Below are 57,671 nucleotides of genomic sequence, written 5' to 3'. Positions count from 1 at the left end.
AATTGGGATCGTGGATGCTCGCTTTAACCGCTTGCACGAGCGGGACATTGCCCAGCATATCCGACATGATGTTAAACACAGCCGGACCTTCTCGTAAAATAATCGCCAGGGGCATGCCAAAGTAATAACATACATTGCCAAGAAGGACCCCCATCAACAATTCACCAAGCACGCCAGGTTGATTCAGACGCTCAGCAAAATATCGCCCGGTCACACCAAAGAGAAAAATTAAGGTAACCCATAAAATAACGGATGCAACTGGTTCAAAATGATCTGGTCCTCCGCCTGCATAGCCTATCGCAGGACAAACTGCTGCAAGCAAAATCCAGTATTTTAAACGATGCATAAAGGCATCCCCGTTAGGCTTTTTGAGATAAAAATAAACAGGTTTCCAACACCGAATCCGGGTTTAATGATAGACTATCAATACCTTCCTGCATAAGCCATTCAGCAAAATCCTGATGATCAGAAGGTCCCTGGCCACAAATTCCTACGTACTTATTCTGTTGTTTACAAGCCGTGATTGCTAGATGCAACAAAGCCTTGACTGCAGCATCCCGTTCGTCAAATTGTGAAGCAACCAGACCTGAATCACGATCCAACCCAAGAGTCAATTGAGTTAAGTCATTGGAACCAATGGAAAAACCATCAAAATGTTGTAGAAAATCATTCGCCAATAAAGCATTTGCAGGCAACTCACACATCATAATGATCCGCAGCCCTTGCTTGCCGCGCTCCAAGCCATGCTGCTTAAGAATGGCAATCACTTGTTCTGCTTCTGATACTGTTCTCACGAAAGGAATCATGATTTCCACATTCGTTAGACCCATCTTTTCGCGTACCCGCTTAACCGCTTGACACTCCAGAGCAAAACAATCGGCAAAATCAGGCGACACGTAGCGCGACGCCCCCCGAAATCCCAACATGGGATTTTCTTCATGGGGCTCATACAAGGTTCCGCCAGCAAGATTAGCGTATTCATTGGATTTAAAATCCGACAAACGGACAATAACGGGTTTGGGGTGAAAGGCCGCAGCAATTGTGGCAACGCCCTCTTTCAACCGCTCAATGTAATATTCAACGGGAGAAAAATAAGCCGCCGTTTTCTCTTCAATGAATTGTTTTAATTTTTTGTCGTTTAATGTTTCATATTGCAGCAATGCCTTTGGGTGAATTCCAATGGTATTGGAAATGAGGAATTCCAGTCTGGCCAAACCAACACCGGCATTAGGAATTGCTTGAAATGCGAATGCACGTTCCGGATTGCCGACGTTCAACATGACTTTTACTGGCAGTTCCGGCATGGTATCAACATCGAGCTGCACCCGCTCAAAAGGCAATAAATCTGCATAGACAAAACCAGTATCACCTTCGGCACAAGATACTGTGACTTCATCTCCATCACGAATCACTTTGGTAGCATCGCCACAACCCACAACCGCTGGAATACCAAGCTCTCGAGCAATGATGGCCGCATGACAAGTTCGACCGCCGCGATTGGTCACAATGGCAGCAGCTCGTTTCATCACCGGCTCCCAATCCGGGTCTGTCATATCCGAGATCAAAATATCACCGGGTTGAACCCGATGCATTTCACTGGCATCCTTAATCACCTTTGCCCGTCCCTGCCCAATGCGCTGGCCAATACTGCGGCCTTCACTTAATATTTTACCTTGCTGTTTCAGCTTATAGCGTTCAAGCACTTGTTTGTTGGCACGGCTTTTTACTGTTTCAGGCCGAGCTTGCAAAATATAAAGTTTTCCATCCAAACCATCTTTGGCCCACTCAATGTCCATGGGACGACCATAATGTTCTTCGATGACCAATGCCTGTTTTGCCAATTGCTCTACTTCATCAACCGTTAATGAAAACTGACGTTGCGCTGCCGCTTCTACTTCGACGGTTTGCACCGTACCCCCCTGCTCAGTTTTCTCGCAATAAATCATTTTTATTGCTTTTGTTCCTAAATTCCGTCGGATAACAGCGGATTTCCCAGCACGAAGCGCCGGCTTATAAACATAGAATTCATCGGGGTTGACTGCCCCTTGCACCACCATTTCTCCCAAACCATAAGAAGAAGTAATAAAGACAACCTGATCAAAGCCAGATTCGGTATCCATCGTAAATAAAACACCGCTGACGGCCAGATCGCTTCGGATCATTTGTTGTATCCCAACGGATAAAGCAACGTCCTGATGCTCAAATCCATGATGGACCCGATACGCAATGGCACGATCATTATATAAAGAAGCAAATACTTGCTTGATTGCTGACAGGATGGCATCAATGCCTTTGACGTTTAATAATGTTTCCTGCTGACCTGCAAAAGAGGCATCCGGCAAGTCTTCGGCGGTTGCGGAGGAACGAACGGCAACACTAAACTCCTCGTGTCCTATTGATTTAACCAAATTGAGATAAGCCGTACGCACATCGTCTTCAAAGGCCCCTGAAAAAGAAGCGTTTTGAATCATGTCGCGAATTTTTTTGCCCGTTTCAGCCAATTGCCTAACGTCTTCAACATCCAGTGATGCTAGCATCTCATGAATTTTTTTCTCCAGACCATTGGCTGCCAAAAAATCACGAAATGCATCCGCTGTTGTGGCAAATCCGGCAGGAACCGCAATTCCTGCACCGGTTAAATGATGAATCATTTCCCCTAACGATGCATTCTTTCCGCCAACTTGCTCTAAGTCCTTGAGGCTCACGTGTTGGAAATCAATTGTATGCACGCTGCTTGCCATAACTACCCCTAATCATCATAAATGCTCAACATTCTACTTAAATTGCTGCGTCATGGGAATGAAAAAGCCTACGAATAGCATTGCAAATAAAAGCAGATCACTATTTATTCACATCTGCGGCCGCATCTAATATTATATGCACTTTATCACGGTGGCGAATCCTCATGACATTATCTGCTTTAAATGCTGTATCTCCTATTGACGGCCGATATTTAAAAAAAACCCGTCCTCTTAGTCCTTATTTTAGCGAATTTGCACTCATGTATTATCGATTAATGGTTGAAATTCGCTGGCTAGAATCTCTTGCAGAAAATCAGAAGATCACCGAAGTTCCCAAACTTGATTCCCAAGCTAAAACCATTCTCAAGCATTTACTTGAGAATTTCGATGAACAAGAAGCAGAGAAGGTCAAAGCGTTCGAAAAACAAACGAATCATGACGTCAAAGCCGTTGAATATTATCTTAAAGACAAACTGGAACAATCTGAGTCATTAAGAAAAATCACAGGTTTTATTCATTTTGCCTGCACGTCAGAAGACATCAATAATCTTGCTTATGCCTTAATGATCAAAGAAGCCATTGCCCACGTTATGTTGCCAACGCTGGCAGAGATAATCGGTAGTATTACCTTGCTTGGAAAGCAGCATGGCGATATCGCCATGCTTGGCCGAACCCATGGTCAACCGGCCACGCCCACCACGATGGGTAAAGAGTTGATTAATTTCGTTGCTCGCCTTAAACGTCCGCAACAGCAATTAGCAGAAGTATTGATTCCTGCAAAATGCAATGGAGCCGTTGGTAATTACAATGCTCATCTGGCTGCTTATCCTGAAATCGACTGGCGGCGTCATTGCTCAAAGTTTGTTACCTCTTTGGGATTATCTTTTAATCCATACACCACCCAAATAGAACCCCATGACGGCATCGCAGAAGTCTCTCACTTGATGATTCGAATTAATAATATTTTGCTTGATTACACGCGTGATGTCTGGTGTTACATTGCCATGGGCTATTTCAAGCAAAAGTCCGTTGCAAGCGAAGTGGGTTCTTCAACCATGCCGCATAAAATCAATCCTATTGATTTTGAAAATGCAGAAGGTAATCTTGGCTTGGCCAATGCTTTATTTGAACATTTCGCCAATAAATTAACGCAGTCCAGATTACAACGCGACCTTTCCGACTCTACCGTTTTACGCAATTTGGGAGTTGCTTTTGCCTATACGCTCATTGCCTATCAATCCATTAGCAAAGGCAATGAGAAACTGCAAATTAACCAACCGGCTCTGAAACAAGACTTAAATGCCAACTGGGAAGTATTGGCAGAAGCCATTCAAACCGTAATGCGTCGCTATCAAATTCCTAATGCTTACGAACAATTGCGCGATTTGACCCGTGGCCAAACGATTGAAGGTCATCGTTTGCAGCAATTTATTCAATCACTGGATATTCCATCGGAAGCCAAAGATTCGTTATTGGCTATGACTCCTGAAACATACACCGGCCTGGCCGCACAACTGGTAAAAGCTTTTTCATGACTACATCATCACAACAAGGCCAATCTTATGAATACGATGTTTTGGTCATTGGAACAGGGCTTGCAGGACTTCACTATTGCATGCAATTGGTGGAGCTACAACCCAAGCTAAAAATCGCACTCATCAGCAAGGCAGAAGCCAGCGAATGCAACAGCCGTTATGCCCAAGGCGGAATAGCGGCGGTGTTTTCACCTGAAGACTCTATAGAATCGCACATTAAAGACACTCTACGGGCAGGTGATGGCCTTTGTTACGAACCTGCCGCCGAGCGCATTATTCGCCAAGGGCCGGAAGCCATTAAACAACTGCAACATTATTCCATTCAGTTTGATAAACTGCCGAATGGCCAATTTGCTTTGGCAAAGGAAGGTGGCCATTCTCATCGAAGAATTTTCAATTGCGGCGATCAAACCGGATTAAATTCCACAAATGCCCTTCTCAAAGTGACTCGACTTTACGAGCAAATTCATTTTTTTGAACATCACATCGCAGTGAATCTAATCACTCATTATTACCCACATCGCACTGAAAATCAGGGAGAAGTACTTGGCGCGTATATTTTGGACTGCCAACAAAATCGCATCCATACTTTTTTAGCTCGCTGCATCGTATTAGCAACCGGGGGGGCTGGCAAAACGTTTCGTTACACCTCCAATCCAATGGTAGCTACTGGGGATGGCGTAGCCATGGCGTATCGTGCCGGCGCGCGAGTTGGAAATATGGAGTTTTATCAATTTCACCCAACCCTGTTGCATCATCCCAGCGTCAATAATTTCCTGATTTCAGAAGCAGTCCGGGGAGAAGGTGCTTTATTAAAAAATGCCGATACGGGAGAACGTTTTATGCGACGTTATGCTCCTGAGCAATTGGAATTAGCGACTCGGGATGTGGTATCTCGCGCCATCTTTAATGAAATCGAGCAGAGTCAAAGCAGCTTTGTTTACCTGGATATTACTCATCAATCAAAATCATTTTTAAAAAACGTTTCCCACAGATATACCATACATTGCTGTCGATTGGCTTGGAAATGAGTCAGGACATGATCCCTGTTGTTCCGGCTGCTCATTATCAATGCGGAGGCATTCTTACTGATGTAAATGGCCGCACCGATTTAAAACGCCTGTATGCCATTGGCGAGGTTGCTTTTACCGGACTACATGGCGCCAATCGTCTTGCCAGCAACTCCTTACTCGAAGCCGTAGTCATGGCGGCCAATGCGGCACGTTGCAGTCTGCAAGACATTGCAACATCATCGAAATTTACCGACCCAATCCCTGCCTGGAGTTCACCCAGCGAAGTCAATGCCCGGCGCGCCAGTCAAATCAATGCTCATTGGCGCAGTCTGCGTGGTGAAATGATGTCTTATGCAGGCATTGTACGAACCGAAGCAGGTTTGGAGGATATACTACAATTAATTATGAAACGTAAAAAATTATTGAAGATTATTATTGGAAGCATTGTATTACCCGTGATTTTATTGAATTACGCAATATTATCCTCAATGCAGAATTGATTGTACGAGCTGCGCTGTCTAGAAGAGAATCAAGAGGCGGCCACTTTCGTGAGGATTTTCCACAAAAGAATGTAAAAGCCCAGGAAAGTATTGCACGTCTCAATTCACCCCAGAATCCATTTATATGATAGGTATTGATTGATGTTTAAAACCGATGCTATTTATCAACCTGAAAAGACCCTGATGCACATTCGCAATGACATGAGTATTTGTCAAAGTGATTATCCTCTGGATTGGTATCAAGAAGAATTTATTCCTTATGCCGAGGAGTACCAGGCTTTGCCAGACCGTAAATTAACAACGGTTCTTGCCTGGATGACTCCTTATATGCAAAAAGCTCGTGAACATTTTGGTGACAAGCTGTTATTGCTTGCCCATTATTACATGGGGGGGGATATCGTTCGACTGGTTGAGCAATTTGGCGGACAAATTGGCGACTCTTATCAATTAGCATTAATGGCTGCCAATCATCCTGAAAAATCGGTCATTATTGAGTCAGCCGTTCATTTTATGGCTGAATCCATCAGCATACTGGCCAACTCCAATCAGCACGTTTACATCACCAATCCCAAATCGGGCTGCACGATGGAAATGCTAGCAAAAGACTTTATGGTCGAGCCCGCCTTTCTCGATCTTAATGAACGTTATGGGCCTGAAAACATCCTGCCAGTTTGTTATATGAATACCTCGGGGCGAGTGAAAGCCATGACCGGTGCCCAAGGTGGTGCCGTATGCACCAGTTCTAATGTGAAAAAAATCTTTCAATGGGCAAGAACGCAAAATAAAAAAATCCTATTTATCCCAGATAAACATATGGGGGAAAATATTGCTTGGTGGCTTGGCATTAAAAACATAGCCTACTGGCCAGGGGGCTCTGCTGGTGCCCGCTATTCATTGGGAGAACAAAGCGATACGGTTCTTGATGAGTTTGATAAGGCCGAACTCATTCTTTTTTCCAGCGAATGCGCTGTACACACTCATTACCAGCCATACATGTGCGACTACTGGCAAAAACATGGGTATACCACGATTGTTCATCCTGAATGTCGTAATGACGTGATTCGTATTGCCCAACATGCTGGTTCTACGGCGTTCATTTGGGATTATGTGGTTCATGATCGTGCCAAGACAAAACGTTATGCGATTGGAACAGAAAATCACATGGTGGAAAACTTAAGACAACATTGTAAATCGTTAGGCATTGATGTCGTAAATTTGGCAGAGGCTCCCAAACAAGATCATGAACAAGGAATGGGTTGCGGTTGCGCTACCATGTCAAGAAATGACCCACCCCACTTGGTTGCCTTAGTTGATTTACTGCGACAAGGAAAAACCATGGCATACAACGAAGTCAAAGCCGGCGATGTCGTTAATGAATTTTCAGGAACACGTAATCGTTTAGATACCAACGAACAGGAATGGGTCATTAGCAATGCAAAAAAAGCCTTACAAATGATGATTGACATCACCGAAGATAGAATTTAAGACTGCTTTTTAATAACCTGGATGCCGCGATATCCGGGGATTACCCTTTACAAAACCTGGTTACCGCTCGCGCGTTAACCAGACTTACCCTGCCGCGGTATAAAATTCGCAAATCTCAATGGAGTCTGTGCATTCAAAACCATTATTTAGACTTCTACGCCAGCGGTAATCAATCTCAGCGGGAATTTTTACTCCAACTTGCCACCATATCGAATATTCACCACGTGAATTCTGATAGGTACAAATCACCCCTCGTCCTATGCCAGCAACCAGAATATTGGCACGCACAAATTGGGTTCCCTCCTCACCTTGAGGTGTATTGGGTGAAAATGGATTAACTTGCCAAGGAGCAGGAACTTCCCCCCAACGCAATGAACTGGTTTCAGGATTTGGACAAACGGCCGCATGAGATAATGCGGAGGTTAAAACAAACATCAAGATTATCAGCTTTCCATTTTTCATCATGATCTCGGCAATAAATCCATACCGTTACTATAACACATCCGGTTTTTCTTATAATCATTTTTAATGATAGAACTTATCATCCAGATGAGTCAGCGCTCAGAAGCCTTTTTCTGCATTGACAATTCTTTTTGTCCTGCATAGAGTTGCTTTTCTCTGTAAAAACCATCTAAATTTTGTCCTGCACAGAGTTGCTTTTTTTATATTCACAGTGATTTAATATTTCTTTAAGAAAGATATTTTATATTCATCAAAAATTCTCTTGTTAATTTGAGTTCATCATGGCGTTTACACTTACTTTATTAGGCACTGATACTACGTTTTCTCCCGTCTGCGTTGATAATACTTATGATAAAGCAGAAACATTAAGTTACATTTCTACTCTTATTAATGGTGTAAACGACACGTCCAGAACAGATGAAGTAACTCGTTTTAGAAATAAGGATGTCGTGGTGATTGATGGGCCTACCACGTTGGGCCAAGAAGTTGGAGATAGAATTACACGTGGGGTTTTGGCTGTTTTAGAAGCAGTCAGTCGTGGGGAAACCGACATTAGCATCATTGCTCATAGCCGTGGAGCCGTTGAAGCAATATTAGTCGCCCATGAATTAGAACGTATTCAAACACTCTTAAAGGAACAATCTGGTTTTAATCCCGACATTTGCAATAGCGTATGTAAATACACTAAAGCGGCCATGAATGGCACTCATAAAAGCGCCTTGGAAACATTAAACTGGGATGAAATAAAAAAACACATGGATGCTGTAAAAATATCGATGCTAAATATCGATCCGGTTCCTGGAGGAAATTACGTAGGTATCACCTATCTATCATCCCTGGCTTGGAGAGATCCTCGTTTTTATGAAGTACCCAAAATTGTTAAAGAATATGAACAATTTGTTTACGAAAATGAACGCTCACGTTGTTTCAAACCAATTGTGCCCAAATGCGTTTCCAAGGAAACTAAATTTAAATTGCAGAGTTTACCAGGACATCATGGAACCGGGTCTGGAAATCTTTTGGATCAACAAAGAGGAGTTAATCCTACCACTAAATCGACAGAACATGTACAAGAATTGATGGTGGTCAAGCTAATCGATTTTCTAACACGTAATGGAGTAAACATTACTCCGAGAGCAGACGCCGATCCTTTTGCTCATTTAATATCTTATTTATTTAGCGAAGAACCTTCTCTTCTTAGCAGAGAAGAACGATGTGAATCGATGTACTTCATCTTGTACAATCAGATTATTGCAAATAGAGAAGCTTATCTACATTATAATAAAACCGCTTATCCCGTACTTGGCCAAGAGCAAGCCATTCTTAGATTGATATGGACTATCATTGATCAACGGATCGTTCATTATCAAGCGCATAATGATACTTTTCTAGAAACCATTGTCCCTCCAGTTCCTGGTGGTCATTTTCTTAATTATGAACATGCGCGTATTTATTTAAATCGGGAATTGGGTTTAGCAGCCAATATACCACTTAGTGAAACGATTAATACTGCTGTAACGAAATTACTGCAGATTTGTAGACATACAAGATTCTTAAAAGAATTAAAAAAGACAGGAGAGCTTCCTCCTGTTACCATGGCCGAGTCCTTGAGAGAGGACAGAATCTCTCCTACTTTAGAAACGGAAGAAGGATTTGACCTTCTTTTGCAAGGCGTAAGTACTCTGGTTGAAGAAGTGAGGCAATCCTATTTACAAAATAAGCTTATTGATTCCGGGGAACGGGAAGCTGTATACCATGCAATTCATACCTCATTTGTTGAATTTGCCAGATTCAATCACGATGATCCAAGTAATGAATTAGCACAAACGATTTTTGCCACATTCAAATCAAACCTAGAAACCACCCTCATGCTTAAACTCAAGGCATTAAAAGATCAATATCAAGATCTTGCCAATAAATTGAAAGAAAAACAGTTTCTTACCGATTTACAGGATAAAATTCAGAAAATTGTTGAACATTTAGAAGCAAATAAAACAGAAGATAACCTTACAGAAACTCAATTACTAGGGCGCTTAAAAGACTTTATTGCAAGAGCGAAAGAGCACCAGACACAGAATTTGCGCCCTGTTCAAATTAAAGAATTTTTAGAAGATGAATTTAAAACTCTAAGAGAACATGAGGTTGCTGGTGAATTAGCAGTCAATAGTCGGGAATGGGCTTGCTTATTAATGGTTGAAGCTTTGGATAATAACTTTACCTATTCGATACGCAATATTATTAAAGAAGTCATTTCATCTTGCAATGAGTTGGATACATTTAGAAAAGCACTTCCTGATTTTAAAGCACTTGATCCTTCGCTTGATTACGAGCAATGGGAAAGTGAGTTGGAAGAACGTAGGTCTCGAATCATATATTTAGCAGCCCAATACATTGTCCAATATGAGATACCATTGAAAGAAGGGATTCGACCTTTATTTGGAGAACATGAGGCCCTTTATAAACAAATTGAAGGACTTGCTATAGGTTTGGGTGCGGTTAATCCTTTAACGCTAACACTTGAGAAACAACTTGAATTGATTGGCGAGTTAACATCTACTAGAGAAGAACAGGCAGCGTTAATTGCTATGTTGACCTCCGACGCTCGGCGTCAGGTTGAACTGATTCAACGGATGTCTGCTGACCAAGAAGAACAAGTACGGCTAATCCAACAATTAACCGCCGAAACGAAGGAGCAAGCTGAACTCATCAAACAATTAGCTTCTGAAACAGAAAAGCAAACTCGGCTCGTTGAAGAACTGTCTTCTACTAAACAAGAACAAATGGAGTCAATCAGAGAGTTGTCTCACGCAAAAGAACGAATTGTGGATGAAAATAATGCACTTCGCCAACAAGTGGCCATGCTCGGGAAGCAATTAGAAAACTTGGCAGCTCAACACCGCGCACTATCTGCTGATTTTAATGATGATATTGAATTTAAATTTCAGGGCATTATTAAAAATAGACTTGTGCCTTTAACCAAAAATTATTTGTTGCATTTGGCTAGGGAGATAAAAAACAGATAATTCCAGAGTTGGATTTAAATAATTTTTCTAATTTTGTTCGTCATATACAAAAAATTAAGGAGTGGCCTGCCGATCAATCCTCGCAATGCTTGAAGCAAAAATTTGAAGCAGTCAGTAGACTATATGCCATACTAGATTCAGAAAACAAACCAAGTGAAAAAGTTCAACAATTTTATCAACAGTTAAGTGAATCCGATCAAATCATCCAGGCTCACCGTGACCCGACATGGAAAAGATATACTGCGAATGCATTAATTGTCTTAGGCATTATTTTAACAGCCATTATTCCTGGCTTGGTAATTCTTGCCGCATCCAATCAGTCACTTAAGTTTTGGCAATCTTCTGGACAGACTTTTTTTCAACATTGCGCTAAAGAAATTGAAAAGCATGTATCAACGCCAGAAGTCCATCCAAACTCAGGAATCATGGTAGGCAACTCGTAATTTGCTGTAAACCGTCATCATGGTAAGCAAGAAGATCCTTCACACGGCTGGAGAAGGAAACTCGCCATCCACCCAAAAGTCTTTTTGCATGTACATGATGCGCTCATCGTTTTCTTTGGAAAAAAACCCCACTGCTTCTACAGTGGTTTGACATAACCAAGTAGTTAATTTCGATGGTTTGTTACTATGAAAAGCCTTTGGCGTAAATAAGGCAACATTTCTGCCTTTATGCTTATCTCTTGCAGAAATATACCTAAACATTTCCACGCCATTTTGGCGCATATCAGAACCTAGACGTTGTGTTTCAGTATAAGAAGTAGGAGAAGTTAAAATGGATTCATAGGGTGTGAAGGGTGGTTCATCTAAAAAAATTCCTGATTCACTTTTAACTGAAACCGAGAAAGATGAATATTCACTGGATATGACTGCTTGAAAGGGAACTTCTGGTCCAAGCATATAAACAAAACGGTAATAGGCCGTTTCTGCTAACGCGGTAGAAATAGTTAACGAACCATAAAATATACCTTGTTCAAAAATAGTTCCAAATCTAGATCCATGTTTAAGTGGAGGATAGCGAAACGGTGTTTTTAGTAAGTAATGCAACGAATCCATCTCATCAGGTAGATGGCTTTTAGTCGATTCAAGCAACTCTTCTAAAACACCTTGTTCGTATACATTGTTTACCAGGCTTAAGGTTGCTACTTGCTCTTGGGATTCAACGAATCGAAAAATACTTGCCATCATCGGCTTGATTGCTTGTTTACCCCCTACGTCTAGCCAAATATCAATCATTTATATCTTTCCTCGGATAGCATCTAAATAATTAACAACTCGGGATAAACCCAATACAGTTTTCATGGTTTCCAGGGGAATATCTTGGATATGGCGATTATTGGTGGTTAACCAATGTTTGATTGCTTCTTTGTTTCCTCCATTTAAAGCGAACAAAGCCCGATAAACTCGGATCAGCAATAGTGATAACTCCCCCTCTTTACTTTTTGGATCGATTGCTCCTTTCTTTAATAATCGAGTGACTGTATTCCGATGAACTCCAATAATTTTTCCCAGATCGTCGTTAGACAGATCTAATTGTTCTTTTAAATTATCCAGGGCAACCGCCAACACATGGCTTTCATTGGGTTTTGATTGAATATTCATAAGCACCTCCAATTGCACCATATGTTTAATTTTAACATAAAATTAACTAAATAGTGCAAAAAACCCAAATTACAATCATGGCAAGCACACCGCACCCATGATCAAATAACCAAGTTACTCAATTACCACATGTACTGCAGTTCGGGGTTATTTGTAATAAAAATCCATCACCCTCTTGCATGAAGGAAATCATCACGATTGCACGAGAGAGACGAATGGTTTCGAGTAACAAAAACTTTAAGGAAGTTGCCTCGTAAAACAATTCAAATAATTTTTCTAAAGCCATTGTTTCACAGGCGTTCTTTGCTATAATGACCGCCTATGCCGGGGTGGCGGAATTGGTAGACGCGCCGGATTCAAAATCCGGTGGTGGTGACACCGTGTGGGTTCGAGTCCCACCCTCGGTACCAAGATGGCATTTTTGGTCTTTCCTAAATGCGAGGGTACCTAATCAACAGCAGAGTGCTCTAACTATCTAGTTCTATAATTTTCAGAATTTCTAAAACCATAAGTGCAACGTTGAATGAGTTTCATTTTGCGATGAAACCTTTCGATAAATCCAAGCTCCTTTCGTTGATGTTCATTTTAGGCTCTTTCCCATTTAAGGGGGCAGCTTTAATCACCCGCAGAGGACCTTAACACGTACTCTATAATTTTCAAAATTTCTAAAACCATAAGCTCTTCGCTGAATGAGTTTCATTTTGCGATGAAAGCCTTCTGTTATTCCATTTGACTTACTAAATCGCCACATTCTGGCCACTTCATCTTTCCAAGCCCAAAGTGTTTTACCTAATGATGCTAATGCTTTAAAACCACTTTGCTTTAACTCAGCCAACATTTCTAAGAAAGTAGGTATTACTTTACGGCACTCATGCTGTGTTAGCGCCCTTTTCATTAATAGTGAGTGCAGTTGTTGCTGAAATTGATATATAGCCTCTATTGCAGGATTTTCAGTGAAAAACGCATCTCTTTTGACTTTCTTCTCATCACTTAAGTTATCAGGTCTTGTTCTTAATAAGGCTAAGATACCTCTATTGTTTTTAATTTCAGTGGAGAGTTCTCGACAGGTCATCATACACTGATGTTGAATTAAACGGATTACATGAAACCTATCAGCCACTATCATAGCATTAGGAAAGTACTTCTTTACTAAGGAACGGTATGTACTGCTCAAGTCCATACAAATCACTTTGACACGTTCTTTTCCAGGTAATTGCTGGAGATATTCTTTTAATTCTTGCTCACGACGGCCACGAACCACATCAAATATCTTATGTTTTCTTAGGTCACAAAAAGTAGTTGCAAACCCTTCTTTCTTACTGAAAAAATGTTCATCAATACCCAGTACCACAGGACATGGTTTATTGATTAATTCTCGATGTTGCTCTTCATAATGCCGCTGATACCAGCGCTCTATGGTCGCTTTTCCTTTCTTATAACGCTCTGATAAATCTTTTTGCGATACCCCGCGGCTATGCTCATGAAACACTGCAGCTTGAGCTCGCCAAGTAGCACGTTGATGTTTATTGATACCGGGAAACTGTTGATTACCATAGCGACAACAAGTATGACAATAAAGCTTATACGCTTTAAACCTCAATACACTTCGACGATGCCCTATTAACTCATGGTGTACTGTTCTTACATACGATGATTTCTTGCGAACCTGCTTACTTTGGCAATGACTACACCGAGCTAATCGGTTATAAGTTACATCTAATAATAAGGGTTGATACCCACTCACTTTTAATATGGAAAATCCAGGTAAATTTAGGATAAGATTGTTCTTAGGCACTTTAATCTCCTTTTGATCGCTAAATCAAGGACTTAGTCTAGACTAATTTGATTAAAGTGCCCCCTTAATTGGTGTAGAGCCTCATTTTAGCGAACGTTCAGCTAAATGAAGAGGATTTTCAAATTCGCTTTCTTGATTGGATAGGTCTTCCTGACTTGCTTTATCTGAATTTAAGATAAGACCACGTACCCTAAAAAGAAACGGCAAGAAACCTAAAGCCAGGATGACGGATATTTGATATAAACCAACCCACCCTATCCAGGATTGCAAGGAAGCCGCAAATGGGCCTGAAAAAATTCTTGGGATGGTTGATAATGCCGCCAGAATTGAAAACTGAGTTGCAGTAAAGCGGCGATTGACAATACGCATAAATAAAGCAACCAAGGCGGTTGATCCCATGCCGGCAGCAAAATTGTCAAACACAACCGCCATGACGAACAAAGGCATGTTTTTCCCGACCATAGCTAACCACACAAATAATACGTTGGTCATGGCTTGTAACAAGCCAAACACCAACAACGCTTGATAAAGCGACCAACGCAGCAAAAAAAGACCGGCAACCAGGCCACCCAATAAAACAGCACCCACCCCAGCAATTTTATTAACGTAGCCAATCGTATCCAAAGAAAATCCTACTCCCTGGATTAAGAAAGGCATCACGATGCCGCTGGTGGTCGTGGTAAACGCTTCACCCAATTTATAAAAAATAATAAATAAAAAAACGCAATCATTCCAGGACGGGCCATTAACTCTTTTACTGGGGCAATAAAAGAATCAACAACATGCGATTGGCGATGATCAGGTATGGATGGCTCGGGGCTATATAAGGTCGCCAACATGCCCAAAACCATAAGGAAGCCCATCAAACGATAAGTGGTCGCCCAACCAGCAAAATGCGCGATAATAAGCGCCAAACCTCCAGAGAGTAATAAGGCAAGCCGATAGCCAAAAACAGCAAAAGAAGCGCCCAAACCATGTTCTTCTATCGATAAATATTCCGTACGATGCGCTTCGATGGCCATGTCTTGAGTGGCAGAACTGCAAGCCATGAGAAAAGCCAGGAAAGCCATGAGCATTGGCGAGCTGGTAGGAGTAAGCCACGCCATGAGATTAAATCCGATTAACAAAACCACTTGCATGCTCAATATCCAGCTTCGTCGTTTACCCAACGACCCTAGTGAATATCGATCTAAAATAGGCCCCCAAAGAACCCGATACACATAAGGAAGGCCAAGCAAACTGAGCATGCCGGTAGCCAGCACCGACATCCCAGTTTCAGCAAACCAGGCTTGCAGCGTGCTACTAACCAATGACAATGGAAGCCCGGAAGAAAAACCTAAAATGAAAACAATGAAGAGGCGTTTGCGCATGTGAATAACAACATCATTTCCTTTTTTAAAAAGGGATAAGGAATTACAACCCTACCCCTCTTTAATAAAGAATGGAAACGCTATGACTTAAGCGTCACTTTTTTTCACTGAAATCAAATGAATTTTAAAAATCAACGTTTCATTTGGTCCAATGGGTCCGCCAACACTGCGTGAACCATATGCCAGGTCAGAGGGAACATACACTTCCCAAACGGAGCCAGCCGGCATTAATTGCAGTGCTTCAGTCCAGCCTGGAATGACTTGAGACAGTTTAAAACTGGCTGGTTTTCCATTTTTTTCCGTACTGTCAAATACTTCACCATTAATCAACCGACCAGTATACTCCACTGTCACGGTATCTTCTTTTACAGGTTTTTGGCCATCCCCTGCTTTAAGAATTTTATATTGTAATCCACTGGGTAAGGTCACTACCCCTTCTTTGGATTTATTTTGCTCCAGAAATTCTTCGCCTTTCTTTTTATTGTCTTCTGCTTTTTTATTATATTCAGCCGTACGCTTCGTCATCAGATCACGTTGAAATTTAGTGAGAACATCTTTCATTTGTTCTTCAGTCAATTGTTGCTTATTGCCACTGATACCATCTTGCAACCCTTGAACCATTGCTTGCGGGTTGATTTCAATGCCTTGCCGTTTAAAATTTTTGCCAAGATCAATACCAATACTGTAAGACAGCTTGTCTGTGTCCGTAGTTAATGATGAAGCATCCGTTGCAGCCATTGCCGTTGACATAGCCAGTCCCATGACCGCTGCAGCGACCAGTTTCAGTTTCATAAGTTATCCCCTTTATCTTCCGTAAGAGCAGCCAAGCTCTAAGAATCATAATAGACCTCTTGAGGTCTAATGCAAAACGCCCAACTATTGTGCCTAAATTCATTTGGAATTGCCAGTGATGTGCAACAGGAAATCTTGTATATGACAGATTTTTTCTCGTGTACAGAGAAAAGGAAAGGAGGGGATTTTCAAAATAATGCAAATAAACTGTCTTCAAAGTCTAATCATACAAGCTAAAACCCGGCTGTTTACAGCCGGGCTACAGGAGATATTTAGAATAGAATAAGACCGCTTTACTCTTCAGCGCCAAAACCAACTGCAGGGCCTCGTAGCGCCGCTGCGTCTCTTACTTCATCATAGCTTCTTTGTTGCCGCAAATGTGTTGCCAAAGAATCACCACGTGCCAATACTTCTTTTGCCAAGGTGACAATATGTCCAGGCATTCTCGGCAAATCCCGGCGCAGTTCTGCCAATAATCCTTCAACTTCATAAGCAGATATTTCGCTGACATGAGGTGGAAAACCCCCATCATCACCAGGATGAGCGGCAGCAAAAGTATCAACGGCGTGCATTAATCGCTCGAACGAACTCTTGGTTTCTTGCCGGGTAAAGAAATTGCCAATGCGTCTTGAGAAACCATTGTATCGGTCATCGTAAGACACATAACGCGTTTCCTCCCAGTGCGCCTTGACCGCTTTTTGCAAGCATTTGGTTAAATCGATAAATTCCTGCCGGTTATAGGCCTCATAACTTTGCAAAGCGCGAACATCACCAATGTCCTGGCTCCAGTGACGTAATACCTCATCTTGCATCTGATTGATGGTATTATACAGCCGGCTTTGACCACTACGATTGAATTTAAACCAGCTCCAGCGCGAATTATTTCGCTCTATATCGTAGTCAATGATTTGCATCTTGGCCTGATGAATCGCCGCCAATACCAGCTGATACCGACTTACTGGCAACCTGTTACCCTCAGCAGTCTCCATGATGCGATCAACCTGTTCCGTCAACTGATTGGCAATGACTCGACGATCAATGGATTTAAACCAAGTGGCTTGATATTGGCCAACTAAATGATGCAATTTGGCTGACAAATCACCCCATTGGGTGTCAGGCGCTCTTCGAGCTTCCGGCAATCTCGTTCCAATCACTTCAAATTCACTGGTGAGTTGTAACAATTGTCGCTGCTGTTCAACCGTCAGATCGCGTGTATGATTGACATCCGTCGCAACCCGTCCTTCCTCCATCACAGTCCTCATATGGAGTGTGTATTGTTCAAAACCAGCACGCGCTAATGCGTCATTATGCGCATGATCCCAAACGTAAGGATGCTTATCGGCTGAACCAACGCCTTCCATGACAAACACTTGATTATGCAACAAGTGCATCCAAATGATGCGTTTATCACGTATAACGTCCGATTCATGGGGCGAAAACGTAAAGAGTTCACGAACCTCAGGATGATTTAGCATCGCATCCGCCTGGCCTTCCGTGTCTTTGGCAGCCTGATAAAAAGACGCCATCACTTCTCGCACTTGCGCGTTTGATGCTCGTGGAATGGCATGCGCCAGTGTTTCTGCCGCATTATCAAATAAAGGATGTGGCGAATCATCAGATGCTTGCAACAACCGTAACTCCTCCGCTAATACCGATTCGTCTTTATCTCGGAAACGCTCCACGCCGGTAAGCAAGTGCTCCATACTGATTTTTGCATGCGCTCTTTTTATATTCACCGCATGATTTAAAATAAAATCCAGCGTTCTAATGGATTCTAGTGTTCGATCTTCATCAAACGCATAGTTTAACAATGCATCATGCACGGCTGGATAATCTAAAACGGATGCCATGCGACGCTCACTGGAATCCATCACCAGGTTAAATATCTCCTCATCGAGCGCAATAAGTTGTGGCATTGCATGCTCAAGTCTTGTTGAAAGTGCTTGAACCGTACCAGGATGTATCCCTTGTAAAGGCAAGGCATGGTTTACGATTAAAGAGCTTAAGCGGTCAAAGCGTGGCAAAGGTAGATCCGGATTGGTTATGCCACGTAACAAGAGTTGATGCGCTTGTGGATATTGCAAGAATCTCGCAAGATTATCCTGAGTCAACGCCATCATACGTTCGAACCGTTCATCCTCCAGACCAAATAATGCGGGACGGACACGAGCAAAGTTCGCCAGTAAGTCATCAAGCGTATCAGAATAGTCCCCTTGATGGTCCATGGCCATTTTCAATACCTCAGCAAATGGCTGCAGACGCTCTATTGAAATCGCTTCATCGGCACAATGGTCAAGCAGCGTTGCAAACACTTGAGGAAACTGTTGTAAATTTTCAAGATTTTCATTGACGAATTGCGTCAACAGCCTGATTCGCGCACCATCCAAGCTTAACAATTGCGTTTTTAACCTTTCTCGGTCTGCTTCAGGATATTTTAGGGCAATTAACTGATAAGCGTTTGCTATTCCCTGACAACACTCATCAAACTGCGCTGTTTTTTCCGTTTTCTTCATGTCGAATGAATCCAGATGCTGCCAGAACTGGCGGAACTGTTCAGTATGCTCATTCAATCGCGCAGGCGTAAGCGGTGATTGCAAGCCAAGATTTAAAATCTGGTACCAGGATTTACCACCCAATCCCATGCTCCAACGCATAAACTCATTGGTTTCAGGCAGGTGCTCACTATAAGAGCCAAGACCCTGCCAAAGAGCGTATAAAGCCGGTTGATGCTCACCTTCCGTTACATTCCACCAGGCTTTTGTTTTTTAACGAGCGAAGCAAAAATATCCCAATCTTTTCCTTCCGTGAATTGCTGCATTGCGCGACTAAAATCCATCAAAAATGCTGCAGCGTCTTGCTGTTTCATCCCAGCGGATAACAGCTGCCAATCCAGCAAGGTGCGCAGACGGTGCTCAGAATCGCCTTTTAGTGACTGCTCCAATTGACTTAACATCATCGGTAAAGGGCAGTCCTCATAATCCACCGATTTTGCTAATCCCCACAGGGCAATAAAATCGCGATAACTCATCGGACGACTTTCGCCAAGATAAGCATGCAATATTGCTTCCGGAATCTCACGCTGAATAGTCGCTATATACTCAACATATTCTACACCCCACTTATCCTGTTCTTCTTCATTAAAGCGGGCAAGATAGCGTAATATGGGTAAGGCTTGGTGAATGCGAGTGTCGCGTTCCTCAAGAGCACTTTTGCTTAACGTGTTGATGATGCCTTCTTGCAATTCCGGAAGCAATTTACCCAAAAGTCCGGCAAATTCAAGTTTAAGGCGTTCCTCAACCCCCTCCAGGAACTCGTCTGCCTCAATGCTCAACTCAGACGCCTCCAAAGCAGCTTCCCAGGCAGTAGACGGATGCTGCATCTGCCGATAATTAATCCGTAAGATGTTTATAAATTCTTGTGCAGAAGGACAGGCTGCAACATCTTGGGCAAATTTACGCAAATGCCTTTCATCTTCATGTTCTGCCAATGATTGAATTTTTTCAGGAATTTCAGCGGTTTTTGCATCCGTTAAATCCCAGTCCCGTAAACGGGTCATGACGCTGCAAATCGCTGCAATCAGCTTATCTTTTTCCGTAGGTTTTGCCGGTGGAGGAGAAACCACCAGATCAATTTGCACTGGCGTATGCGGTTCAAATCGATAGGGCTCAACGTCTCGTTCGGTTTTTTCATGATAGCGTTCAACAAACTCAGGGATCGTACGTGTTGCGATGATGTCTTTTATGGCAACAATTTTTTCATCAATGGACCGGTCAGATCCTGAAATTTCAATCCAGATTTTCTCCAATTCTTTAAGATGAAAACTGAAAAACGTTGTCAATTCTTGCCGCGCATCCGCATCGTCTACCTGACCTAACAGTGTCATGGCCCAAGACGATAACTGCGCAATCGCACTGCGATAACCTTGATTAGGAGCATTTTGTAAACTGAAGATGTACTCACGTAAATGCATCACCCGTTCAAACCGTTGCTCTTCCGGGCTAAGCGCTATTTCAGCATCGTCCTCAGCTTCAGAACCATGATCTGTTTCGTCGTCTGCTCCATCTTCCAGTAATCCGCCAGCGATAAATTTATCTCTGATTTCCTCACGGGCATCTGGGGCAACCGCTTCAATAATTTGCCAAAGGCGTGCTTCTTCTGTCTCCAGATCGCGCGCCAGATAAAACTGGAAGACTTCACCTTCTTCTCCATTGCGAGCCGTACGCCCACCTTTTTGCAGTTTGTCATTGTTATCGTTGACATCAAATAAAAAGACCGCTTCAACTCCGACGTTATCACCGCGTCCAAACCCTGACGCCACCAGAGCCATGGCTCTTTGTTTTTTACCGCCACGCCAGGCTTCCTGAGTTTGTTTTTCTTCCAGGACTTGCGCAGGCGTTCGCTCATCTTCATTGGTATAAAACAGGAACTGCTCAAGCTCATCCGGTGTTAAGCGAGCTCGCAATAACGCTTCCAGCTCTTTAACATGCGCATCATTGCGGCAAGAAAACAACATTGACTGTTTATTTTTAAGGCATAGCCGTATTTGTTTGACCACCGCTTCCATGCGCCTTTCTTCGGCTTGCGCTCTTGCCTCTTCCTCTCTTGCTAAATCACTGGCAAAAAATTCGGGCTTATGCCAGAAACGCAAATCGCGTTGATTAGTTGGCACATGCAATACTTGCGTACCACGTTCCCTATATAACGTCGTTGCCTGTGCGGCCGAAATTGTTCCTGAAAAACCTTCCCAGCTCCCCCACAATTGCCGCATACGCTCAGCCGCGACTTGCGAGCTGACAATATGACTTTCCGCATGAATATGGAAGTTTTGCGCTTTCTTTCTTGGATCGGCGTCTGCCGGCAGGGCTTTTGCTTCTGTATTTAAGCGCACTGCCAGCAATTGATGAACACCCGCACTGAAGGTAGAACCAACCATCGGCTGATTATCGGCAGACAATGGAATGATTTCCCGCATTGGATAAGATTCATCGCCAATTTCAATGGTGACATCGCGTACGGTAAATCCAATACCCCAGACAAGCTCATGCGCTTCATGCGCCGATTGCAGCCATTGCGCTAGTTGCAATGGGTCACGTGCCATTTGACGTACCAGGTTTTGCCGCTCTTCATTTTCATGAGTCTCACGCAAAAGGAAATCAGCAAATTGCTGCAATTTGTCTCTATTAATACCTGCAACCAAATCTTCCTGATTTGCCTTGTAAAACGCATTAACCGCTTGATAAAACCAAGTCATTTGCTTTGGCGTTTTACCGGTCGGTTGCGCGTAGTTGTATTCTGTCTTTCTACCTTCTTCAAAACGAATAAAGTCAAACTCATCAAACAGACCTACACGTTGATCCCGTGGGATAACAATGGGGGTACCGCGATAACTTTGCTCATCCAAAAAGAGGGATAAATCCCCGGTGGTGGTATAGTGAATTTGGCTGCCCATGTACGTTTCACGCGACGATTTCGGGTGAATGTAGGACGTCGTTAATCCAAGATAATCAAAGAAGCTTTGATAATCTTTCAGATCGCGCTCAGCCAGCGTTCGTTTTGCCGTACAAACATCAACGGTTTTACCCAATCCCGCATTACGAGCAGCCCGCATGGCCACAAAGTGGCTCTTTCCTTCCCCAGTTGCGAGTTGTAACACACGGGTATCAGCATTCACACAGACATCATTGGCAATTAATGCAAACTGTTGCGCTAAATGAGGGTATTTACGCGTGGTGCGACCCAGCACTTCAAACAATACAGCCCAAACCTGAGCACGTAAAGCATCGTTGTCAGGCTCTCGTTTAGACGCTTCTGACAGCCTTCTATAGGCAATCGCCAATTCTTCCTGGCTCATTTTACCAATGGGTTTACCAACGCCCTCAATTCGTTGAGCACCGCTTTCAAGCTGTTTCAAATATGAAAATATCAGCGTCAACCGTGCAGCGTCTTCTGCCGATAATCCCTGGCGAGCCTCATCGCCACTGACCTTGGTTTCTGCTATCATGCGCTGCAGATCATAATCACGAAGGCTTGCAACAAATCCATAGTCTGCACGCGGTTCAGGGTATGGAGTGCGTAAAAACCCATCCAGACAGGCAGCCCATTCCAGACCGTCCCGTTCATGCTTTTTAATTAAATGTAAAATATCCTCGGCGCTGGGTGCAGGCTCCTGTGGATAACATTGCGCCAAGAGCTTGAGATCGTCCAAACTCATATCACCCAAACGCTGAGCAAGTTTAGGCGCTTTTTTATTTAATTGATATTGATAAGTATCCGTATCCCGTAACCCCGGACGTAAACTGCTGTAAGCAATGATTTTAAGAATTAAGGCCTGACGTTCCTCATCATCGACAAAGTCTGAAGCAATCCGGTCATATAAATCTTCTTCATTTTTTCTTGTACTGAGTGCCTTAAGCCATAGGGCACTAATGTCTGTCCATTGACCGACAAACCCTTCATCCGTTGCGTAAGGATGTTGTAATAGACGGCAGCATTTTTCAAAGCGCGACTCCAACTCGCTGAAATGCGTTGATTTGGCTAATATCTCCAAAGCATAACCGCGGCTGTCTTTATAAAGCGGCGATGATAACGTAGCCATGATCTCCGGTAACTTGGCCACACTGCCATTCCATGCATATTCACGAAGCGCAATCTGACACAACGTAGCTTGTTGATTACGATCAAACTCGGTGTTTTGCAAAATAGCCTTGATATGAGGGATCAAAACAGCCGGAAATTCTTTTTCTACGCTGTCAATGGGTTTCGCTGCAATGGCTGGTTCTTGCAGCATCACTTTTAACAATGAAATCGGAAATGAAGTCTGATCATTTTCAGGCTGCAAGGCACGCAACAAACCATAAAAATAATCAACGCTCCAATAACCGCCACCTTTTGTCGTTTCAAGCGAAGCAAGCAGTGGTTCAATTTCATTTAAGTAAGTGCGGTTAAGTTGCAAGCGCTTTAAGAAGCGTATAGTCGGTAATAACGCTTCTTTTGCATGAGCAGCATCATAGGCAGATGGAACCACCAGATGATTTTGCATGAACTCCCACAACCGGGCATCATGGTCAACAAAAAAGCCAAGATCGCCAGGGCCTTCTTCGGCACGACTATTAAGCGTTCGGAACGCCCCGCTTTTCGAATATTTAAACTGAATGCCTTGAGCATTTAAGCGTTCAATGAAGGCAATACGATGTTCGGCCGTATGCGCCAAATCACCTTGCATTGCCTGAATGCAATCCAATAAGGCTTGCCAATTCTCTGGCTGTACCAACGCCGACAAATGTTCACCGGTTGTTGTATAATCGATGGAAAGCAATTGGGTTATTAATAAGTTCAACTCCTGGCGTACCACCGGTTTTAAATCGGCCGTTGCCCGATAAAATTGCTGCAATTGCACACTGCGATAAACCCCAAACAACGTTGCGAGCTTATATCCCTGAGTATAAAGGTAATCTGGATACGCTGCTTCCTTATGGATATCTTCGGAAAACAAAGCCATCATTCGCTCAATATCAGGACTTTGCCAACGACGCGCTTGATGTAAAATAGTCACTGCTTCAAGAAACGTGCCGTTTGGATGGCGAACCAGCAATTCGGGATCAAACCCTTGTGCGGCTAACGCTTGCATGGATTCCAGCCGAATCGCCAGATTTGAATTCCCCAAACGATACACTGCATGATGCAAATGACGAGCAATGCGCGCCTGAAAATCAGGCGGTAGGGCTTCTACGGCATCGAGAACGCCGGCAATATCGCCAATTGGGTATTGTGTATGCAACAGCCACATTAAGCCATCTTTTGAAGCTACTGAATCATTGCCCAAACGCGCAGTTAATATGCCAAAATCATGATGACCAAACTGAGGTTTGGACGCCAAAGCGCGCTTCATATTTAATGCTGCAATATCCCCAACCCATCGGTAAAGCTCTGCTAAATCCGAGGAATACGTCGGTGTTCCTTTTTCAAAATCATGCAGCTCCAATTCACGATCAAAATGTTTAAACCCTTCATGTTGCAGAGCATAATGCACCCCGCCATGAGTCAAATCCAATGCATGCAGCTGCTGAATAAACCGAATCTTGTCATCTTGACTTGGGATTTGCCTTAAACTTGCAAGTATCCTATCCATGCTCACCAGCATGTTTTCCGGACGCAGTCTATCGAATTCATCACCGCGAAGCTCTATTCCCATGTCCGCCAATTCAGCGGTAAAATATTCAAAACCACGCCAAAGTTTTTCAACATTTTCCCATCCAACCGCTGCCATATGAAGCTGTAGGATCGTTTGCCAGGCATGTAATTGACCACGAGCACTGACGGGTTTAAGTTTTTCCATCATATCGCCCATGGCCGTAAAAAACCGTTCAGAAATGAAACAGTTAAAATTCGGGCTGGCACGTAATACCGCACCGGCAAATACCTCTAAAAACTCACGGCCTAAATTAATCTCAGCATGACGCAACATGCTTAAAAAATTATTAACCCCTTCATCACCATATTGATAGTAAACTTGCCCCAAGGCACGCAAGAAATGCTCATTATCTCGGAATCGCTCAGAAGCCCAATCACGTAACTCCATCGGCTGACGTTGTAATAAAATGTCAAACGCATGAGGAATCGGCAGATGGAAATCCCGTTCATCTTTAGCCAAAAACTCTCTTACTCCGTCGAGACCTGCGTATTGCCATACTTGTAAAAATACAAGCCAATGACGAATGATTTTGTCACGATGAGCCGCAGAAAGCCCGCCACCTACGCCAAAAAAACCACCTGTACTGGGGAAAAGCGCACTATTCTTACGATAAAATGCTTCAAAATCAGCCGTATAATCTCGAGGCGGTTGCAACTGGGCAAATAAGGCAATATTTAGCCAATCTTCCCCTTCCAGACGACCAACGCCGGCCCGATATTTTCCGAGATTAAATTGACGAAAATCCCCTTCCCAGGCTTCTGCCATGGGGGTACGTACATCCAGATCAATGGTTAAGGCATTAGGCGGATTAATATAGGCAAGCTCTGGACTATAACAAAGGATGAGATAACCTTCTTCGGAGCGCTGGGTATAAAATCCCTTTGGCAGATTTTCAGGATTAAGTCCGGATGGCAAACGCGTATGTTTACGTAACAAGGCTTTGGCCGCATCCGGTGTCATTTTGCGAATGGCTTCGGACGCTTCAATGGCAGGATTTGCATTAATCCAGGTATGGAAAAACCCTTGTAAAACTGATTCCCCGCCCCTGCGTAACGTAGCAGCTCTGACCTCTACCGGGTTTTCACGACTGTATTCCGTCCAAAAATCACCTAACAAGCGATCGATGTTACGATAGTCAATCAAATCCCCTGCTATAGGCTGCTCAATAGTGGTCAGAACCACGCGTTGCTTTTCTTGTTGAACTTGACGCACTTGTTCGATTTGTTGCTGCATTTGCATTTGCAATTGCACAGCACCACTTTTTCTATTGGCAATTGAAAGTCATGCGGCAAACGCCCAATAGCACCATAAATCACATCATGTAAGTCACCTGCCTCCACCACTTCGCCTGGTGCTTCATGCGGCATGGCTTCGGCCCGAGGTCCCAAACGCCCATAATCGGCTACGATGCCATTAATGCGCCCCAATATTTGTTCTGAAGCATGCTGATGACGATTACGCAAAATCACATCATTTAACAGCGTGTATAATACGCGTAATTGCCGCGTTGCCTCATCCACATTGTCCTGGTCTTGTAATTCAGGAATGACCACTAAACCCACCCATTTGTCTCTATCAGCAACCTCTATCAAACGGGTGAGAAATTCCCCGCATGCCCTTTTATCTCTTAAACAATCAGTTAAGGTAACTTGCTCAAACTGTTCAAGACGATTAATTTCTCCTAATAACTCAATTAAGGGACGATCGTTACCGGGCTGATAGGCAATTCCCAATTCATTAAAGGGGAAATAAGCGTGTGCACGCAAATGCCCTAACAGCATGCCTAAATAAGCCGCATAGTCTCTTGCCGGGCAAGCCGCATAAAACACACGTTTATCCGCACCATAAATGCTGTCAAGAAAATCACGCTGCGAAGGATCGGCCAAGAATTTCAAGGCATGTTCTAATCCTTGTATACCCATTTCCAGCACGCAACGCTTGAATAATTCATGTTCTGCTTTTGCTTCTAAAATGGTTGGTTGTTCATGCAAATGAATGAGCCAATGTTTGGCTGCTTGCTTCCAGAAATTATCAATCAATGGCGGCCGATAACCACAAGCGGCCAGCCAGCGGTTACGAGCAAGGGTTGGAATTAAAGCTTCTTTAACGGCTTGCAACGAACGATTGGCACCAACATCAAGCTCGGTGACAAAAGGATTTTGCAATAACGTGCGGACAACAAATTGCTGCTCCTCGGCCGTTAATTGAAAATGCGCAGGCAAATCAATCGTAAGCAAACGTTTTTTCGATTTGGCACGAATAAACGCAAACACCATCATCACCGCCACATTCTCTTCTCGGGTTCTTGTGCCAGTGGGATTATATTCATAAGTCGATGAACGAGCCCGCAGATGAGCCGAATTGGTATTGGTGGGAGCACAGTATCTAGCATGATCCCCATCTAATCGTTCAAAATCAATCACGGCCGGAACAGTCAGCGTGGATGAATCTTTGTCTTGAACAATATGACCCAGTTTTGTCAGCGTATTATCAAAACCAATCACCAGCGTGCGCATGGAAGAATAATAGTCTCTGTCAATATCATCCAACGATAAACGATTCTCCTGGTATGCCTGAAGTACCGCAGTTAAATCCCCCGGTGTATAGTCTCTGCTTCGGAGTTTACCCAATGTTGAAAGATAGCCGCTGCGGGTAAATACCGTACCCCCTGTTAAGGTTGTCTCGTCGTACCCGTATCTATTATTTGCCATACGCAATAAATGACGAAACGCCTCTGTAGAAAACCGCGCCGCCTCCCCATCTTTAAGACGATAGGTGACGCTTGTGGAATCCCCCCCAAATAACGTAAACAGGAAATCCTTCAGTGTTACGGTAAAATCAGCATCGACATCAAAATTCCAGGCATGCGTAATTTCTTTATCAAGCCAGGCTAATGCCGTGTAACCAGTAGAGGCCAAGCCATCGGCACGTCCTCCAACAAACTCAGGGTCATCCAGGCGAAGATGATCCTTCAGGGCACGTTTTTCCGGTTCTGTTAACGGCGTTTCACAAAAAACACGATTGCCCACCAAATCCACAACACCCCATTTAGGCGTTCCCTTAGGATTAAGATTAAAATTAACCAGCAACGCCTGATTATCCCTTTTAAGTTGCGCGATGGTTGCAGGAGACATAGCAGACAAATGATAAGCATGCGCCACAGACACACGTGGAGGTGGAGGACCAAATAAAGTACGACCATTTAAATGCTCTAATCCCTTCACCAAACGCTTCATATCCAGAAACGTCAATGACTCGCCCACTTCCTTTAAATCACCAACGGCCAATTTTTCCAAAAAACCTGCTTGCGCCGAGCGTTGCGATCCTGCCTCAGGCACAAAGACAAATTGATGTAACATGAGATCTTTCATGTCCGCATGATTTAATACTTCATACAGCTTTTCTACTACTTCACCAGCCGTATACAAGTCTTTCAATTCACGCATGCAACGGTCAAATAACAACATGTAACTGCTGTCAGTACGGCCTTTTTCTAACTCGCTTTCAACCACACTCAAACGAAATAAATCACCGAAATATTTCTCAATCACCTCCGCTGCGACTTCAAAATTATCAAAATTGTATTTTCCTTTGAGTTTTTTATAGGTTTCTGCGTACATTAGACACCGCCCTTAAGATAGATTTTGATACATGCAAGTATAGATAGGTTTTCTTAAATAAATATTAAGAAATCATTGTGATAATAATTTGCTCACTATACACACAAAATATTGCACAATAGCATTGTCATTTTTAAGAAACAAGATAAACATAACCGCCCCAGGGCAAACGCATCTATATTTTGAACATGTATTTGTTTAAAAATTTGTCTTTTCGGGCGATGGTGAAGCAACCAAGATCGACACCCTATTGAAAATTGGGCCTAGATTCATGTTGTTCGCAATAACGACCGTTTAATGAAACAGTGCTGACAAGATAAATTATTGCGGTTTAATAACGAAAAACCATCTGATAACATACGATGTCTTATAGGTATCTTAAGTGCATGTATGGTCAATCAAACGCCCATTCTTACCGTGACTCAGCTAAACCGCCACATCCGTTCCCTGCTCGAACATGAAATGGGAGAAGTCACCGTAGAAGGAGAAGTGTCTAATTTAAACAAACCTTCTTCTGGTCATTTTTATTTTCCTTAAAAGATGCTTTTTCCCAGTTACGCTGTGTTTATTTTCGCAATCGCCATACGCATGGACTCACCACCTTGCAAAATGGTCAGCAAATCCTTGCACGAGGAACCTTGAGTTTGTACGAAGCTCGCGGTGATTTTCAACTCATTGTTGAAGAATTCAGAGAAGCTGGTCAGGGGAATTTGCATCAGCAATTTGAACGGTTGAAAGCTAAACTGGCCGCCCTTGGTTTATTTGAATCTACTCGTAAAAAAGCCATTGTACGTTTTCCCCAGGTCATTGGAGTCATTACGTCTGCTAATGGTGCGGCTTTACGGGACATATTAACCACGCTGGCACGGCGTTTTCCTATCGCCAACGTCATTGTTTATCCAAGCGAAGTACAAGGCAAACAGGCACCCCAGCAACTCATTGCAGCCCTCCAGCAAGCCAATCAAGAAAAACGCTGTCATGTGCTTATTTTGGCACGCGGTGGCGGCAGTATCGAAGATCTTTGGGCCTTTAATGACGAACGCCTGGCTTATGCTATTGCTGACAGTCATATTCCTATTGTTGCCGGTGTTGGACACGAAACTGACTTTACCATTGCTGATTTTGTAGCGGACTTAAGAGCACCAACACCCACCGCCGCCGCAGAAGCAGTTACTCCCGACAAAAAAGACTTGCTTGTTATATTATCTACCCTAGAAACACGACTGAGTGCCGCGATCAAGCGCTATATACGGCATCAGCATCTGCTCCTTGGACATGCATTGCAAAAAATAAACTCGCCAGAACACATGGTATGCTCCTACTGGCAAACACTCGATTATTTACAAAGTCAATTAGGCCGAGCGGCACGCCATATCCTGGCCCAAAAACACCATCAACTGCATTTGGCAATGGCCCACTTAAACGCAACCAATCCAGCTTTATTGCTCCAGCAAGCAAGAAAGCAGCTGCATCACCTGGAAAATAACCTGAATTATCAAATAGCAACCCTGCTTCATCAATATAAACAACGGCTAACGACACTCCTCGCTACGTTGCACGCAGTCAGCCCTTTGGCTACACTCGACAGAGGTTATGCCATTGTAACTCATCATCATAAGATAGTATTTGATAGTCGAAACATCCATGAAGGTGATGTCATAAACATTCAATTAGCCAAGGGAACATTACAAGGCAAAATCATTGGCAAAGGAGAATAACTTGATGCATTCTTTTTACAAAATACTGATCAGGATATCCATTATTTTTATTTGGCTTCCGCTGAGTCAAGCTAACACATTGCCAGAAAATCATGCCATTAACGGCGGCCTCACCATCATCCCTATTGACATCAAACAAAAGCCGGAAGTCTATTACGATAACCATCGTGTTGCCGTCATCAAAAGCCCAAATCCAGATCAATGGCTCATGATCGTAGGTGTGCCATTAAGCAACATTCAATCCATTCAGCAATTGCATATGACCAAGCCCATGCAAGCAAACATTCCTTTTCACGTCAGCGATAAATATTATAAAACTCAATATCTGACCATTGATAATCAACGCAAAGTGGATCCTTATGCTGAAGATAAACAACGCATTGAAGATGAAAATAAAAAACTGACTGCTATTTTTTCCCAATACAGTCAGAGTAATCCTTTTGCCCATGGATTCATCCCACCGGCGTATGGCCCAATCAGCAGTCAGTTTGGACTCAAACGGGTTTATAATAAACAACCACGTGCCCCACATTCCGGCTTGGACATTGCAGCACCTGAAAACGCCCCGGTCACGGCCATTAGTCCAGGCAAAGTCGTTGAGGCAGGCGATTATTTTTTCACAGGCAATACCGTCATTATCGATCATGGCATGGGGATATTTTCCTTATACGCTCATTTAAAAAAAATAGACGTCAAACAAGGAGAGCAAATCAAACAGGGGCAACTCATTGGAACCGTTGGCATGACCGGCCGGGTCACAGGCCCACATCTTCATTGGTCCATGATCATGAATCAAACGTATGTGAACCCCCTGCTGTTTGTGCCGGAACGAACCATAGCCACAGTACCAAAGCAATCAAAAGCAAAAGAAGGATGAGGGTATTATTTATAAAAAAGAGCGTGATTCTCCCGAATAAAATAATGTGAATGATGCAAATGCTTGACCAACTTAACGCCAGTCTTGATTTGATTATTGCCCAAACCCAGATGAATTTTAAACTATTAGCCATGATCCTGCTGATACTCTGGTTGGTATTTTTCATCAGCTGTCTTGATAGGCGGCTGTTGTATTTAGGTATTTTTCCGCGGCACTTGCGTGGCATTCCCGGAATCTTTTTTGCTCCTCTATTGCATGCCAATTTTAACCATCTTTTTTTTAACTCCATTCCTCTGGTGGTCTTAAGTAACTTCTTGCTGGTTAACGGCTTAAACTTTTATATTGAAGCTACCCTCTTTATTACCATCGGCAGCGGCTTGTTACTTTGGTGTTTTGGACATTCTGGATTACACATAGGAGCAAGTGCCCTCATTACCGGTTATTGGGCTCTGCTGGTGAGTGATATTTATCAACAAGGAACTCTCACCGCTATCCTCTTAGGCGTCATCAGTGCTTATTATTTTGCAGGAATTTTTTTAGGCGTATTTCCAGGTAAAAAAGGCGTTTCATGGGAAGGGCATTTATTTGGTTTATTAACTGGATTTGCTGCCAGTTATTTATTACAAAGTCGGCCCATCCCCTATTAAGACCTGTCTTCAGAGTCGCCGAGCTGAGGCTTTTAGTCCCGCATAAGACGGGTTCTAACTTTATGCTGTAGGAAGAGCCGGAACAGAAGCCTCATCTATATCTGGTACAGAAGCTATTTCCATACACGCTATTGGTGCTGAAACGGCTCTTTCCTGAGTTTTTGCTGGGAAAAATCGATGCCTCTGGCTCGACGTCCCTTGCGTACCCAATGGCCGGCTTGCACAGCCTGATTCTTCATCATCTGCACTTTTAAAGTCTTCAAAAGCATCCGATTCATGATGAGTTACGTCATTAGTAAAAGAAAACGGTAATACACCACCGCGGATGATACCAGAGGCTTCAGCAATGGCAAGAGGAATGGCTACATCATCAAAAAATAATGCTTTCTTGGGCGCATCGAGGATCAGGCCGTTAGCAAATAAGACAGCTCCTTCTTGTAAGGATAATATCGTGGGATGCATACTCCCATCGGGTCGTTGTTCATAAACATGAGTAATTTTTGCACTCGTATTTACACCAATAAATCCTATCACGTCTGTGTCAGGCAATAATTTACTTAATTGTCGAGCCGGTGAAACAAATATTTGGCCGGTTTCATCATTAACGTATTCAAGACCGGAATAACAACAACTTAATACCACATTGATGACAGAAGTATTGAGTGTTTTTTCCAACCGTTTAACAAAATTAGCAAATTCATTAACGGCTTTGCTTTCAGCGTCCAAAGAAGGCTCTCCAGCAAAAAGCCAACCCGGTGTACCATGAGCTTCTAACCAAAGGGTGATGCCTTTTTTTCGATCTTTCGGAAAAATGGGTCTAAAATTTTTTATGAAATCATCCCCATCCGAAATCATGTCAAAAAACAATTGATTTTTATTTAAAATCCGATAACCAATCTCACTAAGCGCATCAACTACACCTCCGAATCGTACCGCAGGATCACCCACTCTATCGTAAGGAGAGCTTAAAACTACAGCACATGGTTTATCAGTCCCCGATAACCCTTCTCTCTTAGGAAACAGTATTTTATCAATCGTCTTACCCATGTCTGTATGTCCATTAAAAATAAATTAAATATGTTCCATAGTGACTTATAAGCGATCATCATTGTATCATATTTACGCACTTAATTCACATTATATATAAAAAATATCTTTAAATTTTATTTCTACACGACTCAGACTACAAGATGAATCATTTAATCGATATACTCTCCCCCTAAAAATGAGTGATGACGTAAGGTATGGCTAAATCAATATTACTTCGTGAAAATCTTCGTTCGAAGCAAGTTTGGGGACAACTGTATGGCAGCAGTTTACCCTTGATCTTGGCGGAATATAGCCAGGCTCAATCTGGCATAAAATTACTCATTACTCCAGATAATCTTAGCGCGACGCAACTTCAGGCCGAACTAGACTTTTTTCTTGAGAAAAAGGAACACGAGCCAGAATTATTAATGTTTCCAGATTGGGAAACCTTGCCTTATGATCAATTTTCTCCTCATGAGGATATTATTTCCGAACGTTTGTATTGCCTAAGTCGCCTGCAGCAAACGTCCAATGCCATCATCATTAGCGCGGCCAGTACCTTGATGCATCGCTTATGTCCACCACAGTTTTTAAATCAATACGCTTTAGTGCTCCGTGAGCAGCAAACGTTGGATACCGAATTATTTCGTCAGCAACTGCAACAGGCAGGCTATCACTGCGTCAATAAAGTGCTTGAGCATGGCGAATTTGCCCTACGCGGAGCCATGATTGATATTTATCCGATGGGCAGTCAAACTCCTTTTCGCATCGAATTATTTGATGATGTCATAGACAGTTTGCGTCAATTTGATCCGGAAACGCAACGAACCATCGCTAAAATAAATCAGATTCAGGTGTTACCGGCGCGTGAATTTCCTTTAAACGAACAAAGCATTACTCATTTTCGCCGAGCCTTTCGCGAACGATTTACAGGAAATCCCAGTCAATGTCCTGTATATGAAGCGGTTAGTAATCATCAATATCCCAGCGGTATTGAATATTATCTACCTCTTTTTTTTGAAGAAACTTTCACATTTTTTGATTATTTACCTCATGATGCCACAATCTGTTTGATTGAGGCCGTAGCTGAACAAGCTGAACAATTCTGGCAGGAGGTCAATACTCGATATGAGCAGCGCCGTTATGATATTAATCGCCCAATTCTTAACCCATCCGATTGCTTTTTAAACCCAACTGAATTATTCACCAACGTCAATCATTATTCTTCGTTAAAGGTTCAACACTGCCCAAGTGAAAAAAAAGGAGCCTTTAATTTTAACATAGACCATGCTCCTTCTTTGCCAATAGAGCGTCAAAACGCACAGCCTCTGCAGCGCTTGGCTGATTTCATTTCAGACAGTGGCCGCCGTCATTTATTGGTCGTAGAAAGTGCAGGCCGTCGAGAAGTCTTACTAGACTTACTAAAGCAAAGCAATATTATACCCAAAATCCAGACGTCATGGTTTGATTTTATTGAGGACAACACACCTATTAATTTAATAACAGGCCCGTTGATATATGGCGCCGAGTTGATAGATTCTGCCATTTCCATCATCGTAGAATCTCAATTATTTGGTGAACAAAGCATCCCTCAGCGACGAAGCTCGCAAAAAACCATCGACCCCGATCTTATCATTCGCGATCTGGCCGAACTTAGAGTAGGAGCACCAGTGGTTCATTTACAGTTTGGTGTAGGACGATATCAAGGCTTGCAACTCATTGAAAGCGGTGGCAACACCAATGAATTTCTGGTACTCGCTTATGCCGGTAATGATAAGATTTATGTTCCTGTTACCTCACTAAATCTCATCAGTCGTTATACAGGCGCAGACAGCGAACATGCCCCGCTGCATCGTCTGGGAACGGATCAATGGCAAAAAGAAAAAAGAAGGCCGCGGAAAAAATTCATGACGTGGCCATCGAATTACTTGATCTCTATGCTAAAAGAGAAGCAAAACCTGGGTATGTGTATCAATTGCCCGAAAACGACTATCAGCGTTTTGTCAGTGGTTTTCCATTTATAGAAACCACCGATCAAGAACAAGCCATTCATCAAATCATTGCAGACATGAGCTCTTCTCGCCCCATGGACCGCCTGATTTGCGGGGATGTTGGCTTCGGCAAAACCGAAGTGGCCATGAGAGCTGCCTTCATTGCCGTACAAAATGGTAAACAGGTCTGCGTTCTGGTTCCCACAACGCTTCTGGCCGGCCAGCATTTTACAACCTTTCGTGATCGTTTTGCCGAATTTCCTGTTCAAATTGAATTATTATCCCGTTTCCGTAGTGGCAAAGAAACAGAACAAGTCATTGAGACCTTGAAAAATGGACGAACCGACATCGTCATTGGCACTCATAAACTGTTTCAGCGCGACATCCAATTCCGTGATCTTGGTTTATTGATCATCGATGAAGAACATCGTTTTGGCGTAAAACAAAAAGAACATATTAAATCCTTGCGTACGCATGTCGATATCCTATCCATGACTGCAACCCCCATTCCCCGCACCTTAAATATGGCCATGGCCGGTATTCGTGACATTTCCCTAATCTCCACACCGCCCGCCAAACGGCTGGCTATTAAAACCTTTTGGCAGGAAAGAAATGATTCCGTATTGCGCGAAGCCATTTTGCGTGAAATTCTTCGTGGCGGACAAGTGTTTTTTTTACATAATAATGTACAAACCATTGAGCGTATTTGCCAGGATTTACAAACGTTAGTGCCAGAAGCAAACATTCGCAGTGCGCATGGCCAAATGCGGGAACGCGAACTTGAGCGCCTTATGTCGGATTTCTATCATCATCGTTTTAACGTTCTGGTTTGCACCACCATCATTGAAACAGGCATCGACATACCAACGGCCAATACCATCATCATTGATAGAGCGGATAAATTCGGACTAGCACAGCTGCATCAGTTGCGTGGCCGGGTTGGGCGTTCTCATCATCAAGCCTATGCCTATTTGCTAACCCCCAATGAAAAACTATTAACGCCAGATGCTGTTAAACGTTTAGAAGCCATTGTGTCCTTAGAAGACTTAGGCGCAGGATTTACCCTGGCGACCCATGATCTTGAAATACGTGGTGCGGGTGAATTGCTGGGTGAAGAACAAAGCGGCAATATTCATGCCATCGGATTTAACTTATTTATGGAAATGCTGGATCAAGCTGTCCATGATTTAAAAGAAGGGAAGACGCCTGAATTGTCTGCACCGATGCATCCAGGCCCAGAAATTGACCTGCGCTTAAGCGCCATTATTCCTGAAGAGTATATTGGGGATATCCACATGCGATTAATCATGTATAAGCGCATTGCCAATGCCAAAGACAAATTACAATTACACCAGTTACAAATTGAAATGATTGATCGATTCGGTGTATTGCCTCAACCAGTCAAGTATTTGTTATCGATAACTGAACTTAAATTATTAGCTGCTCAATTAGGAATTGCCCGTCTTCATGCCATGGATCAAAATGGCAAAATAGAATTTCTCGAATCTCCCAATATTAATGCAGGAGCATTAATTCATTTGATTCAGCTTCATTCCAAACGCTACAAAATGGAAGGACCAACTCGGCTAAAATTTATCTTAGACAGTACAACCCATGAAGAACGAATTCAGGAGATAAGTGCCTTATTAACCAAACTGATGAAGCAAGAGTAACTATATTCACAGCAATTGGGTTTTCGGCAAGGCGCAAATAAACGAGGCGAAGGAGTGTACACCACAGTATATGACTGAAGCTGAGCGAATTTGCAACATAGCCGAAAACTCAAGCGCGAAGAGTATATTCCCATACAATCGTTTCTGGTTGTGCAACAGCCTTATGAATAAAATCCTGATATCGCCTTTCAATAACACGCCGTTTTACTTTCAACGTCGGTGTAAGCACATCATTTTCAGTAGTCCAGGCGTCCTGAACCACTAAAATATGACTGATTTTTTCATAACTCTTCAAGCCTGCATTAACAACACGCAAGGTATTCTGCAAGCTTTCTTTGACTTCACTTTTCGGCTGTTTTCGTGCTTTCTGGTTCAATGAAACCAAGAGCACATTGCTTGCCAACTCCCGGCCAACCAAACACAAATGTTCAATCATCGGATTAGTCAAACCTTTTTTTCTATTGGGGTTGGAACAATAAATTCCCCTTTTTGATTTTTGAAATTTTCTGACAAGCGACCCAATATTTTAACTCGTTGCTTTGCATCAATGTCTGCAATATCTCCCGTACGCAGCCAGCCATCCTCAACAAGAGCATTCTTAGTTGCCATTTCATCCTTATAGTAACACGCCATAAGACACGGGGATTTCATCAGCAGTTCCTGATTATCACCTATTTTTATCTCAACCTGAAACCGCGGTGTACCTACATATCCTCGTTTGCGCTCTTTCAATAACGATAATGTCGCGTAAGCAAAATTTTCAGTTTGTCCATATCCTTCCTGAATGAGAATGCCCAACTTTTCAAAAAAGTCATTGATTGCTGTTGGTAAATGAGATGCTCCGGAAATATTGCCTCTTGAACGTTGCAAACCCAGTTGATGTTTGATTTTATGTTTAATAAACCCTGACAAAAAAGGAATTTTCAAAAGACCATTTAACAGGGTTTTAGGTAATTTTCGCTCAATTTTATGTTGAAATATGCCCCACACTCTAGGTACAGCCGCAAAAAATGTCGGCTTCACCTCCTGCAAATTCTTTGCAAACGTTTCCAGACTTTCAACAAAGGAAACCTCACTGACGATAGCAAGGCTTGCCAATTCAATCGCTGAACGTTCATACACATGGGCAAGCGGCAAGTAAGACAGGAGACGATGATGTTGTAAATCCGTTGTCCGACGTATGTCCTCAGGAAAAATGGCCAAATAATTCGCAATGGCTTCATGCGTATAGACAGCACCTTTTGGAGTATCGGCAGTACCAGAAGAATAAATAATAGTATAAACATCCTCTGCTTTTGGAAAAACAATGTCTTGCAGCGGCTCACCGGTCAACACATCTGGCCAACGATACGTCGTATTCAAATGCGCGTGATAATCAAAGCTCACCGTCCTGAATTTCTCAGGAATGTATTTTCGTGTTTCGACATGCTTATCCAGTTTACCAATAAAAACGAGTTCTATTTCCGCATGATTCAACACATACTCAATGCCGTCTTTATGCTGATTAGGAAATAAAGGCACATTCACCATACCGGCCAAAGTGATACCAAAATCGGCAATAAACCATTCCGCACAGTTCTTAGAATAAATAGAGACATGCGCGCCTTTTTTAAGCGCTAACGTTTGCAAAAAGCGCGCTACTTGACGTGCCTGATGCATAACCTGCATCCAGGTTAGCTCATGCCAAACACCAGCTTTGGGTTGCCGTAAATAAATTCGCCCGCCATTTTGCTGTTCATGTTTTAATAAAAGATGACAAATTGAATGTTTTAATGGACCAGACTGCATCCCTTTTTCTCCTACAGTCAAGACTGTCCTTCAGTGTCCCCAAGACCACGCATGAAAACAAACGTGACTTCGACATTCCGCCATTTATCCGGCGTTGTTGCAGAGTATGCCTTGCGACTCACCCACAAGATCTAGAACATGAGCTAAAGAACGCATGGATACTATCGAGTTCCACCTACGGTTAATGCGTCGATCTTTAAAGTCGGCTGTCCAACACCAACGGGCACAGACTGCCCATCTTTGCCACAAACACCAATGCCACCATCCAGTTTCAAATCATTACCTATCATGCTGATTTTTTTCATGACCTCAGGGCCATTCCCAATCAAAGTTGCCCCTTTCACTGGCCTTGTGACGCGACCATTTTCAATGAGATAAGCTTCACTCGCCGAAAATACAAATTGCCCCGACGTAATATCCACTTGTCCACCGCCAAAATTGACAGCATATAAACCATTTTGCACAGAACGTATAATTTCCTCTGGATCGTGGGAACCTGCCAACATATAAGTGTTTGTCATTCTGGGCATCGGCACATGAGCATAGGATTCTCGACGACAGTTTCCTGTGGGCTGCATGCCCATTAGTCTGGCATTTAATTTATCTTGCATGTAATTCACGAGTACCCCATTTTCAATTAAGGTCGTACATTGGGTTGGTGTGCCTTCATCATCCATCGTCAGTGAACCTCGGCGGTTTTCAAGGGTTCCATTATCCACCACCGTCACCCCAGGAGCAGCCACTACTTGCCCCAAACGCCCAGAAAACGCGGACAACCCTTTACGGTTAAAATCACCTTCCAATCCATGACCCACCGCTTCATGCAGCAGTACGCCAGGCCAACCTGGACCTAATACCACCGGCATCATGCCTGCCGGGGCATCCTCTGCCTCAAGGTTTACTAACGCTTCCCGCACCGCCTCCCGTGCATATTCCAGTGCTCTTTCCTGCTCCAGAAAAAACGAATAGCCCACTCGACCACCACCGCCAGAACGCGCGGATTCTCGGCGTCCATTTTGCTCAACAATCACACTGACATTGATGCTTACCAACGGTCTGATATCGGCAATCATTGGACTATGCATACCAGCGACCATAACCACTTCATAACATCCACTTAGCGAAGCATTGACCTGAATCACTCTGGGATCAAGCTTTCTTGCTTCTTTATCAATCGCTTCAAGCAAAGCAATTTTTTCCTGCTTGCTCAGGCCTTCAATGGGATTTTGACCTGCATAACGCACCACGGGTGCAGTAGCCACTTTAATGGCAGGTGTTATTTTACCACCGCTGAATGCGATGGAACGTGCTGCATCCGCTGCCCGCTCCATTGCTGGTAATAAAATATCATCGCAATAAGCATAACCTGTTTTTTCACCGCTGACGGCCCGAATGCCAACGCCGCGATCAATGGAATAACTGCCACTTTTTACTTGGGAATCTTCCAAATACCAAGATTCATAACTGCAGCTTTGAAAATAAAGATCTGCATCATCAATATAGCGATCCATCATGGAATGAATCAGTTTTTCTATTCCAGATTCATCTAATGCCGCCGGTTTTAATAAAATATCTTTAGCAATAGCTAATGTTGTTAACTTCATAAATTCTACCTACATGAATATATTTTATAATACATGGTGATCAAGGCAAGGAAACTCCTGACGCATATGATGTAATTGTTGTAAATCAATCTCCGCCACAATCATTCCTGTCCCCTGCCGCCGCCTGCTTAAAATACGTCCCCAAGGGTCAATAATCATGCTATGCCCATAAGTGTTTCGGCCATTTTCATGCAATCCACCCTGATTCGCTGCAAGAACGTAACATAAATTTTCAATAGCACGCGCTCTGAGTAACACCTCCCAATGTGCCTTGCCAGTGATTGCCGTGAACGCTGATGGTACTGTAAAAAGCTCAGCCCCTTTCATTACTAATTGTTGGTATAATTCCGCAAAACGCAAATCATAACAAACACTCAACCCTACTCGCCCTATTGGAGTGTCGACCACAACAACGTCGCTACCTGGTTCAATGGTTAAGGATTCTTGATGCGCCTCCTGTTCGGATACCCGCACATCAAATAAATGAATTTTATCATAACGTGCAACAACAATGCCCTTGTCATCATAAACCAAACACCCTGATCGCAAGCGATTTCCTTGCGTTTTCAATAACATCGTGCCAGCAATAACCCATAGCTGATATTGCCTAGCAAGTGTGCCAATTTTTTGTTGTATTTCACCTTGTCCATAGTCTTCCGCAACCTGAAATTTATCTTTTTCATTCATCCCCATAAATGCAAAATTTTCAGGTAAAACCAGCAATTTGGCTCCTTCATCTCGAGCATCAGCAAACCATTCGGAAAGTTGATTCAGATTGTTTTTGACGTTGGCTGATGAAACCATTTGAATCACCGCAACACGAGACATAATAAATCCTCTAAAATTTAATTAGCCAGTGGTAACTAACTGAATAGGCGTAGCTTTATTTTTTTAGATAACTACAACATACTATTGATTCAATATGAAGTTTTGGGGGTTAAGACCCACTTGTCAACAAAAAATCATCCCGATAAACTTGATATCGTAATAAAATGCCCTTATCTATATATCTATGCTAAAATAGAATATAAATCATCTGGAGTTACACATGAACAGAAATGACGTTTCCGTGTTAAACCGCAGAACAGAATCCGTTCTTGCCAGCAATAAGGTATTACGAAATACTTATTTATTGCTGGGCATGACATTTCTCTTCAGCGCCTTAACTGCTTATACTGCATTTGCAGTGAATGCACGTCCTCTCAATCCCTTGCTTTTTATTGTTGGAGTATATGGTTTGATGTTTCTTACCAATGCCCTAAGAAATAGTGCCTGGGGACTTGTCAGCGTATTTGCGTTTACCGGATTTATGGGTTATGCCATAGGGCCCATCTTGAATTTTTATATAGCAAATTTCTCAAATGGTTCGCAAATTGTTACCACCGCACTGGGCGGTACTGGCCTCATCTTTTTTGCGTTGTCCGGCTATGCCTTAACCACACGCAAAGATTTCAGCTATCTGGGAGGCTTTCTATTTGTTGCTGTTATGGTGGCCCTGCTGGCAATGATTGCTAATATATTCCTGCAAATTCCAGCCTTGTATCTTGGAATTTCTGCTGTATTTATATTAATTTCATCTGGCTTGATTCTTTTGCAAACCAGCGCCATCATTCATGGTGGTGAAACCAACTATATTTCTGCAACGGTCTCGTTGTTTGTTTCAATATACAACTTGTTTATCAGCCTGCTGAATCTTTTAAGCGCCTTTTCCGGTCGCGATTAAAACCCACGACACGTTGTCTTTTGCAAAGGACAACGTGTCGTCCTCTTTTTTCTTATAAAATCTCTGTACATGACAAAAAAATCTGTCATGCCCGCGCAGGCGGGCCACCATTTCTGGTTTGGCACGGAAGTAAATTAAGATAACTCGCTGACATACAATGAAAATCATATAATCTCGATCGCCAAAAGGAGGTTATATGGAGTGTATCAACGAGTTGAAGGATAGTTTAAACGTGTATTTTGGCTGGAACAAGGCGAGAATGACATGTTTTGTAAATATGCTACTTGTAGGATGAAACATGGAAGAAAAACAATATGATGTTTACATATTAGCCAGTAAAAAATATGGAACCTATATACCGGCATAACAAGTAACCTTGTGCAACGAATTTGGCAACACAAAGAAGGCTTGGCTGAAGGATTCACCAAAAAGTACAATGTTCATCACTTGGTTTATTATGAAATTCATTCGGATGTCTACGAAGCGATAACTAGAGAAAAACGCATCAAGAAATGGAACCGACAATGGAAAATAAACCTTATCGAGCAAAACAATCCCCAGTGGCTTGATTTGGGTATTGGATTATTTTGATAGATGGTTGCCCGCCTGCGCGGGCATGACAGATTTTTTGTCATGTACAGAGTTATAAAATGTCAGAATATTGACAACCTCTTAGAAAAATTAACCTGAATACATACTGTTACAAGGCAAAGTCATGCCTTGATTGTATTTTATTTGTGTCATTTCCGGCAGCGAAAATCCATTATTCACACGCAGTCATAAACCATCCTAAGAAGTACATTTCCGCCTGCGCGGAGAGGAAAAAAAATTTTGAGTCACCTTGCGAAGGCGTTTGTTAATTAAATGGTACGGGTCTTACTCTGCTTATTGCTGCTGCCAGCTTGCTTTTGAGCGAAATAATAGTTCCAGATCCTGTTCAGATTTTTTAAACTCGCCGTCTAAGCTAAACAATGGCCTTTGTGCCCGATAATATACGCCTAAAGGTACCGGATAATCAGGATAAGTGAGGCAGGCAAGACGCATTGCAGCTAGAAAATTAGCAGGATCATGCTGATAGTCACTTGCTTTTTCAGCATCTACCCGTTGCAGCATCCCATCCGCCAACGTCAGGCCATGCTCATGGTTTTCCCCAAACAATAAAGGAAACCCTTCCTTTAATGCTAACGTATTTTTTGAACGGTTAGCTTTTAAAGCAAAATTATCAAATGCACCCCGATTAAAGATATTGCAATCCTGATAAATTTCAATGAAAGCACATCCTTTATGTTCGTAAGCTTGTTTAAGAATCTCCGCCAAATGATTAGGATCTTTATCGACAGCACGCGCCACAAAACTGGCTCCAGCCGATAACGCCAAAGCCAGAGGGTTAATGGGCTGAACAGCAACGCCCATCGGTGAGGTTTTTGTGACCTGCCCTTGTTGTGACGTTGGTGAAAATTGGCCTTTTGTTAACCCATACACCTGATTATTAATCAATAAAATATTGAGGTTGACGTTACGGCGTAAACAATGAATCAAGTGATTGCCACCAATACTTAAAGCGTCGCCGTCTCCCGTGATGACCCATACACACAAATCATCACGCAGCGCTTTCAGGCCTGTCGCCACAGCCGTTGCCCGGCCATGGATAGTATGCAGTCCATACGTATTCATGTAATAAGGAAGACGACCAGCACAGCCAATACCAGACACGAATACATGTTGTTCCGGAGGTAAGCCAAGCTCAGGTAACACGCGTTGCAAGGCAGCTAAAATGGCATAATCTCCGCATCCTGGACACCAGCGAACTTCATTATCATTAGTAAAATCATCGCGACTGTAATTTATTTCATTCATGGCTAACGATTCCAACATGCGCTTTAATAGCCTCCACGAGACGGGTCGTCGTAAAAGGCTGGCCATTGCATTGAAGAATTGGCTGAACATCCCTCAAATACTTGGCCCGCAATATATCGCATAACTGACCTGTATTTAGTTCAGCCACCAGGATTTGTTTATAATTCTTTAAAATATCACCAAGTTCGGCCGGTAATGGATGTAAATGACGTAAATGCACCAATGCCACAGGGATGTTGTCGTTCTGACATTGTTTGCAAGCAGATTTAAGGCTACCATACGTACTGCCCCAACCAATTAACAAGGTAGGCGCATGAGGTTCCCCATCAATGCATACAGCCGGGTATTCGCGGGCAATATCAGCTATTTTTTTTGCACGCAGGTCCACCATCCTTTGATGATTTTTCGCATCATAACTGACGTGCCCATCTTCCCCTTCTTTCTCCAATCCACCCAGTTGATGAATGAATCCCGGAGTGCCCGGAATATTCCAGCTTCGACTCAAATAGTCATCTCTCTGATATGGTTTAGCAAAACGATTAAACTCAAGAGTCGGCATATTCAGTGAGTTTAATTCAGGAATTTCCCACGGCTCAGCCGCATTTGCCAGATAAGCATCTAATAAAACAATAACAGGGGTCATGTATTTAATTGCAAGGTTAAATGCTTCAATAACCGTTGCAAAGCAATCAGCAGGAGAAATAGCCGCCAAGACTGGTAAAGGCGCCTCTCCATGTCGGCCATACATTGCCTGACGAAGATCACTCTGTTCTGTTTTAGTGGGCATGCCCGTGGAGGCACCAGCACGCTGCACATCAACCAGCACCAATGGCAACTCAGTCACCACCGCCAACCCAAGACCTTCGCTTTTTAAGTCCAGACCAGGGCCCGATGTGCAAGTTAATGCCAAGCGTCCACCAAACGCTGCTCCAATACAGGCGCAAATCGCAGCAATTTCATCTTCGGCCTGCAAAAGATTGACACCAAAATCAGTTAACTGCGCGCATTCTTGTAAAATAGCCGATGCTGGAGTGATGGGGTATCCTGCAACCAGGGCTGGTGTTTTAGTGCATACAGCAACCGTAGCAACCGCAAGAGCCACAGCTTCAACGCCTGTGATTTGACGATAATTGCCAGGCTGCCGATTCATTTGTCCTAACATGTACTGACGGCGACTTAACTCCAAAGTCATCGCATAATTATAGCCAGCAAGTAAGGTTAGCTCATTGGCTTTAGCGATTTGCGGTGTTGATTTAAATTTTCTGGCAATAAAAGCAAGACAGTGGTCAGAAGGCAAATCAAATAACCACAACACCAGCCCCAACACATAAAAGTTTTTTGCTTTTTTTGCTTGGGCATGGCTTAAATCCAATGCTTCTACAGCCTTTAAGGTATTGGTGATTAAGGGTAAGCAAAGCACTTGATACTGCTGTTGTGCATCTTGCAGAAACTCTGGACCAATTCCTGCTTTTTCCCAATCTTTCGCTTGCAGACTGTCTTCATTAACAATCAATAACCCACCATGGTTTAGATACGGCAAAGAATTTTTTAATGCGGCCGGATTCAACGCCACCAGCACATCCAATGTTTCCCCAGCAGTAAACACAGCTTGTTCAGCCATAGCCAGCTGAAAACCCGACACACCGGCGACTGTTCCAGCGGGCGCACGAATTTCTGCTGGGAAATCAGGCAATGTTCGCACATCATGACCAGCCAGTGCTGCCGTGATGGTTAGCTGTTCGCCAACCAATTGCACGCCATCCCCAGAATCACCCGTAAGGCGGATAACAATCGCATCAGTCATTGACATAATTTCTCATATAAGTGAGGTCTGTTGATCATTTGTTTTACGGTTGCAAATGCCGCTGATTTATTCAGACCTGGTGTTTCTATCTTGCTTCCTGCATCAGTTGACGCATGGATCTTACAGCTTCTTTTAAGCCAGAAAACAGGGCTCTGGCAATGATCGCATGGCCAATATTCAACTCATTCAATTCATTAATAGCCGCAATCGGTTTAACATTATGATAATGCAAACCGTGACCAGCATTAACAATCAATCCCAGCTTAGCAGCATATTCAGCTGTTTGTCTAATACGTTTCAATTCTTCATGCTGCTCTTCTTTAGCCGCAGCCTCCGCATAACAACCCGTATGTAATTCAACAGCCTGAGCTCCTACGGCAAGAGAAGCATCAATCTGTTTGATGTCGGGATCAATAAATAAGGATACTTCACTTCCCATCGCCTGCATTCTTTTTACGGCATGTTCTACAAGTTTATAATGACTGACAACATCCAATCCGCCTTCAGTGGTCAGCTCTTCGCGTTTTTCAGGCACGAAACAAACATGAGCCGGAGCAATTTCTTCAGCAAAATCCAGCATGGGCTCTGTTACTGCCATTTCAAGATTCATTCGGGTTTGCAAAATTTCTTTAATTAAGCGGACATCTCGCGGTTGTATGTGGCGTTTATCTTCACGCAAATGCAGTGTAATCCCATCTGCTCCTGCTTCTTCAGCCTCTATCGCAGCCTGAACCGGGTCAGGATAACGGGTACCACGCGCCTGACGTAGCGTCGCAATATGGTCAATATTAACCCCAAGAAGTATATTTTTTTCATTTATCACCGTCTTTTTATGTTCTTAATGATTGATATAGCTTTCGTGATCTAATAGGTTTCCCATCCAGGACAAATTCAATAGTACGGCGCATCATCCATTTTACTGCTTTTAATGTTTCAACATCATCAAATTTATCTTGTGAAAAAGCAATAATATGCCTGCCTGAAACGCCGTTTTTCGCTTCTACAAACCCCTCACCATTCAATAGCTGATAGCAGCGATCCGCCAAAATAAGTCTTCCATCAATATCATACGTCAGCGACATCGAATAACCACAGCAAACCAGCAACATCCATTCAAAACGTCTTAAAGCCATTTCAATTTCAATACGGTCCTGCGCAACAAGCAAGGCATTTAATAGTGACTCATAAGCTTTGTAAAGTTTTGCAGATTCATCATTTGGACGTAAAAAATAATAAAGCAATTCATTCACGTAAAGAGCCGCAAAAAGCCCATGTCCTGTTAGTTGCAAAGGAGCAGTCATCATTTCAATCTGACGGACGTAGCAATGGTTCCCCTGCTGGTTAATCGCCAGCCATAACGGGGTAAACTCCTGCAGCAAGGCTTGCTTTTTAGGTGTACGTCCTCCCTTACATGTACTCGTGATAATACCCTGTTCAAAGGTAAAAAACGTCACCAGCGCACTAGTATCGCCTATCCAACGTTTATGTAATACCCAGGCATGCAGCGCATCAATGATCATAACCTAATTGCTTTAATAATCGTTCGTCATCTAACCAGCCGGGCTTGACCTTGCACCAACAACGCAAAAAAACCTTTTTACCTAATAATTTCTCCATATCCAATCGTGCGCTACTGGCAATATCCTTCAATTTACTGCCTTTATCGCCAATGATCATGCGCTTGTGATTTTCCTTGTCCACCAAAATGAGCGCATGGATACGTACAAGAGACTCTTCATCCCGAAACATTTCAATATCCACCGTTGTGGAGTAAGGTAATTCCTGACCACAAAGACGAAATATTTTTTCGCGAATTAATTCTGCACATAAAAAACGGGTGGGACGATCCGTCAATTGATCATCACCAAACAAATGAGGCCCTTCTGGCAGTACTGTTTTTAATTGATGCTGCAATGAATCGACACCAGTGCCTGTTTTGGCTGACAAGGGTAGGATTGCTGTAAAATCATGGAGTTGACTTAACGTTTGTAATCGGGGTAATAGGATGGCTTTATCTATAATTTTATCCACTTTATTAATCACCAGAAAACACGGTACCTTAACGTTTTTTATCAGTTCCAGAACGCTTTGATCCTCTTCTTTCCAATGAATTCCATCGATTAAAAAAACAATTGCATCCACATCGCGCAACACCCCAATGGCTGTTTTATTCATCATGCGATTAATGGTTTTACTTACTCCCTGATGAATTCCAGGCGTATCAACGTAGATGAATTGATCTTCTCCCTCGGTACGAATTCCCAGGATGCTGTGTCTGGTTGTTTGGGGTTTACGCGATGTAATGCTTATCTTTTGCTGTAATATTCGGTTGAGAAGAGTGGATTTGCCAACATTTGGCCGCCCCACCAAGGCAATATACCCACAATGTGATGTCATTAATAATAATCCAATTGATTTAAAACGTTATCAAAGTATGTCTGAAAATATACTGGCTTCGAACTCACAACTCTTTGATTGCGCATCTCTTAACTCCACCAGTAAAATTTGTAACCATTCTATAAGGCATTTTATCAGTCTGAATGCCTGAATACCAGTTGCAGCCGTTTTACATCCATTGACGAAAGAAAGTAGTTGCTATTTCATTGCAAACCAAATAGTCAAGCCCTAATATAAGTCATTTAATGTAAGGCTGAGAGAATATAGTGAAGAAAGGATTTTCGCTCATTGAATTATTGATCGTACTTGTTGTGATTGGCATTTTGGCCAGCATTGCCTATCCAAGCTATCGAGATTACATTTCCCGAGCGCGACGCAGTGACGGCCAGTCCGCATTATTAGACTTGGCAAGTCGTATGGAACGTTATTATTCCGAAAATCATACTTATCAAACCGCTACCATCGGTACTGGGAATGCCACGGATGTATTAAGTTCCGCAGTGTCTCCTGAAGGATGGTATACTTTGGCAATCAATAATCCAACCACGAGCACTTATACGTTGCAAGCCACACCAAGAAACGCTCAGGCAACCGCCGATACACTGTGCCAAACACTAACTTTGAATCAATTGGGGGTCAAAGGGATTGCTACCGGACCTGCAGGTAGTCCTACCGGAACGGCTTCCCAATGTTGGTAAACAACACAATCATTCTCAAAAATGACACATTAAAGACAATATGATTTTTATATAAACAATTTTTCATGTATAATTATAATAATATTTCTAAAGAGGCATTCCTCATGGTCAAAACACCCGCAGCAACTCCAACTACCATAGAACCTCATCGAGCCGAACCATCCGAAGGAATATGGTTTGAAACCAAGAGTGGGCGTAGAGTTGAATTAACAGCATCTGGTCTTGAGCAATGGTTTGCCCGCATCGAAGCTGGAATCCGCGAAAGTGCCGCTAAAAAGGCAGAAAATCGAGAAGCAGAAAAAACTTCTCCAGACTTAATTGCCCGTTATGCAAGCCAATATGGTTTTAAAAATCCAAATGATTTAATTGATTTTCTAAAATCACCTGCTGGTGAAACCACCCAAGAAGTCATTGGTGCTGAAATCGCTGAAGCAATTGCCTTGCAAGAAGAACTGCAACAGCAATTACGTGACGAGGAAATTAGACGGCATCGTTTAATCGCTTTGCTTTTATTTTATTTCATGAGCAAGCGTGATGCCAAAGCACAAGAATTAAGAGAGCGCATTCAAGAAGACATTGATAAGCTGTTGAAAGAGGAAATAGCAATTGAAAAAGCCAATCAAGCTATGTCAGCTGCTCCCGCCACCGCCGCCGCTGATTATGAGAGAGCAAAAATTGACTACCTCAATTCATTGGAAGAATTGAAAGAATTGAACAAGGGAATGGATGCGCTTATAGCAAAAACTGAAAAAATAGCCTTAAGATATTTAAAATATCAAAATAGCGCCAAAGAAGCAGAAAATAATATAAATGACTTATTAAACGGCAGAGATTTCCATACTTTAAGCGAAGAAGAAAAACTACCTCTTCACGCAAAAATTGACGATCAGATCGCAGCACTTACTAAAAAAATGGACATCAATGCCCGGCAAATTCAAAAACTTGTAGATTTAGGAAGCATGCATGATGGCGTGGTCGACGCAACTCACGTCCGTCAAGGTCTTGCTGAAGAAGAGTTTTTAGGAACACCATTATTAGAGGTTGCTCGAGCCAAGATTGAAGACAGCACAGCCGATAACCTGCATGTTGCTACCTTAAAAGACTTAAAATCTGTACTTAACGGCGACAAAGTGTTTTGCAATCGCTCAGGAAGTCCCGTGACCTCTCTAGACGAGGCCGAACTTGTTCTTCCGAAAGATATGGCCAGAATGCTTCGTGAGGAGAAAAAACAAATTGTTGAATATGAAGGAAAATATTATCTTATCAAACAAGGACAGGATGTAAAAGATTTATCCGTGGATGAAAAACATGCCGCTTACGAGGCATGTAAAAGCTTACGACCGCAAGAACGTGCTACAGTAAAACATTTGATTCAACACAACAACGGGCTAGAACATCGAGAAAACGAGCACCACAAAGACATCATTTTCCAAAAGCAACAACTTCAGATACAAAAAATCATGGAGTTCGCCAATGTGGTCGCAAGAATTCAGGCACAACGAGCAAATCAAGCTATCCTGGAGCAACAAGTGCAAGCCACGCTGGCTCAATCACAACCTTCACGGGGATTATCTTCATCCCCCACGATGGCACCTGTCATGGCACCCACTCCGCCTAAAATGACCCCTTTACCGACCACCCCGGCAAAGACTGCCGCAAGTCCCTCTCACCATACTCAAATGATGAAAATCTTGCAACCTGTCAGGAACGCCTTACCTCAAGAAATCATCGATGTATTGCAACAAAAATACGCCAATGTGCAGGATACAAAACTACAGCATGGATTAATGCAATTAAAGCCCGGCGAAAGAATTCCAGACCGGACCTGGCAAGCACTGATGCGAGTACCCATCCCTCGAGGAGTGATGAGCACCTTACAATCTGCCATGGAACGATTTGCAGCCGGTATGAGTGGCTCCATACTGGAAATAGATAAAACTAAGGAACATACACCGGCTGCGCCAAGACCCAATCCTTTATCCACCAATCCTTACGGTAGTCAGTAAAAACAGAAACAAATTTGTAATTTGTAGCCTGGTTAACGCAAAGCGATAATCAGGGTTTCACAGCCCGATGCCCCCGGATAGTGCTTCGCACTATCCAAGCTGCCATGAGACAACCGAGAAAAATTTATAGAAGACTTGCCAAGTTATAGCAAGTCTTCTAACATGTCAGGACATTGCAGCTTGTTAGTGAACAGACCATGATGATCGATAAACTGGTTGGTAATCAATCAATTATTATTACTCTTGATGTTGACGGCCTTTTATATGACAAGCTTCGTCACATTGCAGAAGCCGGGTTTTCTGTCGTTGAAATCAATAGCGTCGATCCTGCTTTGCTAACCAAAGTACTTCATGATTTCCCTAGTTTGCGCATTGGTGCAGGCAATGTCATTGATACCCAGCAATTGGAAAATTGCCATCAAGCTGGGGTAGATTTCGTGACTAGCCCGGGATTTATGCCAGCCATCGCTCAGACAGCCAACATCTATTCAATCAACTACCTTCCTGGCGTTGCTACACTTTCAGAAGCCATGCATGCCATGTCGTTGGGATGTCATCATGTCAGACCATACCCTGCAAATTTAACATTTTGTACTTTATTAAATAAATGCCTGCCATTATTGCGCTTATTCCCTGCTGAAATTGAATGGGAAGAAGCCGAACATTTTTTTAATCTGCCAGCCGTTGCCGCGGTCAGTATTCTTAACCCTGAAAGCAAGCAATTACCTGCTCTGGAAACCGTATAGCATCTAACGATTTTTAAATAAATCAATAAGCAACAATGCTGCGCCAAGACATATAGCACTATCAGCTAAATTAAAAATTGGCCAATGGTAGTTTTGGTAATATACATCAATAAAATCAATCACATGCCCTAGCATCACCCTGTCAATTAAATTACCCAATGCTCCTCCCAGAATCAGGCTTAGACTTATCAATTGCAAAAAAGCCTTAGGAGAAATTCGAGTAATCCAAATCGTTAGAATAATGCTCATAAGAGCGCTAAAACCAGCAAAAAACCAACGATGCCAGTCCCCTGTGCTGCTTAAAAAACTAAACGCCGCTCCTGTGTTATAAGCCAGGGTTAGATTTAACATAGGTATGACTGGGAAAGGCTGATAAAAAGATAACGTGTGCATTGCCCAATATTTACTTCCCTGATCGATTAAGATAACCGTCAGACTTAATAAAAACCAAGGCCATTTTTTCATGCAAATCGTCTCAACTCAGCATTGCCGCTAATATTATCCACACAGCGTCCGCATAATTCAGGATGATGAACATCTTCTCCAACATCCGGACGTCGATGCCAGCAACGAGCACATTTAGTATGAGCACTGGCCTGCACTTGAATTGCCACGCCTAAGTCCTTGTTTAAGACAACATCGGCCGGGCATTCCTCCAAAGGACGCACTGCAGCCGAAGACGTAATCAATAAAAACCGCAACTCATCACCCAAACGCACCAACAATGAATAAGCAGAGCGCTCGGCAAATACAACCACGTCCGCGGCCAGAGCTGATCCAATGATCCCTTCTTGACGTTTGTTTTCCAACGCCTTATTGACTTCATCGCGAATAACCTGCAGTTGTTGCCAGTCGTCCATTGCTAACTCTGAGAGTTCTGGCCAATCAGCATACCATTGTTCAAGAAACACTGATTCGCTGTGCTCTCCAGGTATTTCTTTCCAGATTTCTTCTGCAGTAAATGACAAGATAGGAGCAAGCCATCGAGTTAACGCATGAACAATATGATGCATGGCAGTTTGACAAGAGCGGCGGGCATTACTATTCACAGGGGTCGTGTATTGGCGATCTTTGATAATATCAAGATAGAAACTGCCCATATCAACTGCACAAAAATTATGAATTTTTTGATAAATCACATGAAAATGGTATTGTTCGTAAGCGGCAATGATCTCTTGTTGCAACTGCCGGCATCTTGCTATAGCCCACTGATCCAATTCAACCAATGCTTCCGCTGGCACTTTATCGCGCTTCGGCTCAAAATCAAATAAATTGGCTAACAAAAATCTGGCCGTATTGCGAATGCGTCGGTAGGCATCGGCATTCCGTTTAATGATCTCATCTGAAATACTGACTTCATTCCGATAATCCGTTGAGGCAACCCAAAGACGCAAAATGTCAGCGCCATGTTGTTCAACCAGTTTATCCAAAGCAATGTAATTGCCTTTTGATTTTGATAGTTTTTTACCTTCGGCATCGACGGTATAACCGTGCGTTAATACCGTTTTATAAGGTGGCTCACCATACATTGCCACCGCTGTTGTTAACGATGAATTAAACCAACCGCGATGCTGATCGGAGCCTTCAAAATAAACATCTGCCGGAAAACCTAAATCAGCTCCATGCTTTAAAACACAAAAATGGGATACCCCTGAATCAAACCATACATCCAGTGTATCATTTACTTTTTCATAATCCTGAGCCTCTTCACCCAAAAGTTCAGCTGCATCCAAGTCGAACCAGGCATCAATTCCATTAATATCAACGCGTTTGGCTATTTTTTCCAGTAACACGACAGTATGCGGGTGTAATTCTCGTGTGGATTTATGCACAAACAAAGGAATGGGAGTTCCCCAAGCTCTTTGTCTTGAAATACACCAGTCCGGCCTATTTTCAACCATCAACCGTATACGAGCTTTTCCCCAGTCTGGAATCCAGTCGACTTTCTCAATCTGTTTTAAGAGATGATGACGTAAACCGGCCTTATCCATAGCAATAAACCACTGCGGCGTCGCGCGGAATATCACAGGTGATTTATGTCGCCAGCAATGAGGATAACTATGACGAGTCATTTCTTCATGAAGAAGCGTTCCACCTGCTCTTAATACTTCCAATATCTGATGATTTACTTTCAGTACGTGTAACCCGGCGAATTGCGGCACATCCTCTGCATAACAGCCATTTCCCATGACTGGGTTGACCAGTGGCAGATCATAACGTTTGCCAACAAGATAATCATCTGGGCCATGAGCAGGTGCGGTATGCACACAACCAGTTCCAGATTCAGTAGTAACATGCTCACCAAGTACAATGGGTACTTGTCGGGAATTAAATGGGTGTTGCAGCATCATGCGTTCGAAAACAGCCCCCTTGACATGGCCTAAGAGTGTGAATTTCTCAACTCCATATCGTCCCATCACCGTTTCAACCAGCTCACGAGCAATTAGGAAATACCGATGACCAGCATCAACCAGCGTATACTCTAATTCAGGATGCAGACAAACGGCTTCATTGGCTGGCAGTGTCCATGGTGTGGTTGTCCAAATTGGGACAATCAATGGCTTCAGCAGCAGAGCACGCCCTACTTTCGCAAGAAACTGTTCAGATTCCACGGCAAAAAAAGCGACATCAATGGAAGGAGAGGTTTTTTCTTCATAATCCACTTCTGCTTCTGCCAGTGCCGAACCGCAATCAATACACCAGTGTACTGGCTTAAATCCCTGCTGTAGATGGCCATTTTCAATAATTTTGGCCAAAGCACGAATAATATTGGCTTCGTAAATATAGTCCATCGTCACATAAGGATGGTACCAATCACCAAATACTCCCAAGCGTTTAAATTCATTTCTTTGAATATCAATTTGGCCGGCAGCGTACTCTCGACATTTATGGCGAAATTCACTGGCACTTATTTTAACCCCGGCCTTGCCTTCCTTTTTTTCAACATTCAATTCTATGGGTAGACCATGACAATCCCAACCCGGCTTAAAGGGCGCATCATAGCCACTTAAGGATTTTGATTTAATGATGATGTCTTTAAGAATTTTATTTAAGGCATGACCGCAATGCAGATGGCCATTTGCATAAGGGGGTCCATCATGAAGGATAAAACGTTTTCCGTTCTTCCTGGCCATTCGAATTTTTTCATAAATTGCCTGTGCATCCCATTCAGCCAATGTTTGCGGTTCTCGCTGAGCAAGATTTGCTTTCATGGGAAATAAGGTATGGGGTAAATTCAATGTATCTTTATATTCAGCCATCAGGTTCTACTCTGCAACGATCAAATGTTTATTATTTTCATCAAAATACCTTTTTGCTGCCGCAATGTCATCGTGGATTTGCGCCAATAAAGCTTCCAAGGAAGAAAATTTTACTTCCTCCCGCAACTTATGCAGAAAAAAGATTTCCAATAGCTCACCATACAACGATTCATTGAAGTTCAGCAGATGAACTTCAAGAACATTTTTACTGCCGCCTATCGTTGGTCGACAACCAAGATTCGCCACACCTGCTAATATAGGTCGGCCCTGTCTTTTTACTTGTACGCAAAATACACCTTTAAGAGGCAAATTCGGCCGGTGCATCCCCAAATTTGCTGTTGGAATATTCCATTGGCGGCCACGTCCATCACCTTTTACCACTCGGCCACATAAACTATAAGGCCGTCCTAATAATTTGGCAGCCCGTTGTAGACAATTATCGTGTAGGGCCTGTCTAATTTTGGTTGAACTTACACGCTCATCACTCATCGTAAAATCAGAAAAAATTTGCACCGTACTTGCCTGTTGACTGGCTATTTCCGTCAGCAATTTAACATCCCCTGCACGCTTGCTGCCAAAATGAAAATCATGACCAATTAATAATAACTTAACATTGAGAAGAGAAAATATAATACGTTTAGCAAATTCTACAGGCGACATCGAAGACAATGTTTGATTAAACTTCAAGCAAATAACAAAATCCACTCTAAATTGGCGTAAAATATGCAATTTTTCTCGTAAACTGGAAAGACGTGCTGGCGCCTGGCTTCCATGAAAATATTCATTAGGCTGTGGCTCAAATAATACCAAAAGCAAAGGAAGCTGCATGGAATCAGCCTGAGCGCGTGCTTGTTGCAATAAGGCTTGATGACCAAGATGCACACCATCAAAATTTCCTATGGTTGCCACCGTTCCAGCCGAAAAAGCTGGTATGTTTTGTACACCTCGCAGTAATTTCATCCTAGCTAACAACAAAAAGAATTATTATACCGTATGTCTCTACATGAAACATACGAAACATTATGCCTTATTAGGGTCATAGTCGCGCAGACGGAAATCCATCTTTCAAACAGCGTCATAATCCATCATAAAAAATAAATTTCCGCCCGCGCAAGGCACGGCGTAAATTTTAGCTCGAAACTTCAATAAACCCTAGCTTCTGCGAGGGCGTACGATCAATACGTCACATTCTGCCCCGTGTAAAATAGCATTAGCGGTTGAACCCAGTAATAACGCCAGGCCATGCTTGCCATGGCTTCCCGTAACAATCAAATCCACTTTATTTTCTTGAGCCACTCGCAATACTTCGTTTTTTGTGGAGCCAAATTCAAGAAACCGATTTTTTTTATCTACCTTCAAACGCTCTGCCAGACTATTGAGTTCTTTTTCTGCCTGCTCACGTATAGAAACTTCCACTTCAGCAAAACCAGCAAAACCAGGATAAGCATAAGCAGGTATTGGTTCAACCACATGAACAAGAATTAACTCTGCCTTATTTTCATCGGCAATTTTTTTAGCTTTGTGAGCTGCATTGATTCCAATTTCATCAAAATCGGTTGCAAATAATACTTTTTTATACATGTTACTCTCCTTAATAAGGCCTTAAGGATGAAAGACTAGCAGAAAAAAACCTAATTTCCCAGATGCTTGGTAATAAGGTAAAATAATACAAGTTTCTATATAACGCTTTTAATCTCCTGTGCAAGGAAATAAAGTCCATATAAGGCCCTAGACATTCAGGCTGAGATTAAACCCATTGAACCTCTGCACGGATAATGCCGTCGAAGGGATCTATATGTTTTATGATTTAATAGGGGCCATCGCCTCTCTATTGTCAACGTATTATTTTATTCGCCAAAATAACAAGGCTTGGGCCATTGCCTTATTAGCTACAGCACTGAACGGATGGCTCTATTGGCAAACAGGAATTTATGCCGATATGTGTCTGGAGTCTTTTTATTTTTAAGTGCCGGTTATGGCTGGTATCGTTGGACACAATCTCTTAACTCGCAGGGAAAACAACGCTCCATAACCCGCCTTACCAATAAGCAAGGAACGTCTCTACTCATGGCTGGAATGCTCCTTTATCTAGTCATTTTTTATTTGCTAACGACTTATTCAGATTCCAATATTGCCAAGCTCGATGCCCTGACCACATCCATCAGTCTCATCGCTCAGTGGCTGATGTGCTATAAAATCATTATAACTTGGGTTCTTTGGTTTATGGCCGATGCATTATACGCATGGATATATTGGCAAAAAGAATTGCCTTTCCATGCTTTACTCATGCTGCTATACACCGGCCTTGCCATCGTTGGTTATCTTGTCTGGCTTACCCAATATTCTGCAGCTCGGAAAATGAGCGTACCCAAGGTTTGAATTTTGCCAACCCTTGCGGCAGTTGCATAATGGCTTGTCTTGCTGCATCCCGCTGGTGATAATCACCAAATGTGAGGACATACCATACCCCATCTGGCTTTTTAGCCCGAAGGATCCTGGACTGATTTTTAATGTGGTACAGTTGGGCAAAATGTTCAAGCTTAGCTCTGCTATGGCTGGCAAGCAATTGTATCGTATAATGATCTTGCATAGACGCCAATTTTACAGAAACCGGTTTTTGTTGTTTAACGGTAGATATCGATGCTTGGGTATTCAGCGTTTTTACCTCCCTTGCTTTTACTGGCTCAGCTTTCGCCTGGATGACTTTGGGAATAACAACCACCTTGTCCATGACAACAAAATCATCTGTTGTTATATCATCCTCTTCATTATTAGACACAATCAATTCAGCGCGACGCAGTTCAGTCGGCTGCAAAAATTGTCTGGACGCAGCAACATCATAAGGCGGTATTTCACTGGCCAGTGCAACGTCAGCCTGAGCAACTTCCGGAAATTCCGGAGGCAATGCAACTTCTATGACGGGCTCAGTCGAAGATGGCGTTGGCGGGCTATTAGGTTGCAATATAAAAGCAATGCTTAACGCCGCAACGATTACTCCAGCAACCATAGGCAAGCGTAAATAGCGCCTATTTTTAGGGGCTGGTTTTATCAAATTAAAAAACTTGGCATTTGAGTGTTAATACCGACAATATTTCCTTCCGTTAATTGATAAAATTGTTTAAGAAGCTCATCGGTTATAAATTCAGGATGAGCTAATAGACGATGTTTTACATAAGCCCTGGTTTCACTTTCATTCAAAGGACCTAATTCAATGCTGTGAATCATATCCTGGTATTTACCTTCCAGTTTATTCAATACAGCAGTCAGCGAACCATCCGCTACAAGGCAAAGATGAAAATAACCCTGCGGCCCTTGTTGCTGTAAAGCATTTAATAATTCGTCAAGAAACGATTCAGACAAGTATTGAGCATCATCCAAGATCACCAACGTATGTGTCTGACTTTGCCTGCTTTTTTCAATCAGTTCATTTAACGTGGTTTCATGTTCACAACCTAATGAGGTATGCAAATGCGATAAAAACAGCGTCCAGTCAAATAAAGGAGTCACTGCAAGAGAAAGCGCTCGAATACGCTTATCAAGATTCATTTGCAATAACTCAATAAAAGAAGATTTTCCTCCTCCCTGTTCGCCTAGCACGGAAATCAAAACATTTGTGCCCAAAACCAACTGATTTATGAATTCTATTTTTGTAAGCCAGGACGCTGGTTTAAATAGGCTCGCGTGATTATCTGATAGCTCTTTGGCATGTTGAACTGTCCTACTAC

General features: G+C 42.8%; 36 protein-coding genes, 1 tRNA gene and 7 pseudogenes (2 of these 44 only partly in view). 16 read left to right on the top strand and 28 right to left on the bottom strand.

What is annotated here, in order from left to right; all coding sequences use genetic code 11:
• A protein-coding gene (locus tag LOA_RS05395; RefSeq protein ID WP_274544642.1) for a cation:proton antiporter crosses the window boundary here: on the bottom strand, window positions 1–346 show its 5' portion. 590 nt of this gene lie to the left of the window's left edge; 346 of the gene's 936 nt are visible here — the first part of the coding sequence; it begins with the start codon at window positions 344–346; its stop codon lies beyond the left edge, outside the window.
• Between the two features lie 13 nt (window positions 347–359).
• The gene (ppsA, locus tag LOA_RS05390) at window positions 360–2,741 is read right to left on the bottom strand and encodes a phosphoenolpyruvate synthase (protein ID WP_025385464.1); all 2,382 of its coding nucleotides are present in this window, start codon (window positions 2,739–2,741) and stop codon (window positions 360–362) included.
• 164 nt (window positions 2,742–2,905) lie between these two features.
• Between ppsA and purB the strand changes: the two genes are divergently transcribed.
• From purB to nadA, 3 genes and pseudogenes are all read left to right on the top strand, one after another.
• A complete protein-coding gene (gene purB, locus LOA_RS05385; protein WP_025385463.1) occupies window positions 2,906–4,276 on the top strand; it encodes an adenylosuccinate lyase in 1,371 nt (456 codons plus the stop codon).
• Window positions 4,273–5,917: pseudogene (nadB, locus tag LOA_RS15990) on the top strand (L-aspartate oxidase). The gene purB and the pseudogene nadB overlap by 4 nt, the downstream one beginning before the upstream one ends.
• A 13-nt stretch (window positions 5,918–5,930) precedes the next feature.
• Window positions 5,931–7,274: a quinolinate synthase NadA gene (gene nadA, locus LOA_RS05375; protein WP_025385462.1), complete on the top strand. Its 1,344-nt coding sequence runs from the start codon at window positions 5,931–5,933 to the stop codon at window positions 7,272–7,274.
• Window positions 7,275–7,358: 84 nt separating this feature from the next.
• On the opposite strand, the gene LOA_RS05370 is transcribed toward nadA, so the two are convergent.
• The gene (locus LOA_RS05370; protein WP_237758009.1) at window positions 7,359–7,709 is read right to left on the bottom strand and encodes a DUF3757 domain-containing protein; all 351 of its coding nucleotides are present in this window, start codon (window positions 7,707–7,709) and stop codon (window positions 7,359–7,361) included.
• A 308-nt stretch (window positions 7,710–8,017) separates the two neighbouring features.
• On the opposite strand from LOA_RS05370, the gene LOA_RS05365 reads away from it, so the two are divergent.
• Complete coding sequence (locus LOA_RS05365; RefSeq protein WP_238551338.1) at window positions 8,018–10,759, top strand: hypothetical protein; 2,742 nt, start codon at window positions 8,018–8,020, stop codon at window positions 10,757–10,759.
• Window positions 10,760–10,848: 89 nt separating this feature from the next.
• A complete protein-coding gene (locus tag LOA_RS15220) occupies window positions 10,849–11,202 on the top strand; it encodes a hypothetical protein (RefSeq protein ID WP_238551337.1) in 354 nt (117 codons plus the stop codon).
• Between the two features lie 39 nt (window positions 11,203–11,241).
• Here LOA_RS15220 and LOA_RS05360 read toward each other — a convergent pair whose 3' ends face one another.
• Window positions 11,242–11,994: an RES family NAD+ phosphorylase gene (locus LOA_RS05360; RefSeq protein ID WP_025385460.1), complete on the bottom strand. Its 753-nt coding sequence runs from the start codon at window positions 11,992–11,994 to the stop codon at window positions 11,242–11,244.
• Window positions 11,995–12,360, bottom strand: coding sequence for an MbcA/ParS/Xre antitoxin family protein (locus tag LOA_RS05355; protein WP_025385459.1), 366 nt, complete (start codon window positions 12,358–12,360; stop codon window positions 11,995–11,997).
• A 323-nt stretch (window positions 12,361–12,683) separates the two neighbouring features.
• Between LOA_RS05355 and LOA_RS05350 the strand changes: the two genes are divergently transcribed.
• Window positions 12,684–12,770, top strand: a tRNA-Leu gene (locus LOA_RS05350).
• Between the two features lie 61 nt (window positions 12,771–12,831).
• Here LOA_RS05350 and LOA_RS16175 read toward each other — a convergent pair.
• From LOA_RS16175 to LOA_RS05320, 7 genes and pseudogenes are all read right to left on the bottom strand, one after another.
• Window positions 12,832–12,915 (bottom strand): annotated as a pseudogene (locus tag LOA_RS16175) (transposase); the annotation flags it as partial.
• A 64-nt stretch (window positions 12,916–12,979) separates the two neighbouring features.
• Window positions 12,980–14,155, bottom strand: coding sequence for an ISL3 family transposase (locus LOA_RS05345; protein ID WP_025384767.1), 1,176 nt, complete (start codon window positions 14,153–14,155; stop codon window positions 12,980–12,982).
• Window positions 14,156–14,236: 81 nt separating this feature from the next.
• Window positions 14,237–15,525: pseudogene (locus LOA_RS05340) on the bottom strand (AmpG family muropeptide MFS transporter).
• 87 nt (window positions 15,526–15,612) lie between these two features.
• A complete protein-coding gene (locus LOA_RS05335) occupies window positions 15,613–16,317 on the bottom strand; it encodes a BamJ family beta-barrel-assembly machinery protein (RefSeq protein WP_025385458.1) in 705 nt (234 codons plus the stop codon).
• A gap of 293 nt (window positions 16,318–16,610) precedes the next feature.
• The gene (locus tag LOA_RS05330; RefSeq protein ID WP_148294871.1) at window positions 16,611–18,971 is read right to left on the bottom strand and encodes a hypothetical protein; all 2,361 of its coding nucleotides are present in this window, start codon (window positions 18,969–18,971) and stop codon (window positions 16,611–16,613) included.
• Window positions 18,972–19,057: 86 nt separating this feature from the next.
• Complete coding sequence (locus LOA_RS05325; RefSeq protein ID WP_158423022.1) at window positions 19,058–25,741, bottom strand: hypothetical protein; 6,684 nt, start codon at window positions 25,739–25,741, stop codon at window positions 19,058–19,060.
• Window positions 25,681–28,128, bottom strand: coding sequence for a hypothetical protein (locus LOA_RS05320; RefSeq protein ID WP_025385455.1), 2,448 nt, complete (start codon window positions 28,126–28,128; stop codon window positions 25,681–25,683). The genes LOA_RS05325 and LOA_RS05320 overlap by 61 nt, the downstream gene beginning before the upstream one ends.
• A 390-nt stretch (window positions 28,129–28,518) precedes the next feature.
• Here LOA_RS05320 and xseA point away from each other — a divergent pair.
• The 3 genes and pseudogenes from xseA (at window position 28,519) to LOA_RS05305 (ending at window position 31,370) form a co-directional block, all read left to right on the top strand.
• A pseudogene (gene xseA, locus LOA_RS05315) lies at window positions 28,519–29,846 on the top strand (exodeoxyribonuclease VII large subunit).
• A 4-nt stretch (window positions 29,847–29,850) separates the two neighbouring features.
• Window positions 29,851–30,723, top strand: a complete 873-nt coding sequence (locus LOA_RS05310; RefSeq protein ID WP_025385454.1) for a peptidoglycan DD-metalloendopeptidase family protein — start codon at window positions 29,851–29,853, stop codon at window positions 30,721–30,723.
• Window positions 30,724–30,782: 59 nt separating this feature from the next.
• Window positions 30,783–31,370 carry a rhomboid family intramembrane serine protease gene (locus LOA_RS05305; protein ID WP_025385453.1) on the top strand — a complete coding sequence of 196 codons (588 nt, stop codon included), beginning with the start codon at window positions 30,783–30,785 and terminating at the stop codon, window positions 31,368–31,370.
• Window positions 31,371–31,430: 60 nt separating this feature from the next.
• On the opposite strand, the gene LOA_RS05300 is transcribed toward LOA_RS05305, so the two are convergent.
• Window positions 31,431–32,417, bottom strand: coding sequence for a hypothetical protein (locus tag LOA_RS05300; protein WP_025385452.1), 987 nt, complete (start codon window positions 32,415–32,417; stop codon window positions 31,431–31,433).
• A gap of 197 nt (window positions 32,418–32,614) precedes the next feature.
• Between LOA_RS05300 and mfd the strand changes: the two are divergent.
• Window positions 32,615–36,063, top strand: a pseudogene (gene mfd, locus LOA_RS05295) (transcription-repair coupling factor).
• A 109-nt stretch (window positions 36,064–36,172) separates the two neighbouring features.
• On the opposite strand, the gene LOA_RS15210 reads toward mfd, so the two are convergent.
• The 4 genes from LOA_RS15210 to LOA_RS05280 all read right to left on the bottom strand — a co-directional run bounded on the left by LOA_RS15210 (window position 36,173) and on the right by LOA_RS05280 (window position 40,283).
• Window positions 36,173–36,499: a hypothetical protein gene (locus tag LOA_RS15210; protein WP_238551335.1), complete on the bottom strand. Its 327-nt coding sequence runs from the start codon at window positions 36,497–36,499 to the stop codon at window positions 36,173–36,175.
• A gap of 8 nt (window positions 36,500–36,507) precedes the next feature.
• Window positions 36,508–37,851 carry an AMP-binding protein gene (locus LOA_RS05290; protein WP_238551334.1) on the bottom strand — a complete coding sequence of 448 codons (1,344 nt, stop codon included), beginning with the start codon at window positions 37,849–37,851 and terminating at the stop codon, window positions 36,508–36,510.
• A gap of 161 nt (window positions 37,852–38,012) precedes the next feature.
• Window positions 38,013–39,455, bottom strand: a complete 1,443-nt coding sequence (tldD, locus tag LOA_RS05285) for a metalloprotease TldD (RefSeq protein WP_042238744.1) — start codon at window positions 39,453–39,455, stop codon at window positions 38,013–38,015.
• A 24-nt stretch (window positions 39,456–39,479) separates the two neighbouring features.
• Window positions 39,480–40,283 carry a carbon-nitrogen hydrolase family protein gene (locus tag LOA_RS05280; RefSeq protein WP_025385451.1) on the bottom strand — a complete coding sequence of 268 codons (804 nt, stop codon included), beginning with the start codon at window positions 40,281–40,283 and terminating at the stop codon, window positions 39,480–39,482.
• Between the two features lie 220 nt (window positions 40,284–40,503).
• Here LOA_RS05280 and LOA_RS05275 point away from each other — a divergent pair, with 220 nt between their 5' ends.
• Complete coding sequence (locus tag LOA_RS05275; RefSeq protein WP_025385450.1) at window positions 40,504–41,178, top strand: Bax inhibitor-1/YccA family protein; 675 nt, start codon at window positions 40,504–40,506, stop codon at window positions 41,176–41,178.
• Window positions 41,179–41,476: 298 nt separating this feature from the next.
• A pseudogene (locus LOA_RS05270) lies at window positions 41,477–41,769 on the top strand (GIY-YIG nuclease family protein).
• A 294-nt stretch (window positions 41,770–42,063) separates the two neighbouring features.
• On the opposite strand, the gene LOA_RS05265 reads toward LOA_RS05270, so the two are convergent.
• The 5 genes from LOA_RS05265 to era form a co-directional block, all read right to left on the bottom strand.
• Window positions 42,064–43,035, bottom strand: coding sequence for a 2-oxoacid:ferredoxin oxidoreductase subunit beta (locus LOA_RS05265; RefSeq protein WP_025385449.1), 972 nt, complete (start codon window positions 43,033–43,035; stop codon window positions 42,064–42,066).
• Window positions 43,028–44,845: a 2-oxoacid:acceptor oxidoreductase subunit alpha gene (locus tag LOA_RS05260; protein ID WP_025385448.1), complete on the bottom strand. Its 1,818-nt coding sequence runs from the start codon at window positions 44,843–44,845 to the stop codon at window positions 43,028–43,030. The genes LOA_RS05265 and LOA_RS05260 overlap by 8 nt, the downstream gene beginning before the upstream one ends.
• Before the next feature lie 79 nt (window positions 44,846–44,924).
• Window positions 44,925–45,662, bottom strand: a complete 738-nt coding sequence (pdxJ, locus tag LOA_RS05255; RefSeq protein WP_025385447.1) for a pyridoxine 5'-phosphate synthase — start codon at window positions 45,660–45,662, stop codon at window positions 44,925–44,927.
• A 7-nt stretch (window positions 45,663–45,669) separates the two neighbouring features.
• Window positions 45,670–46,359 (bottom strand): DNA repair protein RecO, encoded by a 690-nt coding sequence (gene recO, locus LOA_RS05250; RefSeq protein ID WP_025385446.1) that lies wholly within the window; start codon window positions 46,357–46,359, stop codon window positions 45,670–45,672.
• Complete coding sequence (era, locus tag LOA_RS05245; protein WP_025385445.1) at window positions 46,349–47,236, bottom strand: GTPase Era; 888 nt, start codon at window positions 47,234–47,236, stop codon at window positions 46,349–46,351. Before era ends, recO begins: the two co-directional genes overlap by 11 nt.
• Before the next feature lie 266 nt (window positions 47,237–47,502).
• Here era and LOA_RS05240 point away from each other — a divergent pair, with 266 nt between their 5' ends.
• The 3 genes from LOA_RS05240 to LOA_RS05230 all read left to right on the top strand — a co-directional run bounded on the left by LOA_RS05240 (window position 47,503) and on the right by LOA_RS05230 (window position 50,686).
• Window positions 47,503–47,934: a type IV pilin protein gene (locus tag LOA_RS05240; protein WP_025385444.1), complete on the top strand. Its 432-nt coding sequence runs from the start codon at window positions 47,503–47,505 to the stop codon at window positions 47,932–47,934.
• 104 nt (window positions 47,935–48,038) lie between these two features.
• A complete protein-coding gene (locus LOA_RS05235) occupies window positions 48,039–49,940 on the top strand; it encodes a hypothetical protein (protein ID WP_025385443.1) in 1,902 nt (633 codons plus the stop codon).
• Between the two features lie 197 nt (window positions 49,941–50,137).
• A complete protein-coding gene (locus tag LOA_RS05230) occupies window positions 50,138–50,686 on the top strand; it encodes a bifunctional 4-hydroxy-2-oxoglutarate aldolase/2-dehydro-3-deoxy-phosphogluconate aldolase (RefSeq protein WP_025385442.1) in 549 nt (182 codons plus the stop codon).
• Between the two features lie 3 nt (window positions 50,687–50,689).
• Here the strand turns inward: LOA_RS05230 and lspA are convergent, their stop codons facing one another.
• From lspA to LOA_RS05210, 4 genes are all read right to left on the bottom strand, one after another.
• Window positions 50,690–51,151 carry a signal peptidase II gene (gene lspA, locus LOA_RS05225; RefSeq protein ID WP_025385441.1) on the bottom strand — a complete coding sequence of 154 codons (462 nt, stop codon included), beginning with the start codon at window positions 51,149–51,151 and terminating at the stop codon, window positions 50,690–50,692.
• Entirely contained in the window at window positions 51,148–53,946 is a 2,799-nt protein-coding gene (gene ileS, locus LOA_RS05220) for an isoleucine--tRNA ligase (RefSeq protein ID WP_025385440.1), read from the bottom strand. Before ileS ends, lspA begins: the two co-directional genes overlap by 4 nt.
• A 6-nt stretch (window positions 53,947–53,952) precedes the next feature.
• The gene (gene ribF / locus LOA_RS05215) at window positions 53,953–54,906 is read right to left on the bottom strand and encodes a bifunctional riboflavin kinase/FAD synthetase (protein WP_025385439.1); all 954 of its coding nucleotides are present in this window, start codon (window positions 54,904–54,906) and stop codon (window positions 53,953–53,955) included.
• Window positions 54,907–55,098: 192 nt separating this feature from the next.
• Window positions 55,099–55,527 carry a universal stress protein gene (locus tag LOA_RS05210; protein WP_025385438.1) on the bottom strand — a complete coding sequence of 143 codons (429 nt, stop codon included), beginning with the start codon at window positions 55,525–55,527 and terminating at the stop codon, window positions 55,099–55,101.
• A 214-nt stretch (window positions 55,528–55,741) separates the two neighbouring features.
• On the opposite strand from LOA_RS05210, the pseudogene pnuC reads away from it, so the two are divergent.
• Window positions 55,742–56,325, top strand: a pseudogene (gene pnuC / locus LOA_RS05205) (nicotinamide riboside transporter PnuC).
• Here the strand turns inward: pnuC and LOA_RS05200 are convergent.
• A complete protein-coding gene (locus LOA_RS05200; RefSeq protein ID WP_148294869.1) occupies window positions 56,279–56,998 on the bottom strand; it encodes an SPOR domain-containing protein in 720 nt (239 codons plus the stop codon). The pseudogene pnuC and the gene LOA_RS05200 overlap by 47 nt on opposite strands.
• Window positions 56,995–57,671 carry the 3' portion of an ATP-binding protein gene (locus LOA_RS05195; RefSeq protein ID WP_025385436.1) on the bottom strand. It continues 7 nt past the right edge of the window, so 677 of the gene's 684 nt are visible here — the last part of the coding sequence; its start codon lies beyond the right edge, outside the window — the gene reads right to left on this strand; its stop codon occupies window positions 56,995–56,997. The genes LOA_RS05200 and LOA_RS05195 overlap by 4 nt, the downstream gene beginning before the upstream one ends.

Origin of the sequence: Legionella oakridgensis ATCC 33761 = DSM 21215 (genome assembly GCF_000512355.1) — a bacterium.
GTDB classification, from domain to species: domain Bacteria; phylum Pseudomonadota; class Gammaproteobacteria; order Legionellales; family Legionellaceae; genus Legionella_A; species Legionella_A oakridgensis.
Note: the sequence above shows the minus strand (reverse complement) of the source record. Positions and strands in the feature narration are given on the sequence as shown.

Coding starts and splice junctions, on each gene's coding strand:
- ppsA (WP_025385464.1), bottom strand. CDS start 2,741: ATGGCAAGCAGCGTGCATACAATTGATTTCCAACACGTGAGCCTCAAG.
- purB (WP_025385463.1), top strand. CDS start 2,906: ATGACATTATCTGCTTTAAATGCTGTATCTCCTATTGACGGCCGATAT.
- nadA (WP_025385462.1), top strand. CDS start 5,931: ATGTTTAAAACCGATGCTATTTATCAACCTGAAAAGACCCTGATGCAC.
- LOA_RS05370 (WP_237758009.1), bottom strand. CDS start 7,709: ATGTTTGTTTTAACCTCCGCATTATCTCATGCGGCCGTTTGTCCAAAT.
- LOA_RS05365 (WP_238551338.1), top strand. CDS start 8,018: ATGGCGTTTACACTTACTTTATTAGGCACTGATACTACGTTTTCTCCC.
- LOA_RS05360 (WP_025385460.1), bottom strand. CDS start 11,994: ATGATTGATATTTGGCTAGACGTAGGGGGTAAACAAGCAATCAAGCCG.
- LOA_RS05355 (WP_025385459.1), bottom strand. CDS start 12,360: ATGAATATTCAATCAAAACCCAATGAAAGCCATGTGTTGGCGGTTGCC.
- LOA_RS05335 (WP_025385458.1), bottom strand. CDS start 16,317: ATGAAACTGAAACTGGTCGCTGCAGCGGTCATGGGACTGGCTATGTCA.
- LOA_RS05330 (WP_148294871.1), bottom strand. CDS start 18,971: ATGCGTTGGAGCATGGGATTGGGTGGTAAATCCTGGTACCAGATTTTA.
- LOA_RS05325 (WP_158423022.1), bottom strand. CDS start 25,741: ATGCAGCAACAAATCGAACAAGTGCGTCAAGTTCAACAAGAAAAGCAA.
- LOA_RS05320 (WP_025385455.1), bottom strand. CDS start 28,128: ATGTACGCAGAAACCTATAAAAAACTCAAAGGAAAATACAATTTTGAT.
- LOA_RS05310 (WP_025385454.1), top strand. CDS start 29,851: ATGCATTCTTTTTACAAAATACTGATCAGGATATCCATTATTTTTATT.
- LOA_RS05305 (WP_025385453.1), top strand. CDS start 30,783: ATGCTTGACCAACTTAACGCCAGTCTTGATTTGATTATTGCCCAAACC.
- LOA_RS05300 (WP_025385452.1), bottom strand. CDS start 32,417: ATGGGTAAGACGATTGATAAAATACTGTTTCCTAAGAGAGAAGGGTTA.
- LOA_RS15210 (WP_238551335.1), bottom strand. CDS start 36,499: ATGATTGAACATTTGTGTTTGGTTGGCCGGGAGTTGGCAAGCAATGTG.
- LOA_RS05290 (WP_238551334.1), bottom strand. CDS start 37,851: ATGCAGTCTGGTCCATTAAAACATTCAATTTGTCATCTTTTATTAAAA.
- tldD (WP_042238744.1), bottom strand. CDS start 39,455: ATGAAGTTAACAACATTAGCTATTGCTAAAGATATTTTATTAAAACCG.
- LOA_RS05280 (WP_025385451.1), bottom strand. CDS start 40,283: ATGTCTCGTGTTGCGGTGATTCAAATGGTTTCATCAGCCAACGTCAAA.
- LOA_RS05275 (WP_025385450.1), top strand. CDS start 40,504: ATGAACAGAAATGACGTTTCCGTGTTAAACCGCAGAACAGAATCCGTT.
- LOA_RS05265 (WP_025385449.1), bottom strand. CDS start 43,035: ATGAATGAAATAAATTACAGTCGCGATGATTTTACTAATGATAATGAA.
- LOA_RS05260 (WP_025385448.1), bottom strand. CDS start 44,845: ATGTCAATGACTGATGCGATTGTTATCCGCCTTACGGGTGATTCTGGG.
- recO (WP_025385446.1), bottom strand. CDS start 46,359: ATGATCATTGATGCGCTGCATGCCTGGGTATTACATAAACGTTGGATA.
- era (WP_025385445.1), bottom strand. CDS start 47,236: ATGACATCACATTGTGGGTATATTGCCTTGGTGGGGCGGCCAAATGTT.
- LOA_RS05235 (WP_025385443.1), top strand. CDS start 48,039: ATGGTCAAAACACCCGCAGCAACTCCAACTACCATAGAACCTCATCGA.
- LOA_RS05230 (WP_025385442.1), top strand. CDS start 50,138: ATGATGATCGATAAACTGGTTGGTAATCAATCAATTATTATTACTCTT.
- lspA (WP_025385441.1), bottom strand. CDS start 51,151: ATGAAAAAATGGCCTTGGTTTTTATTAAGTCTGACGGTTATCTTAATC.
- ileS (WP_025385440.1), bottom strand. CDS start 53,946: ATGGCTGAATATAAAGATACATTGAATTTACCCCATACCTTATTTCCC.
- ribF (WP_025385439.1), bottom strand. CDS start 54,906: ATGAAATTACTGCGAGGTGTACAAAACATACCAGCTTTTTCGGCTGGA.
- LOA_RS05210 (WP_025385438.1), bottom strand. CDS start 55,527: ATGTATAAAAAAGTATTATTTGCAACCGATTTTGATGAAATTGGAATC.